Source organism: Streptomyces sp. NBC_01622 (genome assembly GCF_045209635.1).
Lineage (GTDB): Bacteria > Actinomycetota > Actinomycetes > Streptomycetales > Streptomycetaceae > Streptomyces.
On the sequence record NZ_CP109293.1, the window covers coordinates 10,064,129 to 10,120,354 of the forward strand.

General features: G+C 71.2%; 53 protein-coding genes (2 of these 53 only partly in view). 27 read left to right on the forward strand and 26 right to left on the reverse strand.

The features are described 5' to 3' along the window. Positions 1-1,773 carry the 3' portion of a SpoIIE family protein phosphatase gene (locus OH768_RS46615; protein WP_406463005.1) on the forward strand. It extends 303 nt beyond the left edge of the window, so 1,773 of the gene's 2,076 nt are visible here — the last part of the coding sequence; its start codon lies beyond the left edge, outside the window; its stop codon occupies positions 1,771-1,773. A 31-nt stretch (positions 1,774-1,804) separates the two neighbouring features. Then, positions 1,805-2,668, forward strand: a complete 864-nt coding sequence (locus tag OH768_RS46620; protein ID WP_406463007.1) for an Fpg/Nei family DNA glycosylase — start codon at positions 1,805-1,807, stop codon at positions 2,666-2,668. Positions 2,669-2,851: 183 nt separating this feature from the next. Here the strand turns inward: OH768_RS46620 and OH768_RS46625 are convergent, their stop codons facing one another. Then, the gene (locus OH768_RS46625) at positions 2,852-3,568 is read right to left on the reverse strand and encodes an SDR family NAD(P)-dependent oxidoreductase (RefSeq protein WP_406463009.1); all 717 of its coding nucleotides are present in this window, start codon (positions 3,566-3,568) and stop codon (positions 2,852-2,854) included. Between the two features lie 72 nt (positions 3,569-3,640). Between OH768_RS46625 and OH768_RS46630 the strand changes: the two genes are divergently transcribed. Next, complete coding sequence (locus OH768_RS46630; protein WP_406463011.1) at positions 3,641-4,462, forward strand: helix-turn-helix transcriptional regulator; 822 nt, start codon at positions 3,641-3,643, stop codon at positions 4,460-4,462. Here the strand turns inward: OH768_RS46630 and OH768_RS46635 are convergent. From OH768_RS46635 to OH768_RS46645, 3 genes are all read right to left on the reverse strand, one after another. Next, positions 4,449-5,099 carry a zf-HC2 domain-containing protein gene (locus OH768_RS46635; protein WP_406463013.1) on the reverse strand — a complete coding sequence of 217 codons (651 nt, stop codon included), beginning with the start codon at positions 5,097-5,099 and terminating at the stop codon, positions 4,449-4,451. The two genes, OH768_RS46630 and OH768_RS46635, sit on opposite strands and share 14 nt — an antisense overlap. Positions 5,100-5,240: 141 nt before the next feature. Further along, positions 5,241-5,756, reverse strand: coding sequence for a hypothetical protein (locus OH768_RS46640; RefSeq protein ID WP_359614404.1), 516 nt, complete (start codon positions 5,754-5,756; stop codon positions 5,241-5,243). 157 nt (positions 5,757-5,913) lie between these two features. Next, the gene (locus OH768_RS46645) at positions 5,914-6,459 is read right to left on the reverse strand and encodes a sigma-70 family RNA polymerase sigma factor (protein WP_406463015.1); all 546 of its coding nucleotides are present in this window, start codon (positions 6,457-6,459) and stop codon (positions 5,914-5,916) included. Positions 6,460-6,681: 222 nt separating this feature from the next. Here OH768_RS46645 and OH768_RS46650 point away from each other — a divergent pair, with 222 nt between their 5' ends. Then, the gene (locus OH768_RS46650; RefSeq protein ID WP_406463017.1) at positions 6,682-7,821 is read left to right on the forward strand and encodes a CapA family protein; all 1,140 of its coding nucleotides are present in this window, start codon (positions 6,682-6,684) and stop codon (positions 7,819-7,821) included. Positions 7,822-7,846: 25 nt separating this feature from the next. Here the strand turns inward: OH768_RS46650 and OH768_RS46655 are convergent, their stop codons facing one another. Beyond that, a complete protein-coding gene (locus tag OH768_RS46655) occupies positions 7,847-8,317 on the reverse strand; it encodes a MarR family winged helix-turn-helix transcriptional regulator (protein ID WP_406463019.1) in 471 nt (156 codons plus the stop codon). A gap of 57 nt (positions 8,318-8,374) precedes the next feature. Between OH768_RS46655 and OH768_RS46660 the strand changes: the two genes are divergently transcribed. After that, a complete protein-coding gene (locus OH768_RS46660) occupies positions 8,375-9,202 on the forward strand; it encodes an alpha/beta fold hydrolase (protein ID WP_406463021.1) in 828 nt (275 codons plus the stop codon). Here OH768_RS46660 and OH768_RS46665 read toward each other — a convergent pair. After that, positions 9,177-9,605 carry a pyridoxamine 5'-phosphate oxidase family protein gene (locus tag OH768_RS46665; protein WP_406463023.1) on the reverse strand — a complete coding sequence of 143 codons (429 nt, stop codon included), beginning with the start codon at positions 9,603-9,605 and terminating at the stop codon, positions 9,177-9,179. The two genes, OH768_RS46660 and OH768_RS46665, sit on opposite strands and share 26 nt — an antisense overlap. 74 nt (positions 9,606-9,679) lie before the next feature. Continuing rightward, positions 9,680-10,141 (reverse strand): universal stress protein, encoded by a 462-nt coding sequence (locus tag OH768_RS46670; protein WP_406463025.1) that lies wholly within the window; start codon positions 10,139-10,141, stop codon positions 9,680-9,682. A gap of 90 nt (positions 10,142-10,231) precedes the next feature. Here OH768_RS46670 and lysX point away from each other — a divergent pair, with 90 nt between their 5' ends. After that, positions 10,232-13,510, forward strand: coding sequence for a bifunctional lysylphosphatidylglycerol synthetase/lysine--tRNA ligase LysX (lysX, locus tag OH768_RS46675; protein WP_406463027.1), 3,279 nt, complete (start codon positions 10,232-10,234; stop codon positions 13,508-13,510). 91 nt (positions 13,511-13,601) lie between these two features. Continuing rightward, positions 13,602-14,444, forward strand: a complete 843-nt coding sequence (locus tag OH768_RS46680; RefSeq protein ID WP_406463029.1) for a polysaccharide deacetylase family protein — start codon at positions 13,602-13,604, stop codon at positions 14,442-14,444. 114 nt (positions 14,445-14,558) lie between these two features. On the opposite strand, the gene OH768_RS46685 is transcribed toward OH768_RS46680, so the two are convergent. Continuing rightward, positions 14,559-15,230, reverse strand: a complete 672-nt coding sequence (locus OH768_RS46685; RefSeq protein ID WP_406463030.1) for a class F sortase — start codon at positions 15,228-15,230, stop codon at positions 14,559-14,561. A gap of 332 nt (positions 15,231-15,562) precedes the next feature. Between OH768_RS46685 and OH768_RS46690 the strand changes: the two genes are divergently transcribed. After that, positions 15,563-16,066 carry a hypothetical protein gene (locus OH768_RS46690; protein WP_406463032.1) on the forward strand — a complete coding sequence of 168 codons (504 nt, stop codon included), beginning with the start codon at positions 15,563-15,565 and terminating at the stop codon, positions 16,064-16,066. A gap of 95 nt (positions 16,067-16,161) precedes the next feature. Here OH768_RS46690 and OH768_RS46695 read toward each other — a convergent pair whose 3' ends face one another. From OH768_RS46695 to OH768_RS46705, 3 genes are all read right to left on the reverse strand, one after another. Continuing rightward, entirely contained in the window at positions 16,162-16,710 is a 549-nt protein-coding gene (locus OH768_RS46695; protein WP_406463033.1) for a hypothetical protein, read from the reverse strand. Positions 16,711-16,944: 234 nt separating this feature from the next. Continuing rightward, positions 16,945-17,709, reverse strand: coding sequence for a DUF4239 domain-containing protein (locus OH768_RS46700; RefSeq protein WP_406463035.1), 765 nt, complete (start codon positions 17,707-17,709; stop codon positions 16,945-16,947). A 16-nt stretch (positions 17,710-17,725) separates the two neighbouring features. Beyond that, positions 17,726-18,337, reverse strand: a complete 612-nt coding sequence (locus OH768_RS46705) for a hypothetical protein (RefSeq protein ID WP_406463037.1) — start codon at positions 18,335-18,337, stop codon at positions 17,726-17,728. A 320-nt stretch (positions 18,338-18,657) separates the two neighbouring features. Between OH768_RS46705 and OH768_RS46710 the strand changes: the two genes are divergently transcribed. The 3 genes from OH768_RS46710 (at position 18,658) to OH768_RS46720 (ending at position 22,856) form a co-directional block, all read left to right on the forward strand. Further along, positions 18,658-19,563 (forward strand): SCO0930 family lipoprotein, encoded by a 906-nt coding sequence (locus tag OH768_RS46710; protein WP_406465717.1) that lies wholly within the window; start codon positions 18,658-18,660, stop codon positions 19,561-19,563. Between the two features lie 339 nt (positions 19,564-19,902). Next, complete coding sequence (locus tag OH768_RS46715; RefSeq protein ID WP_406463038.1) at positions 19,903-20,715, forward strand: SAM-dependent methyltransferase; 813 nt, start codon at positions 19,903-19,905, stop codon at positions 20,713-20,715. Then, on the forward strand, positions 20,712-22,856 hold the full coding sequence (locus tag OH768_RS46720; protein WP_406463039.1) for a putative bifunctional diguanylate cyclase/phosphodiesterase: 2,145 nt from the start codon (positions 20,712-20,714) through the stop codon (positions 22,854-22,856). The genes OH768_RS46715 and OH768_RS46720 overlap by 4 nt, the downstream gene beginning before the upstream one ends. 12 nt (positions 22,857-22,868) lie before the next feature. On the opposite strand, the gene OH768_RS46725 is transcribed toward OH768_RS46720, so the two are convergent. Next, positions 22,869-24,122: a PQQ-binding-like beta-propeller repeat protein gene (locus OH768_RS46725; RefSeq protein WP_406463040.1), complete on the reverse strand. Its 1,254-nt coding sequence runs from the start codon at positions 24,120-24,122 to the stop codon at positions 22,869-22,871. Between the two features lie 12 nt (positions 24,123-24,134). Then, a complete protein-coding gene (locus tag OH768_RS46730; RefSeq protein WP_406463042.1) occupies positions 24,135-25,016 on the reverse strand; it encodes a LysR family transcriptional regulator in 882 nt (293 codons plus the stop codon). A 120-nt stretch (positions 25,017-25,136) separates the two neighbouring features. Here OH768_RS46730 and OH768_RS46735 point away from each other — a divergent pair, with 120 nt between their 5' ends. From OH768_RS46735 to OH768_RS46760, 6 genes are all read left to right on the forward strand, one after another. Continuing rightward, a complete protein-coding gene (locus OH768_RS46735) occupies positions 25,137-25,808 on the forward strand; it encodes a succinate dehydrogenase (protein ID WP_406465719.1) in 672 nt (223 codons plus the stop codon). Position 25,809: 1 nt separating this feature from the next. Then, entirely contained in the window at positions 25,810-27,762 is a 1,953-nt protein-coding gene (locus tag OH768_RS46740; protein WP_406463043.1) for a fumarate reductase/succinate dehydrogenase flavoprotein subunit, read from the forward strand. Next, complete coding sequence (locus tag OH768_RS46745; RefSeq protein WP_406463045.1) at positions 27,759-28,508, forward strand: succinate dehydrogenase/fumarate reductase iron-sulfur subunit; 750 nt, start codon at positions 27,759-27,761, stop codon at positions 28,506-28,508. The genes OH768_RS46740 and OH768_RS46745 overlap by 4 nt, the downstream gene beginning before the upstream one ends. 252 nt (positions 28,509-28,760) lie before the next feature. After that, positions 28,761-29,534 carry a GNAT family N-acetyltransferase gene (locus tag OH768_RS46750; protein WP_406463047.1) on the forward strand — a complete coding sequence of 258 codons (774 nt, stop codon included), beginning with the start codon at positions 28,761-28,763 and terminating at the stop codon, positions 29,532-29,534. Beyond that, positions 29,534-30,469 carry a lysophospholipid acyltransferase family protein gene (locus OH768_RS46755; RefSeq protein ID WP_406463048.1) on the forward strand — a complete coding sequence of 312 codons (936 nt, stop codon included), beginning with the start codon at positions 29,534-29,536 and terminating at the stop codon, positions 30,467-30,469. The genes OH768_RS46750 and OH768_RS46755 overlap by 1 nt, the downstream gene beginning before the upstream one ends. A gap of 117 nt (positions 30,470-30,586) precedes the next feature. Beyond that, entirely contained in the window at positions 30,587-31,753 is a 1,167-nt protein-coding gene (locus OH768_RS46760) for an alanine--tRNA ligase-related protein (protein ID WP_406463050.1), read from the forward strand. Between the two features lie 72 nt (positions 31,754-31,825). On the opposite strand, the gene OH768_RS46765 is transcribed toward OH768_RS46760, so the two are convergent. After that, on the reverse strand, positions 31,826-34,168 hold the full coding sequence (locus OH768_RS46765; RefSeq protein WP_406463051.1) for an ATP-binding cassette domain-containing protein: 2,343 nt from the start codon (positions 34,166-34,168) through the stop codon (positions 31,826-31,828). Positions 34,169-34,291: 123 nt separating this feature from the next. On the opposite strand from OH768_RS46765, the gene OH768_RS46770 reads away from it, so the two are divergent. Together OH768_RS46770 and OH768_RS46775 are read left to right on the forward strand one after the other, a co-directional pair. Further along, positions 34,292-36,763, forward strand: coding sequence for an ATP-dependent Clp protease ATP-binding subunit (locus OH768_RS46770; protein ID WP_406463053.1), 2,472 nt, complete (start codon positions 34,292-34,294; stop codon positions 36,761-36,763). A gap of 34 nt (positions 36,764-36,797) precedes the next feature. Beyond that, the gene (locus tag OH768_RS46775; RefSeq protein ID WP_406463055.1) at positions 36,798-37,820 is read left to right on the forward strand and encodes an alcohol dehydrogenase; all 1,023 of its coding nucleotides are present in this window, start codon (positions 36,798-36,800) and stop codon (positions 37,818-37,820) included. On the opposite strand, the gene OH768_RS46780 is transcribed toward OH768_RS46775, so the two are convergent. Both OH768_RS46780 and OH768_RS46785 read right to left on the reverse strand, forming a co-directional pair. Next, entirely contained in the window at positions 37,810-38,805 is a 996-nt protein-coding gene (locus OH768_RS46780) for an LLM class flavin-dependent oxidoreductase (protein WP_406463057.1), read from the reverse strand. The genes OH768_RS46775 and OH768_RS46780 overlap by 11 nt on opposite strands. A gap of 52 nt (positions 38,806-38,857) precedes the next feature. Next, positions 38,858-39,280, reverse strand: a complete 423-nt coding sequence (locus tag OH768_RS46785) for a (2Fe-2S) ferredoxin domain-containing protein (RefSeq protein ID WP_406463058.1) — start codon at positions 39,278-39,280, stop codon at positions 38,858-38,860. Between the two features lie 68 nt (positions 39,281-39,348). Here OH768_RS46785 and OH768_RS46790 point away from each other — a divergent pair, with 68 nt between their 5' ends. From OH768_RS46790 to OH768_RS46805, 4 genes are all read left to right on the forward strand, one after another. After that, complete coding sequence (locus OH768_RS46790; RefSeq protein WP_317881027.1) at positions 39,349-39,840, forward strand: hypothetical protein; 492 nt, start codon at positions 39,349-39,351, stop codon at positions 39,838-39,840. An 84-nt stretch (positions 39,841-39,924) separates the two neighbouring features. Next, entirely contained in the window at positions 39,925-40,266 is a 342-nt protein-coding gene (locus OH768_RS46795) for a metalloregulator ArsR/SmtB family transcription factor (RefSeq protein WP_317881026.1), read from the forward strand. Positions 40,267-40,269: 3 nt separating this feature from the next. After that, positions 40,270-40,776, forward strand: a complete 507-nt coding sequence (locus OH768_RS46800; RefSeq protein ID WP_406463059.1) for an SRPBCC family protein — start codon at positions 40,270-40,272, stop codon at positions 40,774-40,776. Further along, the gene (locus OH768_RS46805; protein WP_406463061.1) at positions 40,776-41,444 is read left to right on the forward strand and encodes a dihydrofolate reductase family protein; all 669 of its coding nucleotides are present in this window, start codon (positions 40,776-40,778) and stop codon (positions 41,442-41,444) included. The genes OH768_RS46800 and OH768_RS46805 overlap by 1 nt, the downstream gene beginning before the upstream one ends. A 20-nt stretch (positions 41,445-41,464) precedes the next feature. Here OH768_RS46805 and OH768_RS46810 read toward each other — a convergent pair whose 3' ends face one another. The 5 genes from OH768_RS46810 to egtA form a co-directional block, all read right to left on the reverse strand. After that, positions 41,465-41,680 (reverse strand): dodecin, encoded by a 216-nt coding sequence (locus tag OH768_RS46810; RefSeq protein WP_033279016.1) that lies wholly within the window; start codon positions 41,678-41,680, stop codon positions 41,465-41,467. A 100-nt stretch (positions 41,681-41,780) separates the two neighbouring features. Further along, on the reverse strand, positions 41,781-42,743 hold the full coding sequence (gene egtD / locus OH768_RS46815) for an L-histidine N(alpha)-methyltransferase (RefSeq protein WP_406463062.1): 963 nt from the start codon (positions 42,741-42,743) through the stop codon (positions 41,781-41,783). Next, positions 42,740-43,513: an ergothioneine biosynthesis protein EgtC gene (gene egtC, locus OH768_RS46820; RefSeq protein WP_406463064.1), complete on the reverse strand. Its 774-nt coding sequence runs from the start codon at positions 43,511-43,513 to the stop codon at positions 42,740-42,742. Before egtC ends, egtD begins: the two co-directional genes overlap by 4 nt. After that, positions 43,513-44,859: an ergothioneine biosynthesis protein EgtB gene (egtB, locus tag OH768_RS46825; RefSeq protein ID WP_406463065.1), complete on the reverse strand. Its 1,347-nt coding sequence runs from the start codon at positions 44,857-44,859 to the stop codon at positions 43,513-43,515. The genes egtC and egtB overlap by 1 nt, the downstream gene beginning before the upstream one ends. Continuing rightward, the gene (gene egtA, locus OH768_RS46830) at positions 44,856-46,160 is read right to left on the reverse strand and encodes an ergothioneine biosynthesis glutamate--cysteine ligase EgtA (RefSeq protein WP_406463066.1); all 1,305 of its coding nucleotides are present in this window, start codon (positions 46,158-46,160) and stop codon (positions 44,856-44,858) included. The genes egtB and egtA overlap by 4 nt, the downstream gene beginning before the upstream one ends. Positions 46,161-46,440: 280 nt before the next feature. Between egtA and OH768_RS46835 the strand changes: the two genes are divergently transcribed. Continuing rightward, positions 46,441-47,265: a TIGR02452 family protein gene (locus tag OH768_RS46835; RefSeq protein ID WP_406463067.1), complete on the forward strand. Its 825-nt coding sequence runs from the start codon at positions 46,441-46,443 to the stop codon at positions 47,263-47,265. A gap of 4 nt (positions 47,266-47,269) precedes the next feature. Here OH768_RS46835 and OH768_RS46840 read toward each other — a convergent pair whose 3' ends face one another. The 4 genes from OH768_RS46840 to OH768_RS46855 all read right to left on the reverse strand — a co-directional run bounded on the left by OH768_RS46840 (position 47,270) and on the right by OH768_RS46855 (position 51,070). Next, on the reverse strand, positions 47,270-47,716 hold the full coding sequence (locus OH768_RS46840; RefSeq protein ID WP_093623598.1) for a type II toxin-antitoxin system PemK/MazF family toxin: 447 nt from the start codon (positions 47,714-47,716) through the stop codon (positions 47,270-47,272). A gap of 55 nt (positions 47,717-47,771) precedes the next feature. Then, positions 47,772-49,259 carry a flotillin family protein gene (locus OH768_RS46845; protein ID WP_406463069.1) on the reverse strand — a complete coding sequence of 496 codons (1,488 nt, stop codon included), beginning with the start codon at positions 49,257-49,259 and terminating at the stop codon, positions 47,772-47,774. Positions 49,260-49,403: 144 nt separating this feature from the next. Beyond that, complete coding sequence (locus tag OH768_RS46850) at positions 49,404-49,622, reverse strand: hypothetical protein (RefSeq protein ID WP_317882467.1); 219 nt, start codon at positions 49,620-49,622, stop codon at positions 49,404-49,406. A 2-nt stretch (positions 49,623-49,624) separates the two neighbouring features. After that, the gene (locus OH768_RS46855) at positions 49,625-51,070 is read right to left on the reverse strand and encodes an amidase (protein ID WP_406463070.1); all 1,446 of its coding nucleotides are present in this window, start codon (positions 51,068-51,070) and stop codon (positions 49,625-49,627) included. 237 nt (positions 51,071-51,307) lie between these two features. Between OH768_RS46855 and OH768_RS46860 the strand changes: the two genes are divergently transcribed. Further along, complete coding sequence (locus tag OH768_RS46860; RefSeq protein WP_406463071.1) at positions 51,308-52,693, forward strand: glycoside hydrolase family 43 protein; 1,386 nt, start codon at positions 51,308-51,310, stop codon at positions 52,691-52,693. Positions 52,694-52,706: 13 nt separating this feature from the next. On the opposite strand, the gene OH768_RS46865 is transcribed toward OH768_RS46860, so the two are convergent. Further along, entirely contained in the window at positions 52,707-54,158 is a 1,452-nt protein-coding gene (locus tag OH768_RS46865; protein ID WP_406463072.1) for a PucR family transcriptional regulator, read from the reverse strand. Positions 54,159-54,261: 103 nt separating this feature from the next. Between OH768_RS46865 and OH768_RS46870 the strand changes: the two genes are divergently transcribed. Next, positions 54,262-55,800: a purine-cytosine permease family protein gene (locus OH768_RS46870; protein ID WP_406463074.1), complete on the forward strand. Its 1,539-nt coding sequence runs from the start codon at positions 54,262-54,264 to the stop codon at positions 55,798-55,800. Between the two features lie 29 nt (positions 55,801-55,829). Further along, positions 55,830-56,226, forward strand: the 5' portion of a protein-coding gene (locus OH768_RS46875) for a nuclear transport factor 2 family protein (protein WP_406463075.1). It continues 2 nt past the right edge of the window; the window shows 397 of its 399 coding nt (coding positions 1-397); the start codon lies at positions 55,830-55,832; only part of the stop codon is in view: it crosses the right edge, with 1 base visible at position 56,226.

Consider the following 56,226-nt stretch of genomic DNA (forward strand, 5'->3'; position numbering starts at 1 on the left):
GGCACCCTGCGCTGGACCCACACCCAGGGCTACATCCGGCGCGACGAGACGGGCCGCCCGCGCCGCATCATCGGTATCGTCCGGGACGCCACCCAGGAACTCGCCGAGAGCGCGGCCCGCCGTGAGCAGGCGGCCCTGGACGCGGCCCGGCGCGACCAGACCAACGTCGTCCAGCTCACCACCGCCGCCCTCGCGCACGCCCGTACCGTCCAGGACGTCATCGACGTCCTCAAGGACACCCACGGTCTCGTCCACCTCGGCGCCACCAGCCTGGTCGTGGGCCTGGTCGAGGCCGGCCGGATCCGGCTGGTCGCCGAAGGCCCCGAGGGCAGCTTCGTGCCCGGCACGGAGGTCACCCGGATCGACGAGCCGTACCCGATGGGGGAGGTCGTACGGACTCTCGCCCCGGCCTTCATCGAGTCGCCCGAGGAGTTCGCCGAGCGCTACCCGCTGCTGTGGCCGGAGATCACCGACCTGAACATCACCGCCGCGGCCTATCTCCCGCTGATCGCCCAGGCGAGGCCGATCGGCGCGATGGGGCTGCTCTACAGCGACCGGCGCGGTTTCTCGGCGGAGGAGCGCAATGTGCTGGTCGCGCTGGGCAGCAGCATCGCGCAGAGTCTGCAGCGCGCCATGTTCTACGAGCAGGAGAAGGACCTCGCCCAGGGCCTCCAGCAGGCGATGCTGCCGCGCGCCATCCCGAGCGTGCCGGGCGCCGACGTCGCGGTCCGCTACCGGTCCGCGAAGCTCGGGCGGGACATCGGCGGCGACTGGTACGACCTGATCCCGCTGCCCGGCGGCCGGGTCGGCGCGGTCATCGGCGACGTCCAGGGCCACGACACGCATGCCGCCGCCGTCATGGGGCAGCTGCGGATCGTCCTCAAGGCGTACGCCGCCGAGGGGCACACCCCGGCCACCGTGATGGCCCGTGCCTCCGTCTTCCTGCACGAACTCGACACCGACCGCTTCGCCACCTGCCTCTATGCCGAGGCCGACCTGTCCACCGGGGTGGTCCAGGTGGTCCGGGCCGGTCATATCGACCCGCTGGTGCGGCAGTTGGACGGGACCTGCCGTCGGATGCCCGTCGTGGGCGGGCTGCCGCTCGGACTGTCCGCCGAGTTCGGGCGGCTCGAATACCCCGTCTCCACCCTCGAACTGGACCCCGGCCAGACCCTGGTGCTGTGCACCGACGGCCTCGTCGAAGAGCCCGGCGCGGATCTCGACGACGGACTGCAGACCCTCACCGCCCTCATCGCCTCCGGCCCCGACGACGTACGCGACCTCGCCGACCTGCTCATCGACGTGGCCGAGGAACGCGGTGGCGAGGACGACGTGGCGCTGCTCCTGCTGCGCCGCCGAGGCCTCGACGTCCCGCGCTCCGGCGGCCGGCTCCAGCAGCATGTCGCGCCCGGTGACTCCGAGGCCCTCACCGAGGCGCGGCACATGATCCGGGCCGCCGTCCGGGCCTGGGGCGGGCGGGATCGCGCCGACGAGGTCGAACTCGTCGCCGACGAGCTGATCACCAACGCCCTGATGCACACCGAGGGCTCCGCGATCGTCACCCTCAGGGTCCTCAACGGTCCCGACCGCCGGCTGCGCGTCGAGGTCGAGGACTCCTCCAGCGCCCTCCCGCGCCGCCGCGAGGCCGGTGAGGACGGGGTCTCCGGGCGCGGTCTGCTGCTGGTCGACCTGCTCACGGACGTGTGGGGCGTGGAGGCGCGCGGCAGTGGCAAGTGCGTGTGGTGCGAGTTCGTGGTGCCGGACCGGACCTGACCCCGCGCGCCGCTGATGGCACCCTGGACGTATGCCGGAACTTCCCGAGGTCGAAGCGCTGAAGGACTTCCTGACCGAACACCTCGTCGGCCATGAGATCGTACGGGTGCTGCCCGTCGCCATCAGTGTCCTGAAGACGTACGACCCTCCGCCCACCGCGCTGGAGGGACACGAGGTGGTGGCCGTGCACCGGTACGGCAAGTTCCTGGACGTCGAGACGGACGGCGGCCCGCACTTCGTGACCCACCTCGCCCGGGCGGGCTGGCTGCACTGGAAGGACCGCCTCCCGGACGGCCCGCCCCGCCCCGGCAAGGGCCCGCTCGCGCTCCGCGTGGCCCTGGAGACCGGCGAGGGCTTCGACCTGACGGAGGCGGGCACGCAGAAGCGCCTGGCGGTGTACGTCGTAGCGGACCCGCAGTCCGTCCCCGGCGTCGCCCGCCTCGGCCCCGACCCCCTGGCCGACGACTTCGACGAGCCGCGCTTCGCCCAACTCCTGAAGGACGAACGACGGCAGCTCAAGGGCGCTCTGCGCGACCAGACCCTGATCGCCGGGGTGGGCAACGCGTACAGCGACGAGATCCTGCACGCGGCGAGGATGAGCCCCTTCAAACTGGCCGCGTCCCTGACCCCGGCCGAGACCCACACGCTCTACACGGCCCTGCGCACCACACTCCTGGACGCCGTCGACCGCTCCCGAGGCGTCGCTGCCGGCCGCCTCAAGGCGGAGAAGAAGAGCGGCCTACGCGTCCACGGCCGCACCGGCCAGCCCTGCCCGGTCTGCGGCGACACCATCCGCGAGGTCTCCTTCAGCGACTCCTCCCTCCAGTACTGCCCCACCTGCCAGACGGGCGGCAAGCCGCTTGCGGACCGGCGGATGTCGCGACTGCTCAAGTAGCGGGGTCCGACTGCCAGAGGTCGGCTCCGTCACGTCCGCCGGGGTCCGTCGTCAACAGGTCCTCGTGCAGCCGCGGAAGCGTCTGCCCGGTCGGCGAACCGTCCGTGTGCGTCTCCACGACCACCCAGCCGCCGACCGCGTGCGGATCGTGCAGCCTTCGGGCGGCCCGGAGTTGATCTCAGCTCACCAGGGCACCCCCGTCCCGTCCCACGACACGAACCGCCCCGTGGGCCCGTCGTCCGGCAGCAACGCCAGCGCGACCGCGCCTGCCGCCGCTTCCGCCGGGTCGCCCGTGCTCTCGGCGGCGATGGTGTTCAGGTCGGTTCTGCGCAGCCCGGGGGCGAGGGCGTTCACCTTGAAGCCGTCGCCCGCCAAGGACTGCGCGTAGAAGAGGGTCAGCGCGTTGAGGGCCGTTTTCGAGGAGCGGTAGGCGGCGCCCGAGCCGGAGTGGCGGGCGAACTCCCGGTCCGGGTCGGCGCTCCAGGTCAGGGAGCCGGTGCCGCTGGAGATGTTCACGACGCGGGGGCGCGGGGAGCGGCGGAGCGCCGGGAGGAACGCGTTGGTGACCGCGAGGACTCCGAAGACGTTCGTCTCGTAGGTGCGGCGGACGTCGTCGAGGTCGGCCTCGGGTGCCGGGCTCGCGCCGGACATGATGCCCGCGTTGTTGACCAGGACGTCCAGGGCGGTGACCTCTCGTGCCGCCGCATCGATGCTGTCGGCGTCGGTGACGTCGAGGACCAACAGGCGGGCGCCGCCGCCCAGTTCGTCGACCGCCCGCTGTCCCCGGCCCGCGTCGCGCGAGCCGACGTACACGGTGAAGCCCTCGGCGACGAGCAGGCGGGCGATCTCCTTGCCGATGCCCTTGTTGGCGCCGGTGACCAGTGCTGTGGAATCGTTCATGGGGACGACGATTCCGCGTCCGGCGCAGTCGAACCAGGGACTATCGATCCCTGGCAGCCGGAGGGAGGCACCGTGACCGACAGACAGGAGCTGGCCCGATTTCTGCGCGGGCGGCGGGAGAAGCTGGTGCCGGCCGACATGGGGCTGCCGGGGGAGCCGTCCCGCCGGACCTCCGGGCTGCGCCGGGAAGAGGTCGCGGAACTTGCCCACATGTCCGTCGACTACTACGCCCGCCTCGAACAGGCCCGCGGCCCCCGCCCGTCGCCCCGGGTCCTGGACGCCCTCACCGGCGTGTTCCGGCTCACCCCGGCCGAGCGGAGCCATCTGTTCCGGCTGGCCGGGACGCAGCTGACACCCCTCGCCGCCCCGGTGCGCACCGTCCGCCCGCATGTCGCGGCCCTGCTGGAGCGCATCCCGGACACGGCGGCCATCGTGACCGACGCCACCTACGACGTCATCGCCTGGAACCCGCTGGCGGATGCCGTACTCGGCGGGGATCTCGGCACGCGGACGAACCTGGCGCGCCGCCGCTTCCTGGGCCGGCCCCTGGAGAGTTCGAGCGCCGAGGAGTTCGCGCACATCGTGGTCTCCCGGCTGCGCCGCGCCGCCGACCGCTATCCGTACGATCCGGGCCTCGCCCGCCTGCTTGCCGAACTGCGCGCCGGCAGCGAGGAGTTCACGCGGATCTGGGACACCGACCCGGTGCACGCCCCCGGCCACCGCACCAAGACGCTGACCCATCCGGAGGCGGGCCGACTGCGGGTCAACTGCGATGTGCTCACCGTCCCGCACGACGACCAGCAGGTCGTCTTCCTCACCGCGGACCCGGGCACCCCGTCCGCGCGTGCCCTGCGGCAACTGGCCGCCGCAGGGCGGGACTTCAGTGCGAGGTGAGCCGTACCAGCTGCTGGCCGTCGGCCGTCCGGACGTCGTAGTGGTCGATCTCGTCGGGGTGCATCGCCGCGCCACCCTGCATCGTGATCATCGTGGCGTCGTGCGCGGGTACGTTCCAACTGGTCACGACCTGCTCGGAACCGTCCCGGCCGACGACCACGAGACGACAGGAGCGGGGGCCCGCGCCGTCCTTGATCTTGAGGGACACATCACTGCCGTAGTTCTCGTTCGCGGCCCTGACCTGTGCCCACACGCCCGACTTGGCGTCGGTCGCGGTGAGTCGCACCGCCCCGTCGCCGCCCCCGGCGAGCGTCGCCACCGCGGGGCCGCCCACGGCCAGTACCACCGAGGCGGCCACGGCGTACAGAAAACGCCGCCGTCCGGCCCGTTGACGGGCGGCCACCTCGCCGAGCAACCGGTCGAGCAGCCGGGGCCCGGGTTGCGTCATGGGGTGCACGTAGCGCGGCGTCGCCCGCCGGTACAGCATCAACTGCCGTGAGGCGGGACCGAATTCGGTCACATGAGCCGCGCAGCTAGTGCACTCCATGAGGTGATCCTCGAAGCGGAAGGCCTCCGCCTCGTCCAGCACGCCGAGCGCGTACGCGCCGACGTCGCGATGCCTTTCCAGGGACCTCATGACGAATCCTCGTGCCGTTAGGTGCGGGTGGGGTTACTCCTTGCTCCCATCGGTACGCACCAGTCCGCCGAATCACTCAAGGCACACACAGAATGGCCATCACGAATTCGTAGCGGTCGGGCCCATGGATTGGTCCCCGTTTCAAAAAAGATGGATGGCGAGATGACCGAGCGGCAGACCCAGCTGCCAGGCGGGCGTCCAGACCTTGGGCCCGTCGTCCTCACCGGTCACCGGACCGCCTCCCGGCACCGCGTCCAGATCCGGCGCGAGCAGCTCGGTCTCCTCCAGCCAGCGCCAGGCGTCCTCCGCCAGCGCGAGGTCCGGTGCGTCGACGCCGGCCTCGACCGCCTCCGCCGTCAACTTGGACATACGTTCGCCGACCCAGTCCTGCCACGGCTGGTCGTACGCCGTGAGCGAAAGCCAGGTCTCAAGTTGGGTGACCACCCTGATACCGGACAATTCGCCGTCCGTGTCGGAGAGGAAGATGGTCAGCGCCAGTGCATCCCGTCCCGCACGGAACTCGAAGGACGTCGGCGGCATCAGGTCGCCGGTCCGCAGCAGTTCGTCGGCGATGTACTCGGCGTACAGCCAGGCCATGGGGACGGTGAGTTCACCGCCGCCGGTGCCGTCCGTGCTCTCTTGACCTCTGTGCAGCATCCCTTCCTGCCTTCCTCCGGTGCGTGCGCGTCGCCCGGCCCGAGGCTCCGTCAGGAACCCCCGAGCCCCCCAGTCCGGAACACGGATGAGGACAGCCGATTACTCAACCAGGGTCCTGAGCAAGGCGCTTTACGGAGGTTTGACTAAGGAGTTGGTTTCACCGCAGGTCGGCCGCATAACCCGGAAGCACCCGGCGCAGGGCGCGCAACGCGTAGTAAGCGCGGGACTTCACCGTACCGGGCGGAATCCCGAGCGTTGCCGCGGCCTCCGCCACACTCGCCCCCTGGAAGTACACGAGCACCAGGACTTCACGGTGCTCCGGAGTGAGTGTCTTCACAGCCTCCCGCACATCGAGGGTCGCCGCCGACCGTTCCGCGTGATCGGCGCAGACGCGCGCGTTCTCCAGCACCGCGTCCCCGACCTCGGGCGGTCGCGCCTGCCGGGCCCGCCGCGCGTCGATGGCGAGCCGCCGGCCCACCGTCAGCAGCCAGGGCCGTACGGACTCGAAGTCGTCGGCGCGCAAGGCCTCGGGGTGCTGCCAGGCCCGTACCAGGGTCTCCTGGACGAGGTCCTCGGCGCGCTGGCGGTCGCCGTCGCAGAGCCGGAGCAGCAGCGCGAAGAGCGGCCTGCCGTGCTCGCGCTGCAGTGCGGCGAGCTCGTGCTCGGCGGTCGTTCCGTTGGTGAGCGTGGGTCCGGCCGTCATGGCCGTATGGCATCGCAGGGGGCCGGTCGGGGACAGGGGGCGCACGAGGGGCGTGCGGCGGACGGTCGATTGCGTCGGCGAACGGTGCGACGAACGGTCCGCGCCCCCGGGGATCCCCCACACGCGCACACCGGACGGGTCATCGGGGGCCGGAAGCCGTTTGCGGGGGCGCCGAGGTTCATACCTATCGGTGGGTAAATATGACCACAGTGGGGTGAATTGATGATCGCACGCAGACGACAGGTGGCCGTTGCCCTGGCGGGCATTCTCACCGCGGCCGCCGCCTGCCAGGCCCAGCACCACGACCCGAAGGCCGCCGGCCGCCCGGCGCCCCCCGCCGCCCGCGGCTTCACCCTCGTCGCCGCCGGCGGCATCCTCCCGCACAGCGCCGTCCTCGACCGCGCCCGCTTCGACGCGGGCGGCACCGGCTACGACTTCGGGCCGATGCTCTCGGGCGTCCAACCCCTCGTCTCCCGGGCCGACCTGGCGCTGTGTCACATCGAGACGGCCTACGGCGACCGTACCGGCTCCCCGTTCTTCGACGCCCCGCCCGAGGAGGCCCGCGCCCTCGCCGCGACCGGCTACGACAGCTGCTCCACCGCCTCCGACCACAGCCTGGACGACGGCCCCTTCGGCATCCAGCACACCCTCGACACCCTCGACAGCGCCGGCGTACGGCACGCGGGAACGGCGCGCGGCGACGCCGAGGCGCGCACGGTCACGCTGCTGCGCGCCGGTCCGGCGAAGGTCGCCCACCTCGCCTACACCGCCGACACGAACGGCGTCCCGCTCCCGGCCGGCGAGCCCTGGTCCGTCAACCTCCTCGACCCGGCCCGCGTCCTCGCCGACGCCCGCGATGCCCGGCGCGCGGGCGCCGACGTGGTCGTCGTCTCCCTGCGCTGGGGCACACCGGGCCAGGGCGCGCCCGACCCCCAACAGGTGGCCCTGGCAGGGGAACTCACCGCCGCCCGCACGAACGGCCGCCCCGACATCGACCTGATCCTCGGCACCCACGCCCACACCCCGCAGGCGTACGAGAAGGTCAACGGCACCTGGGTGGTCTACGGGCTCGGCGACCAGGTCACCGGCGAGATGTACGACAACGCGGGCACCCAGGACCCCGGCGGCAACGCGAGCACCCTCGCCCGCTTCACCTTCGTACCGCCCGTACGGCCCGGCGCGCGGTGGGAGGTGGCCAGGGCGGAGTTCGTCCCGCAGCTGTTCGACGTCGACGCGGGCCGGGTCATCGATGTCAACCGGGCGATCGCCCAGGGCGCCGAACTGACCGCCGACCGCGACCGCATCCGCGAGGTGGTGCTCGGCCGGGGCGCGGCGAAGGACGGGCTGGTGATGGGGAAGTAGCTGGTGATGGGGAAGTGACGGACGGTCAGTCCACGTCCACGTGGTCGAAGGTCCTGAGGATCTCGGTGAGCACCCGCACGCACGCGCTCACCTCGGCGTCGGTCAGGTCGCCGCCGACCTGGCGGTTCAGGGAGTGCTCACGGCCGAGGACGGACGTGATGACGGACCGGCCCTCCTCGGTGAGCCGGATCAGGGAGGACCGCTGGTGCGCGGGGTTGGGCGTGACCTCCACCCAGCCGTGGACCGCCGCCTCGTTGACCATGCGCTGCACGAACTGCCGGCTCAGGGCCTGGGCCCGGCCCATCTGGGGCACCGTCATGGGCCCGTGCCGGCGCAGCAGATCCAGTACGGCGCGCACGCCGACGGAGACCCCCTCGACCGGTTCGCCCTGCTCGACCTTGCGCAGGGCGCGCCGGTAGAGCGGGCCCACCAGGTCGAACACCTCGGTGAGGCGGTGGCCGAGTTCGTCGGGGGACAGGGGAGCGGAGTCGTTCACGAGCCCATCATGACACCTGGGTTGCCAATCTTCCCCAAGGATGACACCTTGGTTGTCATGACAGCTGCTTCGGAACTTGCTTCGGAACTGAGCTTCTTCGCATCTGCCGACGGGGACCTGGCCTACCGTGACGTGGGCACCGGCGACCCCGTGGTCCTTCTCCACTCCGGCTTCGCCGACCACCGCGTCTTCGACGACCAGATACCGGCTCTCGCCCGCGACTTCCGCGTCATCGCCCCGGACATCCGCGGCCACGGCCTCTCAGCCAACGCGAGCAAGCCGTTCCGCTGGGCCGACGACCTCGCGGGACTCCTGCACCACCTCGACCTGGGCCCCGCTGTCCTGGTCGGCCTGTGCATGGGCGCGGCCGTCGCCACCGACACCGCGCTGGAACACCCCGAACTGGTCCGGGCGATCGTCGTCTCCGGCGCCGGCACCAGCGCGTTCGAGTACAAGGACGCACGATTGCTGGAGCGTCAGTCCGAGATCGGACAGCTCCTGAACGCCGGCGACATCGCGGGCTGGCTGGACTTCTTCGCCCAGGGAGTGGCGGGCCCGCACCGCACGGTGGACGACGTCGACCCGTCCGTCATCCGGCGCCTGCGCGAACTGACCTCCCACACGATCTCCAAGCACACGCCCGGCGAGAAGGACTGGCACGTCCCGCTGGGCGATCCCTGGCCCCGCGTTCCGAAACTCGACGTACCGGTCCTCGCCATCCACGGCGCCCTCGACTGGCCCGACAGCATCGCCATGGCGAACCGCTTCACCGACACGGTCCCGAACGGCCGCTCGACCACGATCGAGGATGCCGCCCACTACCCGAACATGGAGAAGCCGGAGCGCTTCAACGAGATCCTCAGGGAGTTTCTCGGCTCTCTCTGACGAAACTCAGGTCAGAGGCTCTCAAGGAGGCGGGCTCCAACCGCAGCCACGTGGTGCCGCGCCGCGCCGGATCGTCGTACAGATACGCCACGAACCGCTCGTCCCACAGCGCCTCGTCCGCACCGAGATACCGCGTGAGCTTGCGCCTGCCGCGCTCGACGTCGAACGGAACGAGTTCGGCCCGGCCCCGCGCGATCACCTGCCGGACCAGCCCCGTCGCCAGGTCGCACTCGTCCACGACGAGGGCGACCGCCGGGTCGGCCCGGACGCGGTCGAACAACCGGGCCCACGGCCCCGTCAGAACCCAGAACGCCCCGTCCTCCCAGAGGAACCAGACGGGGCGCACGGTCGGCCCGTTCGTCGCGAGGCGCGCTGTGAGGGGGCGGCGCAGAAAGGAGTCCACATCGAAAGGGTGAGGTGTCACCTCGGCATCATCGGGCGGCGGGAGCCGCCTGAACACCGTCCGTGGACCTAGGTCTACGGCACCACCGTCACCGGCCACCGCCCCGCCTTCACCAAGCGCACCGCGACCGACCCGATGATCCGGTGCCCCGCCTGCTCCGACGCACCCACGATCACCGCGTCGGCCTTCAGTTCGTCGGCGGCCTTCACCAGGCCGCCGTACGGGTCGCCACGGAACGTGTGGAACTCCCAGCGGATGTCGAATATCCCCTTCACGCGCTCGGTCTCGTGCCGGATCTGGGCGACCAGGTCCTCGGCGATCTCGTCGGTCGTCTCGGCGACCGGCGCCCCCATGACCGCGCCCGCCGCCAGTACCGGCTGCACATACACCAGGGCGAGCAGCGCGCGCTGCCGCCGGGCCAGGCCCGCGGCATATGCCGCTGCGCGCAACGAGGACTCCGAGCCATCCACCCCCGCCACGATGACCTTCGGTCCGTCCGTGCCCCGCTCGAACTGAGTTGAGTGCTGTTCCGTCACGGCTGTGAGGCTATCGGAACCCGCAGGTCCCGGACCCGGCCCGGAGTTCTCGACGGGCGCGCGGCCCGCCCTGTTCCTACAGTCGGAAGCATGACTGCCACCGTGGAGGCGCCCGGGTCCAAGGACACCAAGGCTCCGGTACGGCCGCCCGGCCACGGCTTCCTCAGCAGGGTGCCGGAGGGCTTCGCGGCCTTCTTCGGCGCCCTCGGCCTGCTCTGCGTCCTGCTGGCCTTCATCGCCCCGCTGCGCCGCGTGCTGCGGCCCGTGGTCCGCTTTCTCGACCTCCTCATCGTCCCCGTCAGCGCCAACCTCGCCTACGCCGTCTTCCTGTTCCTGCTGGCCGCCGCGACCGCCGCCCGCAAGAAGATCGCCTGGTGGCTGGTCGTCGTCTATCTGGGCCTGCTCGTCCTGACCGACGTCCTCGGCGTCGCCCTCGGCCCGTACGCCGAGTCCCTCCCGTCCCTCATCGTCTGCGCCCTGCTGCTGGTCCTGCTGATCGTCGCCCGCAAGCAGTTCTACGCCGCCTCCCGCCGCGCTGCCGTACGACGAGCCCTCGCCGTCCTGTTCGCCGGGCTCGCCGTCGCGATCCTCGCAGGCTGGGGGCTGGTCTCCCTGTTCCCCGGCACCCTGCCGGAGAGCCAGCACCTGGGCTGGGCCGCCGACCGGGTCTGCGGCGGCCTGGTCTCCGGCCGCTCCTTCCACGGCCGTACGCCCCGCGCCGTGTCCTTCCTGCTCGGCCTGTTCGGCGCGCTCGCCCTGCTCAACGCGGCCACCGTCCTCTTCCGCTCCCAACGACTCGAAGCGGCCCTGCACGGCGACGAGGAGGACCGCATCCGCGCCCTCCTGAAGGCCTACGGCGGCCAGGACTCCCTCGGCTACTTCGCCACCCGGCGCGACAAGGCCGTCGTCTTCTCACCCAGCGGCAAGGCCGCCGTCACCTACCGCGTCGAGGCCGGCGTCTGCCTCGCCAGCGGCGACCCGGTCGGCGACCGCGAGGCCTGGCCGCACGCCATCGCCGCCTGGCTCGACCTGGCCCGCCGCCACGCCTGGGCGCCCGCGGCGATGGGCGCCTCCGAGGACGGCGCCAGAGCCTTCGCCCGCGCCGGGCTGGGCGCCCTCCAACTCGGCGACGAGGCCATCCTGCACGTCGCCGACTTCGACCTCGCAGGCCGCGACATGCGCGTCACCCGCCAGGCCGTGAGCCGCGTCCGCCGCGCCGGCGCCACCTGCCGCATCCGCCGCCACGCCACCCTCACCGACGCGGAGATGGAGGAGGTCGTCGACCGCGCCGACGCCTGGCGCGACACCGAGACCGAACGCGGCTTCTCCATGGCCCTTGACCGCCTCGGCGACCCGGCCGACGGCGACTGCCTCCTCGTGGAAGCACTCGGCGCGGACGGCAAGTTGCTCGCCCTGCTCTCCCTCGTCCCCTGGGGCAGCGACGGCGTCTCCCTCGACCTGATGCGCCGCGACCGCACCGCCCCCAACGGCGTCATGGAGTTCATGGTCGCCGAACTCTGCGCCACCGCCCCGAAGTCGGGCGTCCACCGGATCTCCCTCAACTTCGCCGTGTTCCGCTCGGCCTTCGAGGAGGGCGCCCGCATCGGCGCGGGCCCGGTGCTCCGCCTATGGCGCCGCCTCCTCCTGTTCTTCTCCAAGTGGTGGCAACTGGAGGCCCTTTACCGCTCCAACGCCAAGTACCACCCCGAGTGGTACCCCCGCTTCATCTGCTACGGCGAGACCGCCTCCCTGGCCCGCATCAGCCTCGCCTCCGGCATCGCCGAGGGCTTCGTCTCCGTACCGTCGCTGCGACAACTCTGGGGAAAGGGGCACCCGAAGAGCGGACAGCGGCCCGCGACCACCGCAGGGCTGCCGTCCCTGTCGGCGCTCGGCCTCGACGGAGGGGACGAGACCGGGACCGACGGCCCGGACAGCGGGCTGCCCGAACAGGTCCGCGTCCGGCACCGCACCCTCGACCGCCTGATCGCCACCGGCACCGACCCCTACCCGGTCGGCGTCCCGCAGCGCACCCACACCCTCGCCGAGATCCGCGCGGGGGACCAAGCCACCGTCGCCGGGCGGGTCATGCGGGTGCGCGACCTCGGCGGCATCGTCTTCCTCACCCTGCGCGACTGGTCCGGCGACCACCAACTCGCCCTCACCCGCGCCGAGTCGGGCCCGGACCTCGACCGCTTCACCGCCGACACCGACATCGGCGACCACATCACCGCCACCGGCCGCGCGGGCACCAGCGACAAGGGCGAGCCCACCGTCTTCGTCACCTCCTGGCAGCTCACCGGCAAGTGCCTGCGCCCCCTGCCCGACAAACACCGGGGCCTCACCGACCCCGAGGCCAAGGTCCGCATGCGTTACCTCGACCTCGTCGCGAGCCCCGCCGCCCGCGATGTCGTCCGCGCCCGCTCCACCGCCGTACAGGCCCTGCGCCAGGGCCTGTTGGAGCGCGGCTACCTGGAGGTCGAGACCCCGATGCTCCAGCAGATCCACGGCGGCGCCAACGCCCGCCCCTTCACCACCCACATCAACGCCTACGATCTCGACCTCTATCTGCGCATCGCCCCGGAGCTGTACCTCAAGCGCCTCTGCGTCGGCGGCCTGGAGAAGGTCTTCGAGATGGGCCGCACCTTCCGCAACGAGGGCGTCTCCTACAAGCACAACCCCGAGTTCACGATGCTGGAGGCCTACCAGGCGTACGCCGACTACGACGTCATGCTCGACCTCGCCCGCGAACTGATCCAAGGCGCGGCCACCGCGGCCTTCGGGTCCGCCGTCGCCCGCAAGGACGGCGAGGAGTACGACATCTCGGGCCCCTGGCCGGTCAAGACCGTCTACGGAGCGATCTCCGAAGCGCTCGGCGAGGAGATCGACGCCGACACCGAACTGGCCGGCCTGCACCTGCTGTGCGACCGCGCGGGCGTGCCGTACGGAGCCGGCGACGGCCGCGGGGACGTCGTACTGGAGATGTACGAGCGGCTGGTGGAGGAGCCGACCCGGCTGCCCACCTTCTACAAGGACTTCCCGACCGACGTCTCCCCGCTCACCCGCCAGCACCGCACCGACCCGCGGCTCGCCGAACGCTGGGACCTGGTCGCCTTCGGCACCGAACTCGGCACCGCCTACTCCGAGCTGACCGACCCCGTCGAACAGCGCCGCCGCCTCACCGCCCAGTCGCTGCTGGCCGCCGGGGGAGACCCCGAGGCGATGGAACTCGACGAGGACTTCCTCGACGCCCTCGAATACGCGATGCCGCCCACCGGGGGCCTCGGCATCGGAGTGGACCGACTGGTCATGTTCCTCACAGGGCTGACGATCCGTGAGACCCTGCCGTTCCCCCTCGTCCGGCGCCGCTGAGCGTCCGAACGCTGGGCCGGGCGGGTGTTTTCCTGCCGCCGCACCGGTGTTGCCGTGGGGCGGCGGTCTCCTGCCGGGCGACTGATAAGTCATGAAGAAGGATCAGTCGCTCACGCGCCGACGGGCCCTGCTCGCCGGCGCCGCTGCCGTCGGGGCGGCCGGCTCCGCCGGTCTGCTGTACTCCGGACTCTCGGACAACGCCCCCGTCCGGGCCGCCGCACCCGCCGCCGGGCCCCCACCGCGCCTCGCGCGCAAGCCCTCCGCCTACCGCCTCCAGCCCGTGGCCGGATACGGCGCACCCCACACCACCCCCGCCCACGTCCCGGTACGGCACGAACCCTTCCTGCGCCTGTCCGGACGCGGCAACACCATGGTGCTCACCTTCGACGACGGACCCGACCCCCGCTACACCCCGCACATCCTGGACACCCTCGCCGAGTACGACGTGCGCGCCACGTTCTTCGTATGCGGCGAGATGGCCGACTGGAACCGGGACATCCTGGCCCGGATGTCCGACGAGGGCCACGTCGTCGGCAACCACACCTGGTCGCACCCCCTGCTGACCAAGCTGACCCGCGGTCAGATCCGCTCCGAGATGGAACGCACCAGCGATGTCATCGAGGACGCCTACGGGGAACGCCCCCAGTGGTTCCGCGCGCCCTACGGCGCCTGGAACCGGGCCGCCTTCCAACTCGGCTCAGAGATGGGCATGGAACCGCTCGCCTGGACCGTCGACACCCTCGACTGGGACACACCCGGCACCCGCCACATCGTCAACGCGGTCGAGGACGGCGCCGCCCCCGGCGTCGTGGTGCTCTCGCACGACGCCGGGGGCGACCGTTCCCAGAGTGTGCGGGCGCTGCGCGAATATCTGCCGCACCTGCTCGACTCCGGCTATCACATGACGCTGCCGCGCCGCCGGACCACCACCTGACGGGCCGCAGGCCCTGCCGTCACATTCCCGTCTGCCCGGAGACGCCAGGCACGCACTCCGGGCGAACGACGGGAATATGACGACGGGACCTGGCCCGCCCGGCCGGGGAAACGCTCAGCGGACCTCGACCAGGCGGGCGAAGACGACGACATTCCCGTCGTAGCCGTTCTGCTTGGAGAAACCGCCCCCGCACGTGATGACGCGCAGTTCCGGAGTTCCCTTGGAGGCGTAGACGCGGTCGCCGGGGAAGGTGCTCTTCTCGAAGACCTCGATGCCGTAGATCTCGAATACGGCCGTCTTTCCGTCCTTGCGCTCCACCTCGACGCGGTTTCCCTTCTTGAGGGCCCCGAGTCCGTAGAACACGGCGGGGCCCATTCTGTTGTCGACATGGCCGACGACGACCGCCGTGCCCTTCTCGCCGGGCGAGACGCCACCGGTGAACCAGCCCGCCAGGTTCGGGTCCTCCGGCGGCGGCGCGCCGACCCAGCCGTCCGCGTCCAGGCCCACCGGCATGACCGGGGCATCGACCCGGATCGCGGGAATCCGCACCCGGTCGGCGACGGAGTACGGCAGCGGGGCCGGAGCCTTGCCGAAGGTGCCGACGCCGGTCCGGCTGTCGGCTGCTGCCGCCGAAGCCGGCTGCGGCGGCCCCACATCGAACTCTCCCGAACCATTCCGAATGAGCGCGAGACCGGTCAGCAGAACAAGCGCTATCACTCCCCACGGGGCGCGCTTCTTCTGCCGCTCCTCCTCTTCGGCAAGCTCGGACAGCTCGGACGCAGACATTCGCCATCCCCTCTCGACGCGGCCGTCGCCACGTCAATCGCGCATACGAGAACGCTAAGTCCCGAATGCGGAACCGGCGACGGGGCAGGAGCGAACGGGTGGCCCGGTCATCCTTATGTGCGCCATATGAGGAGAGGCCGGCAGGAATTTTCTGACGGTCCGTGACCTGCGGCAATATCCGATTGTCCGGTTCTCCCTCGGCGTGTCCTCTCACCAGGACGGACCATTCCCGAAATGCGGGCGCGTGCAAGGCATCTGAGGGTGCGTCTGGGAGGCGTTTTCTCGCCGATCGACCGGGGACGGGTCCCGGGGCGCCTTCCGCGGAGGATGACATGCGTACAACTCGTGCTCTGGCTGCCGCCGGTGCCGCGGTGGCCGTCCTGGGGCTCGCCGCCCCGGCGGCCCTCGCGGACGGCATGGGGGAGAGCCCCAGCAACATCGTCGCCCTGCCCAGCGTGATCGCCCGCGGCGGCCAGCTGACCGTGACGGTCGACGGCTGCTTCACCGGCGCCACCGCCAACTCGCCCGGCTTCGAACGCCCCGCGAACCTGTCCTCACTCGTCGGCGGGGCCGGCCAGACCGCCAGCGGAACGGCGCGGATCAGCAGGAACGCCGGTCCCGGCCCGTACAGCATCACCGTGCGCTGCCGGAACGGTTCCGTGCTGACCCGTGACTCCGCCTACACCGTCATCGGCGGTGTCCGCGGCGGTCTCGGCGGCAGCAGCGCCAGCGGGGCGACCCCGACCGACATGGCGATCGGCGGCGGCCTGGTCGCCGCGGCCGTCGTGGGCGGCGGGGTGTTCTGGATGCGCCGCCGCAGCGAGCGCGCCATCTGACCTCCTCCCCCTTCGGAGGTCGCGGCGCACGGAACAGGCCTTCGCCCCGACCCTTTCGGGTTCCGGGGCGAAGGCCTGTGCGGGTGGTGGTGCGGTCAGGCGCCGTCCTCTCCGGTACGGCGACGGGAGAAGTGGTATGCCGCCCCGACCGAGCCCGCGATGAGGGCCGCGCCGATGCCGAGCTCCTTGAGGTCGAAGCCGGCGATGCTGCCGCCCTCACCGGCCCGTACCCCTCGTGGTATCTGCTGCGCCGGCTGGAGCGGCTGGTTGTTGTTGTTCGTGCGGCCGGAGGCGATGGTCAGACCTGTGGAGCCGCTCTCGCCGTTGCACGTGAACGTCACCTGGTACACCGCGCCCGGCCTGGCGTCCCAGTCGACCATCGCGGTCGCCGAGGACTGGCCCGGCGAGATCCTGACGGTGTCGAAGACCCCGGAGGAGACCGTGACGGAGCCCTTGCAGCCGCCGCTGTCGCGGTCGACCTGCAGGGTCACGTGGCCGCCCGCCGCGATCGTCGAGGGCAGGACGCTGAAGCCGAACGGCGTGATGTTGTGGTTGCCGTCGCCCCTCGCGACGGCGGCCGGCGCCGCGAGGGCGAGGGCGCTGATGCCCAGCAGTGCGGCCGAGGCGACGCGTATCGCGCGCATGGTGGTTCCTCCGGGTCCCCGAGGAGCAGCCGCGGACTTTTTCCGCTGGCGCCGTAAATGCACCTCGATGTCCGAAACGCTAGGAACATGTGTGCGCTCCCGCGATCCCAGTCGCGCGAATGGGGTAACCGTGTGGGCCGCACAGGGGACGCCGTTCCTGCGACCGGGGGACGGCCGCGGCGTGGCGGACGTCCCCCGGCGAGTGACCCGTCGGCCGGTCCCGGTGAGGGGCTGTCAGTCCTTGATGTGCGGGAAGAGGTTCAGGAACGGCTGCGCCGAGGCCGTGATGCCACGGCTGTACGGCGCGTCGAAGTCCCAGATCAGGAACAGCAGGAAGGCGATCAGCGCCGAGAACAGCCCGGCGAGGATCAGCTCCCGTGGCGTACGCCGGATCTGCAGCGCGAAGACCATGCCGATGGTGATCACACCCCCGGCCAGCAGCCCGAACCACACCACCGCCGGCATCGTCGCCCCGGTGGAGTCCGCGCGGGCGCTGCGGGCCAGGTCGGCCGCGGCGACCTGCTCGACGAGCGGCTGGTAGGCCTGCGCCTGGAAGTCCGTCTTCGGCTGGTAGTCGGTGACGTCCTGGCGGATGCGCTCGAGGAGGTCGGTGCCGCGCTGGGTGAGCTTCTGGTGGTCTGCCATCGTCTTCCACTCGGTGTTGACGACCTGTGAGACGTAGGCGTCGACATCCGCCCGGATGCGGTCGCGCTCGTCCGGCGGATAGGCCCGCACCCGCTCCGAGATCTCGTGCAGGGCCTGCGCCTCCGCCTGCACATGGTCCTGGGCGGCGCTGCGGGCCTCCCAGACACCGGCGATCGCCAGACCCAGGACGATGGCGTACACCACGCCGATCCACATTGTCATGTACTCGATGACGTCAGGGGTCTCGCTGGGGTCCTCGTCCTCGGACGCCGCGCGTTCGCGCAGGAAGGTGACGATGACGACGACGACACAGGCCGCCGCCATCGCGAGGGCGAGAACAAGCCATTCCGACAAGGGGTTCCTCCGGGGGTCAGCGCGGACGCAGCGCGGCGATGGCGACCACCGCGGGCAGGGTGATGAGCAGGACGTAGACGACCGGCGGCGTCCGGCCGGTGGCGGCCCGCGGGCGCGGCTGGTCGTGGTACCTCGGATAACCCACCGGGGTCGCCGCGGGATGCGGGGCGGGCCTGGGTACCGGCTTCGGTTTCGGCGACGGGGTCGGTGTGGGCGTCGGGGCGGGCCGGGGCGGCGGAGCCGCGGGAGCGGGGCGGGGCGCCGGAGCGGGCGGCGGAGGCGTGGGTTTCGGCGTGGGCCGGGGCTTCGGGCTCGGCGTCGGCCTGGGCGTCGGAGTCGGCGTAGGGGTGGGCTTCGGCAGGGGAGGCGGTGTCGGCTTCGGCGGTGGCGGAGTGGGTGTCGGCGAGGGGCAGGGCGGTGGCGGGGTCGGCTTCGGGCAGGCCGGCGGAGTCGGCCAGGAGCCGCCGGCCACCGCCACCGCCTGCGTGCCGTCCGGCCCGGTGGAGGCGTACGCGCACGCGTCGGCCGCCGCCGGGGCCGCCGGTGCGCCCGTCAGCAGCCAGGTGAGCGTCACCAGGGTCAACACCCTTGCGGCGAGGGCGGTTCGGGTCGGTTCGGGTCCATGCACGACGGAGATCATGAGGCCTCGCGGGGCCGCGCGTGCCGGGGTGCGAGGGGATTGCCCCGAAGGAGTGGAAGGCGCTGTGCGACGGTTTGACGATCCGACTGTCGGAGGTGGCCGGATGCGTACGCGCATACGAGAGCGGTGCTGTGTCACAGGTGTCGGAAAGAAATTTGTGCGGCCGTTGAACACTTCCGTGGTCCCCACCCGTACCTAGGACCGTGCGGCGGCACAGACGGGCGCTGCAACATCCAGGTGATTATGGGGAGTTGACGATGAAGACCTCCTGGCGGAGCGCCTCACTCGCGGCGACGGCCGTGTCCGTCATGGCGTTGACGGCGGCGTGCGGTTCGGAAAATGTGACCACACCTTCCTCTGCGGCACAGAACGTCGGTGCCACGGCGGCGGCCGGAGGTTATGGAAGCGTGGGGGCCGCCACGTCGAGCCCCAGCGCGGGCAACGGCTACGGCGCCGATGGCCAGCAGGCCGCCGCGGCCGAGCCCGCGGGCCAGCTGACCGTTGCCAACAACCCCGACCTCGGCAAGGTGTTGAGCGACGGAGCGGGTCTCACCCTCTACCGTTTCGACGCCGACACGGCCAATCCCCCCAAGTCCAACTGCAACGGCGACTGCGCCACCACCTGGCCGCCGGTCCCCGCCGACGACGCGACTGCCGGTGCCGGTATCGACAAGTCCCTCATCGGCGAGGTGACCCGCACCGACGGCACCAAGCAGCTGACCATCGGCGGCTGGCCCGCCTACCGTTACGCCAAGGACGTCAACGCCGGTGACGTCAACGGCCAGGGCGTGGGCGGCAAGTGGTACGCGCTCGCCCCCGACGGCAAGAAGGCGACCCTCGCCTCGCTGCCCGGCCTCTCCGTCCGCAAGGACGCCAAGCTCGGCGACATCGTCGTCGACAAGAACGGCCACACGGTCTACCGCTTCCTCAAGGACAAGGCATGGCCGAAGTCCGTCTCGAACTGCCTCGGCGCCTGCGCGGAGAAGTGGCCGGCCGTCGGCATCGTCTCGGCGAACGACACCAAGGGCGTGCAGAAGAAGGGCCTCATGGGCTTCACCCGGCCCGACGGCGTCAAGCAGATGACCGTCAACTGCTGGCCGATCTACACCTTCTCCGGTGACACGGCCGCCGGACAGACCAACGGCCAGGGCGTGGGCGGCACTTGGTACGCCGTCTCGCCCGAGGGAAAGCCGGTCGGCGCGCCCGCGGAGTAGCGAGAACCTCCCCAGGGTTGATCGCCCCCCGCCCACTCGGCAACGGATACGCGGAAGGGAGGGACGCGGGCAAGCGACAAGAGTGCCGAACACAGCAGCGCGTACGACCACAGGTCCGCCCCCTCCGCACCGCACGGAGGGGGCGGGCCGCTTTGGCATTCCCCGTACAGCAATTCCGGCATTCTGCGCGCCCCTCCGCGTTTCCCCGCACATCAATTCGGCACGTGCCGCAGGCAGTGACCGGGAACGGACGGTCAATTTCCGTTTCCGCTCGCTCCTTTGGCGGGCGATCAGTAGCCTCAGCTCGAACACCGGATCGCCTGAGCCTTGGAGAGATACATGGAGCGTCCCGCCTGGGCACCACGAAGCATCGACATCTCGGTGCCGAGCGTTTCGCGTATCTACGACTACTACCTGGGCGGTTCGCACAACTTCGAGGTCGACCGGGAGGCGGCCCGCAAGGCCATGGAGTTCCTCCCGGGACTTCCCAAGATCATGCAGGCGAACCGGGCGTTCATGCGCCGCGCCGTACGCTTCGCGGCGGCCGAGGGCATCACCCAGTTCCTCGACATCGGCTCCGGAATTCCCACCTTCGGAAACGTCCACGAGGTGGCCCAGGAGGCCAGCCCCGGCGCCCATGTCATGTACGTCGACCACGACCCGGTGGCGGTCGCGCACAGCCAGGCGGTCCTCGCGGGCAACGCGACCGCGGACGTCGTCGCGGCCGACCTCCGCAAGCCCCAGGAGATCCTGGCGAGCGCCGAGGTTCAGCGCCTGATCGACGTGAATCGGCCAGTGGCCCTGCTTCTCGTTGCCATACTGCACTTCGTGGAAGACGCGGACGACCCGTACGGAGCGGTGGCACAGCTGCGCGAGGCACTCGCGCCCGGCAGCCTGCTGATCCTCACGCATGCCTCGTACGAGGGAATCCCGTTGCCACCGGAGCGGGCGGAGGGCGCGGTGGACGTGTACAAGGACATTCGCAATCCGCTGATCATGCGCTCGCGCGAGGAGATCGCGCGGTTCTTCGAGGGGTACGACATGGTGGAACCCGGACTGGTGCCGATGCCGGACTGGCGGCCCGACACCGCACCGGAGGACGAGGATCCGTTTTCCTTCTCCGGATTCGCCGGCGTAGGACGCACGGCGTGATCGCGGAGCCGGACGGGCCGGAGGACAGACTGCGCAGGTTCGCGACCATCTGGAGCCGGGCGGTGTTCCCGGCGACCTCGACCTCGCTGACCCGGCCGGAGTTCGAGGAGCGACTCCTGCCGCTGGCACGGCGGTTGAGCGACGCGCTGCGCGCCAGGACCTTCGAGGCCGAGGAGGGCAAGCAGGTCGGCGCCGCCCTCGTCGCCGCGCACTGCACCGACCCGGACGCCCTCAGCCGGACCCTGGAGTGCGTCGACGCCTACCTGGTGCTCTACTGCGGCGGCGACGGCTCCCAGGAGGACCTGCGGATCCGCTCGGCCCGCCTCCAGCACGCGATGGCCGCCGGCTTCGCCCAGGAGCTGCGCGAGCGCACCCTCGCCGAGCAGGAGGCCATCTCGGTGGCCGCCCTCCAGGCCCAGGGCGTCGTAGCGCAGGCCCTGCACGCGACCGAGGCCCGCTTCCGCGCGGTCTTCGAGGGCGCGGCCATAGGAATCGGCATGGCCGACCTCGAAGGCAACATCCTCCAGGTCAACGGCGCGCTGCTGCGCATGTTCGGGGTCTCCGACCAGACCATGGGCGGACGCAACGTCCGCGAGTGGACCCACCCGGACGACGCGCCCCAGACCTGGACCCTCTACGACGAACTCGTCCGCGGCGAGCGCGAGCACTACCACGTCGAGAAGGCGTTCTACCGGCCAGACGGAACGGTCCTGTGGACCAACCTCACCGTCTCCCTGCTGCGCGACGCCGACGGCAACCCGCAGTACCAGCTCGCCCTCATGGAGGACACCACCGAGCGGCGGCTGCTCAACCTGCGGCTGCGCTACGAGGCGACCCACGACGCGCTCACCGGCCTCCCCAACCGCACCCTGTTCTTCGAACGCCTGGAGAAGGCGCTCGGCGCGGGCGACAACCAGCGGTTCGGACTCTGCTACCTCGACCTCGACGGCTTCAAGACCATCAACGACAGCCTCGGCCACGCGGCCGGTGACCGGCTGCTCGTCGAGGTCGCCGACCGGCTGCAGTCGTGTGCGACCGCGCCCGGCGAGATGGTCGCCCGGCTCGGCGGCGACGAGTTCGTGGCGCTGACCACGGGACCCGACACCGAGCGCGAGGTCGACGAACTCGCCGGCCGCATCATGAACGCCCTCATCACCCCCGTCAGCATCGACGGCCGTGACCTCACGGTGCGCGGCTCCATCGGCATCGTCGAGGGCCCGGCCGGCGAGCGCGGTCCGGCGGAGGTGCTGCGCAGCGCCGACATCACGATGTACCGGGCCAAGTCGGCGGGCGGCAACCGCTTCGAGCTCGCCGACCCGGAGGCCGACGCCCGCGCCATCACCCGGCACGGCCTGACGACGGCACTCCCGGCCGCCCTGGACCGCAACGAGTTCTTCATCGAGTACCAGCCGCTGGTCCACCTCGGCGACGGCAGCGTCCGCGGCGCCGAGGCCCTCGTCCGCTGGCTGCACCCGCAGCACGGCGTCCTCGGCCCCGACCGCTTCATCCCGCTCGCCGAACACACCGGCCTGATCGTGCCGTTGGGCCGCTGGGTCCTGGAGCAGTCCGTCCGGCAGGCCAAGCAGTGGCAGGAACGACACGGCGGCAACGACGCCACCGGCCCGCTGCGCATCAACGTCAACCTCTCGCCCTGCCAGCTCAGCCACCCCGGCCTGGTGCAGGACACCGTCGACATCCTGGAGCGCGCCGGCGTCAGCCCCGACGCGCTCTGCCTGGAGGTCACCGAGTCCGCGCTCATCGGCGCCGACGACGACCTCCTCAAGCCGCTGCGGCGCCTCGCCGAGATGGGCGTCGACATCGCCCTCGACGACTTCGGCACCGGCTACTCCAACCTCGCCAACCTCCGCCGCCTGCCGGTGAGCATCCTCAAACTGGACCGCTCCTTCACCCAGGGCATGCAGCAGTTCCCGGCCGACCCCGTCGACCTCAAGATCGTCGAGGGGATCGTCTCCCTCGCCCACAGCCTGAACCTCGCGGTGACGGTCGAGGGCGTCGAAACGGGGGCGCAGGCAGAGCAGTTGCGGATACTCGGCTGCGACACGGCCCAGGGCTGGTACTACGCCCGCCCCGGCCCGCCGGAGCGGCTGCACGAACTGGCGCTGGTGGACGCGACGGGCTGAGCGACCGCTGCCTCAGGGCAGCGGGATCGACCGCAGGCTGCGATGGGTGACCGCCTGCACGACGACATGGTCCGGGTCACCGCCCGGCACGAGGAGCCGGGGGCCTTCCCCGCCCCTCGCCTGTGAGTACCGCGGGGACGTGTGCGGCGCGGCGTCGCCGGTCCCCTTCGGGCCGGCGTGCAGGTCGATCGTGATCACCCGGTCCCTGACGGCGGCGTTGTTGCGCGGGGTGAAGGTGAGGAACCGGTCACCCGCCAACTCCCCCTCCTCCGTGGTGTCGTCGTAGCTCCACAGCCTCTTGGGGTGGACGAGGTCGTACGCGTTCCAGGAACCGGCGCTGGAGTCCTCCGCGTTGGCCTCGTACAGGACGAGCACACCGTCGGACGAGATCACCCCGCGCTCGGGCTTGTCTCCCGTGTCCTCGGCCGTCTTCATCGGCCGGAGCGTGACCGGGTCCAGGCGCTGGAGCGGCGGAAAGACGTCCCCGGCGGAGTACGGGCTGCCGGTGCACACGAGGTAGTGGCCGCCGGAGATAAGGTTGGCGCACTCGACACCCTTGGGGGTAGTCGCCACGGCGTCGCCGGTACGTGCGTCGCGGGCGGTGACCTTCGTGCCGTCGGTGGTGTAGACGCGGCCCCCGAAGGCGGCGACGCCCCCGTACGAGTCCGCGTGGAAGGTGCGGCTCCACAGCGACTTGCCGTCGGACATCCGGAAGGCGGCCAGGGTGACGATCCTGACGTTCACGTCCGGATTCTCGACGGCGTAGACGGTGCCGTCCGCCGCGCCGAGGACCGTGGGGATACTGGCGTTGGTCAGCGGGCGGGTCCAGGCGACCTTGCCCGTGCGCAGATTCGCCGCGCGCAGCGTCTTGCCGGAGCCGGTCACGGCCCGTTCGGAGGCCGAGTCGACGACAAGCTCGGCGTCCTTGCCGCGGCCGGCCGGCGGGACGGACCAGGTGACCACGCCGGTGCTGCGGGACCGCCCGACGAACCCGCCGGAACCGGTGCGGCACACGACCTGGTGAGCCGTCGCCTCACAACGGCCCTCCGCCGCGGAGTAGGAAGCGGTCCACGCACTCCAACCCGAGGAAGCGACCGGGGCCGGCGAGGCGCTGGGCGACTCGGATGCCGAAACCGTCGTACGACTCGTCTCGCCGGAAGGCGTGTTCCCTGAGCCCGCGCAGCCCACGAGCACTAGCCCGAGCAGCGTCGCGCCCACCAACCGTATCCGGTGCAATCCGGTCACCCCCGTGAGAGAAGCCTCCATGCTAGGCGGCGATCAGCGCTCCACCAGCATCCGCTGCAACTCCCGTGCCGCCCGCGGCGGAGCCACATCGCTGCGATGCGCGAGCGCGATCGTCCGATGCAGTCCGGGCCGCGCCAGCGGGGTCACCCGCAGCCCCCGCCCGGACTTCGTCGCGACCATGCGCGGTACGACGGCCACGCCGAGCCCCGCCCGGACGAAGCCGAGGACGGCGTCCATCTCGCCGCCCTCCACCGCGAAGTCGGGTTCGAAGCCCTCGGCGCGGCACGCGGCGACGGTCAGTTCGCGCAGGTCGTAGCCGTGCCGGAACATCACCAGGCGCTCGCCCTCCAGATCGGAGATCCGCACCGTCCGCCCCCGGCCCGGCGCCGGCGCCTCCGGTGACGACACGACCACCAGGTCCTCGCGCAGCAGCTCCACCGTCGTCAACGCCGGTGAGGGGGTGGGCAACGGCAGGACCACCAACGCCAAGTCGAGGGCGCCGCGCGCGAGTTCCCGTACGAGATCGTGCGAACCGCCCTCCTCGATCAAGAGCCGGATGCCCGGATACCGGTCGTGGAAGGCGCGCAGCACGTCCGGCAGCAGGCCCGTGCACAGGCTCGGGGTCGCGCCGAGCCGGACCCGGCCGCTGCGCAGCTGGACCAGTTCGAGGACCTCGTGCCGGGCCGTGTCCGCGTCGGCCAGGATGCGGCGGGCCAGCGGCAGCAGCGCCTCGCCCGCGTCGGTGAGCGTGATGTTGCCCCGCGCCCGCAGGAACAGATCCGCGCCCAACTCCCGCTCCAGCGCCTTGATCTGCTGGGACAGCGAGGGCTGCGCGACATGGACCAGATCGGCGGCCCGGGTGAAGTGCCGGGTCTCGGCGACGGCCACGAAGTACTGGAGCTGCTGGAACTGCATGCAGCCACGATAGCCGTAGCCTATGGAATCCAAGCGGATCATGTCTTGGACCGATCGACCTTCCGGGACCTAACGTCCGTAGACATGGCTCTGGCAACGCGGACGGACCGACGGCCGTCGATGGCGCGCACGGTGTGGGACAGCTCCGTCGGAAAGAAGACAGTGATGGCGGTCAGCGGCCTGATCATGCTGCTGTACCTGGTCGTCCACATGATCGGGAACCTGAAGATCTTCTTCGGCGCGGGGGAGTTCAACCACTACGCCCACTGGCTGCGCACCGTCGGCGAACCCTTCATGCACTACGAGTGGACGCTCTGGCTGATCCGGATCGTCCTCGTCGTCGCCGTGGTCGCCCACGCCGTCTCCGCGTACCAGCTCAGCCGCCGCGACATCAGGGCGCGCCCCAGCAAGTACGTCCACAGGAAACCCCGGGCGACCTACGCCACCCGCACCATGCGCTGGGGCGGGATCATCCTCGCCCTGTTCATCGTCTGGCACATCCTCGACCTGACGACCGGCACCGTGCACTCGGGCGGCTTCCAGGAGGGCCACCCGTACCAGAACGTCGTGGACACCTTCTCCACCTGGTACGGCGACGTCATCTACATCGTCGCGATGCTCGCCCTCGGCCTGCACGTCCGGCACGGCTTCTGGAGCGCGGCCCAGACCCTCGGCGCGGGCAGCCGCAGCCGCGACCGCGCCCTGAAGACCATCGCCAATGTCCTCGCGCTGCTGCTCACGGCCGGTTTCATCGCCGTCCCCGTGGGCGTCATGACCGGAGTGGTGAGCTGAAATGACCCTTGAATACGCGGACTTCACGACCGGGGAACCAGTCACCGACACCAAGTCCCCCACCGGCCCCATCAACGAGCGCTGGGACACCCGCCGTTTCGAGGCCAAACTCGTCAACCCCGCCAACCGGCGCAAACACACGGTGATCGTCGTCGGCACCGGCCTCGCGGGCGGCTCGGCCGGCGCCACACTCGCCGAACAGGGCTACCACGTCGTCCAGTTCTGCTACCAGGACTCCCCGCGCCGCGCCCACTCCATCGCCGCCCAGGGCGGCATCAACGCGGCGAAGAACTACCGCAACGACGGCGACTCCGTCCACCGCCTCTTCTACGACACCGTCAAGGGCGGCGACTTCAGGGCCCGCGAGTCCAACGTCCACCGCCTCGCGCAGATCTCCGTCGAGATCATCGACCAGTGCGTCGCGCAGGGCGTGCCGTTCGCGCGGGAGTACGGCGGCCTCCTCGACACCCGCTCCTTCGGCGGCGTCCAGGTCTCCCGCACCTTCTACGCCCGCGGCCAGACAGGGCAGCAACTCCTCCTCGGCGCCTACCAGGCGCTGTCCCGGCAGATCGCCGCCGGCAACATCGAGATGCATCCGCGCACCGAGATGCTCGACCTGATCGTCATCGACGGGAAGGCGCGCGGGATCGTGGCGCGCGATCTCATCAGCGGCAGGATCGACACCTACTTCGCTGACGCGGTCGTCCTCGCCAGTGGCGGCTACGGCAACGTCTTCTACCTGTCGACGAACGCCATGAACTCCAACGCGACCGCGGTCTGGCGCGCCCACCGGCGCGGCGCGCTCTTCGCCAACCCGTGCTTCACGCAGATCCACCCGACCTGCATCCCGCGCACCGGCGAGCACCAGTCCAAGCTCACCCTGATGAGCGAGTCGCTGCGCAACGACGGCCGGATCTGGGTGCCCAAGGCCAAGGGCGACCAGCGGCCCGCGAACCAGATCCCCGATGACGAGCGCGACTACTACCTGGAGCGCATCTACCCGGCCTTCGGCAACCTGGTGCCCCGCGACATCGCCTCCCGCGCCGCGAAGAACGTCTGCGACGAGGGCAGGGGAGTCGGCCCCGGCGGGCAGGGCGTCTACCTCGACTTCGCCGACGCCATACGGCGGTTGGGCCGCAAGGCCGTCGAGGAGAAGTACGGCAACCTCTTCGACATGTACGCCCGGATCACCGCCGAGGACCCGTACACGGTCCCGATGCGGATCTATCCGGCCGTGCACTACACGATGGGCGGCCTCTGGGTCGACTACGACCTCCAGACCACCATCCCGGGCCTGTTCGCGATCGGCGAGGCCAACTTCTCCGACCACGGCGCCAACCGGCTCGGCGCCTCCGCGCTGATGCAGGGCCTCGCCGACGGCTACTTCGTCCTCCCGGCGACCATCAACGACTACCTCGCCCGGAACCCGGGACATGAGGCGATCGGCGTCCAACACCCCGCCGTACAGGAGGTGTTGGCCGAGACCGAGGACCGACTCAACCTCCTCCTCTCCGTGGACGGCGACCGCACTCCCGACTCCTTCCACCGCGAAGTCGGCGAACTCATGTGGGAGTTCTGCGGAATGGCCCGCACCGACAGCGGACTGCGCAAGGCGCTGGAGCGCATCCCGCAGATCCGCGAGGAGTTCTGGCGGCGGATCAAGGTCCCGGGCACCGGCGAGGAGTTCAACCAGTCGCTGGAGAAGGCGAACCGCGTCGTCGACTACCTCGAACTCGCCGAGCTGATGTGCCTCGACGCACTCCACCGCGCCGAGTCCTGCGGCGGCCACTTCCGCGAGGAGTCGCAGACCCCGGACGGCGAAGCGGCGCGCAGGGACGAGGAGTTCGGCTACGCCGCCGCCTGGGAGTTCACCGGCACGGGGTCATCTCCCGTGCTGCACAAGGAAGACCTGGTCTTCGAGTACGTCCACCCCACTCAGCGGAGCTACGCATGAAGCTCACCCTGCGCGTCTGGCGGCAACGCAACGCAGACGCCGAAGGCGCCATGTCCACCTACCAAGTGGACGGAATCTCCAGGGACATGTCCTTCCTGGAGATGCTCGACACCCTCAACGAGGAGCTCATCCTCAAGGGCGAGGACCCGGTCGCCTTCGACCACGACTGCCGCGAGGGCATCTGCGGTGCCTGCAGCCTGGTCATCAACGGCGACGCGCACGGCCCGGAACGCACCACGACGTGCCAACTCCACATGCGGTCCTTCGAGGACGGCGACACGATCGACATCGAGCCGTGGCGCGCCTCTGCCTTCCCGGTCGTCAAGGACCTCGTCGTGGACCGCTCGGCCTTCGACCGGATCATCCAGGCCGGCGGCTACATCACCGCGCCGACGGGTGCGGCCCCCGAGGCGCACTCCACCCCCGTCCCCAAACCGGACGCCGACTTCGCCTTCGAGCACGCCGAGTGCATCGGCTGCGGGGCGTGCGTGGCCGCGTGTCCCAACGGGGCCGCGATGCTGTTCACTTCGGCCAAGATCAACCACCTCAACGTGCTCCCGCAGGGCGCACCCGAGCGCGAGACCCGCGTCCTCGACATGGTGACCCAGATGGACGACGAGGGCTTCGGCGGCTGCACGCTGGCCGGCGAGTGCGCCACCGCCTGCCCGAAGGGCATCCCGCTGGTCTCCATCACCAGCATGAACAAGGAGTGGCTGCGGGCGACGCGCAAGGTCGCCAAGCGCTGAACTCCCCTACGAACTCCCTTACGGGACAAAGACGTTCGCCGACAAGATGCGGACGGGCGGGACCGGGAGTGGTGCTCATCCCCGGTCCCGCCAGGCATCGGGGTCTGAGGACGCCGTTCAACAACCCCACATCCCTGCTCCGGGCACAGGTCACGCGCAGGACGCCCGGCATCGGAAGAACTGTTGCGACCGGACATACGGAACCGGCCAGCTTGTTCCTCCGCCGCACCCGGCCCGTGATCAGGGAGAGCCATGACCGGCGTTTCCACCCTCGACCGTCCCGCGCAGCCCGCCGCGCCGACCCGCTACACCGTCACGCTCGCCCGTGACGAGGACGAGGTGCGTGCCGCGCAGCGGCTGCGGCACGACGTCTTCGCCGGGGAGATGGGCGCCCACCTGTCCAGCCCGCAGCCCGGCCTGGACGTGGATGCCTTCGACGCCCACTGCGACCACCTCCTCGTCCGCGACACGGTCACCGGGCAGGTGGTCGGCACCTACCGGCTGCTGCCGCCGGAGCGCGCCGCGGTCGCCGGACGGCTCTACTCGGAGAGCGAGTTCGACCTCGCCCCCCTCGACTCGATCCGTCCGGGCCTCGTGGAGGTCGGCCGTTCCTGCGTCCACCCCGACCACCGCGACGGCACCGTCATCGGCCTCATCTGGGCCGGCATAGCCCGCTACATGGTGGACCGCGGCCACGAGTGGCTGGCCGGCTGCTGCTCGATCCCGCTCGCCGACGGCGGCGCCCTCGCCGCCGGTACCTGGGACCGGGTCAGCGCCAAGCACCTCGCCCCCGAGGAGTTCCGGGTACGCCCACTGCTGCCCTGGAGCGCCGACGGCGTGACCCGCCCCACCGACCGCGTCGAACTCCCGCCGCTGCTGCGCGGATACGTCCGCCTCGGCGCCTGGGTCTGCGGCGAACCCGCCCACGACCCGGACTTCGGGGTCGCCGACCTGTACGTGCTGCTGTCGATGCGCCGGGTCAACCCGCGCTATCTGCGGCACTTCCTCTCGCTCGTCCCGGCCTGATGAGCGTCTGGCTGCCCAGCGCGCCCTGCACCCCCAGGACGTGCATCGGGTCGACGGGGTCCGTCACGGCCGTACCGCGCGCCGTGCTGAGATTCGTGGCCGTACTGGTCGTGGTGGCCGCCGGGGCCGCCCTCACCCCCATCGGCGGGCGCATCCCGGCCCGCGCGGTGCGCTGGTGGTGCCGGACGATCGTCCGGGCCGCCGGCATCCGGCTCCGTATCACCGGCAGCACCACGCCCACCGGCGGACTGCTGCTGGTCGCCAACCACATCTCGTGGCTGGACATCCCGCTCATGGCCGCCGTACGCCCGGCCCGCATGCTGGCCAAGGCCGAGATCCGGCACTGGCCCGTCGCCGGGACACTCACCGCGGGCAGCGGCGCTCTCTTCATCGACCGCGACCGGCTGCGTGCCCTGCCCGAGACGGTCGCCTCCATCGCGGGCGCCCTGCGCGCCGGCGGAGCGGTCGCCGTCTTCCCCGAGGGCAGCACCTGGTGCGGCCTGGCCCAGGGGCACTTCCGGCGGGCCGTCTTCCAGGCCGCGCTGGACGCCGGAGTGCCCGTCCAGCCGGTCGGCCTGCACTACGTGACCGAGGGCGGCACGGCCAGCACGGCGCCCGCCTTCGTCGGCAGCGACTCGCTGCTCACCTCGGTGTGGCGGGTGGTGTCGACGCGCGGACTGGTCGCCGACGTCGAGGTGGGGGAGACCGTAGCGCCCGGCAGCCACCCCGACCGCCGCTCCCTCGCCCACGCCGCGCAGAGCGGGGTGTCGGGCCGGGCCCACCACCCGGACCACTGCACCTCGGTGGCGCGGACCCCGGTGAAAATTCGCAGGACGACGCGGAGGCGTCCTGCTAGCGTCGCGGCCATGAGGATCATCAGGCACACCGGCACCGCGACCGCGCGAGCGACCAGCTCGCCGGCCGCCGACGCCTGACCTCACCCCTCTCCCGGCGGCCGGAAACGGACCGCCGGGACGTGTCGTTTCCAGCCTCTTCACAGGTCTCCCCGCGGTTCCTTTCCGGTCCCCACCCGACCCGAAGGACTCACCGCCATGAACACCGACGACACCGTCCGCACGTTCCTCGACTTCTACCGCGAGCGTGGGCACGAGCCGATCACCGGCAGCACACTCCTGCCACCGCCCTCGGACCCGGTCCTCTTCACCACCTCCGGCATGCACCCGCTCACGCCGTACCTCCAGGGCCGCCCCCATCCACGGGGCCGACGCCTGGTCAACGTCCAGCGCTGTCTGCGCACCACCGACCTCGACGAGGTCGGCGATCGCACCCACCTGACCGTGTTCGAGATGCTCGGCTCCTGGTCGTTGGGCGACTACGACCATCCGCAGAGCCTGCGCTGGGGTTACGAGCTGCTGCGGGACGGCTTCGGTATCCCGCGCGAGAAGCTGTACGTCACGGTCTTCGGCGGCGACGAACAGCTCGGCCCCGACCTCGAATCCCTGCGCAGCTGGCGGGAGTTGGGCCTGCCCGTGGAGTCGACCCGAGACGAGAACTGGTGGTCCAACGGACCGACCGGCCCCTGCGGCCCCGACTCGGAGATCTTCTTCTGGACCGGCGACGGCCCGCCGGAGGGGAGCCCGACCACCGACTCGCGCTGGGTGGAGATCTGGAACCACGTGCACATGCGGTACGAACGTGGCGAGGACGGCGAACTCGTGCCACTGCGGCAGGTCAACGTCGACACGGGCATGGGGTTGGAGCGCTTCGTCTCCGTCCTCCAAGGGTGCCGGTCGGTCTATGAGACGGATCTGTTCGAGCCGTGGATGCGGCTGGTTCCACCGCTGTGGGATCTGGACGAGTACTCGGTGCGGGTGGTCTGCGATCATCTGCGGTCGAGCGTCGTGGTCCTGGGGGACGGGGTGCGGCCGTCCAACACCGGGCGTGGGTATGTCCTACGGCGGCTGGTGCGGCGGCTGCTCACGGTTTTGCGGCGCGATGACCCTTCGCGGACGCTGAGTGATCTGCCGTTGGAGCTTGTCGAGCACACGCTTGACCATTTCCGGCAGTCGGTCGGTGTCGGCACCGTGAGTGAGGTGCTGCTGGACGAGGAGCGGCGGTTCGGTCTGCTTCTGGAGCGGGGGCGGCGCGTGTTGTCCCGGCCGGAGTTTCGGGGCCCTCTGGGTGAGGAGGAGTATCGCTATCTGCACGACACTCATGGATTGCCCCGTGAATTGGTCGCCGGATTGAAGAGGCAGTAGTTCGGCTGCGGGTGTGTGGGGGCTGGTCGCGCCCACGCGGCGGAGCCGCAGATCGATACAGCTCCGCCCCCTCTAGGGGGTTGCCAGGGCCCTTCCCAAATAGGGGGCCGTAGTGCTTCCTGCTGCCCTTGCCACATCCCTCGGTGGGCCCGTTGCCACGACCCTGCCGCCCTCCTCCCCTCCGCCCGGGCCCATGTCGATCACCCAGTCCGCGCCTGCCACCACCGCCATGTCGTGCTCGACCACCACCACGGTGTGGCCGGCGTCGACCAGTCCGTGGAGTTGCCGTAGCAGGACTTCGACGTCGGCCGGGTGGAGGCCGGTGGTCGGCTCGTCGAGGAGGTAGAGGGTGTGGGCGCGTCGGACGCGCTGCAACTCGCTTGCCAGCTTGATGCGTTGGGCCTCCCCGCCGGACAACTCGGTGGCGGGCTGGCCCAGCCGCAGGTAGCCGAGGCCGACGTCCAGGAGCGTGGTGAGGCTGCGGGCCACGGCCGGGGTGTCCGTGTCCGCGAAGAAATCGGCCGCGGCCTCCACCGTCAGGTCGAGGACCTGGGCGATGTCCCGTCCCCGGTACGTCACTTGGAGTGTCTCGGGGTTGTAGCGGGCCCCGCCGCAGTCGGGGCAGGGTGCGTAGGTGCTCGGGAGGAAGAGCAGCTCGACGCTGACGAATCCCTCGCCCTGGCAGGTCTCGCAGCGTCCGCCCGGCACGTTGAAGGAGAACCGCCCTGCGCCGTAACCCCGTTGCCGTGCCTCGTCGGTGGCCGCGAACGCCTTGCGGACGACGTCGAAGAGACCGGTGTAGGTGGCGAGGTTCGAGCGCGGGGTGCGGCCGATCGGTTTCTGATCGACCGACACCAGGCGTCCCACGCGCGGCAGTTCCTCGGTGATCTCGCCGATCAGTGTGGACTTTCCGGAGCCGGACACGCCGGTGACCGCGGTGAACACGCCCAGCGGGAACTCCGCGGTCACGTCCCGCAGGTTGTGCCGGGTGATCGGGCCGACCTTCAACTCGCCCCGGGGTGAACGTACTTCGCGGGCGGGTGTGGGGGAGTGGTCGAAGAGGAAGCGCGCCGTCGCCGACTCCTTCACCTTCGCCAGTTCGGCCACCGGGCCGCTATGCAGCACTCGCCCACCGTGCTCGCCCGCCAGCGGGCCCACGTCCACCAGCCAGTCGGCGGCGCGCATCACGTCGAGGTGGTGCTCCACGACGAACACCGAGTTGCCCGCCGTCCTCAGTCGGTCCAGCACCGTGAGCAGGGCCTCGGTGTCGGCGGGGTGCAGTCCGGCGGACGGTTCGTCGAGGACGTAGACGACACCGAACAGACCGGAGCGCAACTGCGTTGCCAGGCGCAGGCGTTGGAGCTCGCCGGCGGAGAGGGTGGGGGTCGCGCGGTCCAGGCTGAGGTAGCCGAGGCCGAGTTCGAGGACGGGGGCGATGCGGGACGTGAGGTCCTCGGTGAGGACGCGTGCCGCCTCCGAGGTTCCGTTGAGCGTGCCCGCCAGTTCCGCGAGGGGGAGTGCGGCCAGGTCGGCGATCGTGCGGCCCGCGACGGTCACCGCCAGGGACTCGGCGCGCAGTCTGCTGCCTCCGCAGACCGGGCAGGGGGCGCTGGTCAGGAAGCGTTCCGCCTTGGCCCGTAGGGTCAGGCTCTTCGTGTCCGCGAAGGTCTTCATGACGTAGCGGCGGGCGCTCATGTACGTGCCCTGGTACGGGCGTTGGATGCGGTCGGCGTCCCGTACCGGATGGACCGTGACCACTGGCTGCTCGTCCGTGAACAGGATCCACTCCCGCTGCTCGGCGGGGAGTTCGCGCCACGGAGCATCCACGTCGTAACCGAGCGTGTCGAGGATGTCGCGCAGGTTCTTGCCCTGCCAGGCGCCGGGCCAGGCGGCGATCGCGCCCTCGCGGATCGAGAGGGAGGGGTCGGGGACCAGGGACTCCTCGGTCGTGCGGTGCACCCGGCCGAGGCCGTGGCACTCGGGGCACGCGCCCGCCGCCGTATTGGGGGAGAAGGCGTCCGAGTCGAGGCGCTCGGCGCCGGGCGGGTAGTCGCCGGCGCGGGAGAACAGCATGCGGAGTGAGTTGGAGAGGCTGGTGACCGTGCCCACCGAGGAGCGGGAGGTGGGGGTCGAGCGGCGCTGCTGGAGCGAGACGGCGGGCGGGAGGCCGGTGATCTCGCGGACCTTCGGGGCGCCGATCTGGTGGATCAGTCTGCGGGCGTACGGCGCGACCGACTCGAAGTAGCGGCGCTGGGCCTCGGCGTAGATCGTGCCGAAGGCGAGGGACGACTTCCCGGAGCCGGAGACGCCCGTGAACACGGCCAGCACGTCCCGTGGGATGTCGACGTCGACGCCCTGGAGGTTGTGCTCGCGGGCGCCGCGGACGCGGACGTAGGGGTCGTGGGGGCTGTGCATGACCCGGCGAGTCTATGCGACCCCGCCGTAGGACGCCCGCTGACCTGCGGGGGTGCGGGGGCTTCCGCGCTGTGCCACGTTGGAAGGTACGCATGCCAGTCGCCGGACGGAAGGTCCGTGGTCATGAGCACTCCCGGATTCGGTTTCGGACGCAGCCCCTTCGAGGAATTCGACGAGCTGATGTCCCGGTATTTCGGCGGTTCGGGTCCGGCGTCGCCATCACGCCGGGCCCAGCGCGTCGACATCGGCAGCCTGCTCTCCGAACGGGCCCGTGAGCTGGTGGCCCAGGCGCGGGACATCGCCGCCGTCGAGGGCAGCGAGGAACTCGACGCCCGGCATCTGCTGGCAGCCGCCACCGAGCAGGAGTCGACCCGACGGCTGCTCGCCGAGGCGGGCGCGGACCCCGACCGGATCCGGGAACGGCTGGCCGCCGGCGAGGACGGCGGCCCGAAGACCGAACCCACCACGCTCACCCCGGCGGCCAAGCGGGCCCTGCTCGACGCCTACCGGATCTCCCGGGCCGAGGACTCCTCGTACATCGGCCCCGAGCACCTGCTGCGGGCGCTGGCCGCCAATCCCGAGTCGGCCGCCGGGCAGGCCCTCGCGGGCAGCGGCTGGGAGAGCGGCCGGGTGCCCACCGGTTCCGAGCCCGAGCGCAAGCGGCCCAGCAGTACGCCCACCGTCGACGAGTACGGGCGCGACCTCACCGAGGACGCCCGCGCCGGGCGGCTCGACCCCGTGATCGGACGGGACGACGAGGTCGAGCAGACCATCGAGGTGCTGTCCCGGCGCAGCAAGAACAACCCCGTCCTCATCGGCGACCCCGGCGTCGGCAAGACCGCCGTCGTCGAGGGCATCGCACAGCGCATCGTCGTCGGTGACGTCCCGGAGACCCTGGCGGGCAAGCGGCTCGTGTCGCTGGACCTGGCCGGGATGGTGGCAGGAACCAAGTACCGGGGTGAGTTCGAGGAACGGTTGAAGACGCTCCTCGACGAGGTGAGCGAGCACGGGGACGAACTGGTGCTGTTCCTCGACGAGTTGCACACCGTCGTCGGCGCGGGTGGCGGTGGGGACGGCGCTCTCGACGCGGGCAACATGCTCAAACCCGCCCTGGCCCGCGGGCAGTTGCACCTCATCGGCGCCACCACCGTCGACGAGTACCGTAAGTACATCGAGAAGGACTCCGCGCTGGAGCGCCGCTTCGCGCCCCTCCTGGTCGGCGAACCGACCGTCGACGACACCATCGAGATCCTGCGCGGACTGCGCGACCGCTACGAGGCCCACCACCAGGTCCGTATCACCGACGAGGCGGTGGTCGCGGCGGCCGAGCTCTCCGACCGCTACATCACCGCCCGCTTCCTGCCCGACAAGGCCATCGACCTGATGGACCAGGCCGCGGCACGGGTACGGCTGCGGGCCAAGACCCCGCTGTCCGACACCCGCGAGATCGAGGACCGGCTCGCCGCCCTGAACCGGGAGAAGGACCAGGCCGTAGCCGACGAGGAGTACGAGCGGGCCAAGGAACTCCGCGACCGCATCAAGGACACCGAGGCCGAGCTGAAAGCCGGCGGCTCCGCCGAGGAACAGGCGCCCAAGGTCACCGCCCAGGACATCGCCGAGGTCGTCTCCCGCACCACCGGCATCCCCGTCGCCCAGCTCACCGAGGAGGAACGCGCCCGGCTGATGAAGCTGGAGGAGCACCTCCATGAGCGGGTCGTCGGCCAGGACGAGGCGATCACCGCCGTCGCCCGCGCGGTACGCCGCGCCCGGGCCGGCATGAGCGACCCGAACCGGCCCATCGGCAGCTTCCTCTTCCTCGGCCCCACCGGCGTCGGCAAGACCGAACTGGCCCGCGCCCTTGCCGCCGCCCTCTTCGGCGACGAGAGCCGCATGATCCGCCTCGACATGAGCGAGTTCCAGGAACGGCACACCGTCTCCCGCCTGGTCGGAGCGCCTCCCGGATACGTCGGCCACGACGAGGCCGGGCAGCTCACCGAGGCCGTCCGCAGGCAGCCGTACGCCGTGCTGCTGCTCGACGAGGTCGAGAAGGCGCACCCCGACGTCTTCAACACCCTGCTGCAATTGCTGGACGACGGACGGCTGACCGACTCGCAGGGCCGCACGGTCGACTTCAAGAACACCGTCGTGATCATGACGTCGAACATCGGCGCCGATCGCATCCTCGCGGCGGGCGTCGACGACTACGCCAAGGTCCGCGAGACGGTGATGCCGGTCCTGAACCAGCACTTCCGCCCCGAGTTCCTCAACCGCATCGACGAGATCATCGTCTTCCGCGGCCTGGAACGCGCCCAACTCCGCGACATCGTCGACCTGTTGCTGGAACACACCCGGCGCAGGCTGCACGCCCAGGACGTCACCCTTGAGGTCACCGACGCGGCGGCCGACCTGCTCGCGAACCTGGGCTATCAACCCGACTTCGGCGCCCGCCCGTTGCGCCGCACCATCCAGCGCGAGGTCGACGACCGGCTCGCCGACATGCTCCTCGCCGGCGAACTCGAAGCGGGCGACCAGGCACAGGTCGACGCGACCGACGGCACGATCGAGATCAGGGTACGCCAGGCGGCCGCGCACTAGCCGAGCCGCATTCGTATCCCGCAGGGAGACAGGTATGAGCAGTTATCGAGTCGCGCAAGTCGCCGCTGCCGGCGTCGAGTTCACGATCGTCGAGCGGGCCGTGCCGCAGCCCGGCCCCGGTCATGTGCGAATCGCCGTGGAGGCCTGCGGGATCTGCCACAGCGACACCTTCTTCGTGAACGCCGGAGTGCCTGGCGTGAGCTTCCCGCTCGTCACCGGGCACGAGATCGCCGGACGGATCGACGCGCTCGGCGAGGGCACCTCGGACCGGGGCTGGCGGGTCGGCGACCGGGTGGCGGTCGGCTGGTTCGGCGGCAGCTGCGGCTACTGCACCCCTTGCCGGCAGGGCGACTTCATCGTCTGCGAGAACCTGAAGGTGCCCGGCTGGGCGTACGACGGCGGCTTCGCCGAGATGACGATCGCGCCCACTGACGCGCTCGCCCGGATCCCCGAGGGCCTGTCGGCCAGTGCCGCCGCGCCCATGGGCTGTGCGGGCGTGACCACCTTCAACGGGCTGCGGCGCAGTGCGGCGGGGCCGGGCGACCTGGTGGCCGTACTCGGACTCGGCGGTCTCGGTCACCTGGGTGTGCAGTACGCGGTCGCGATGGGATTCGAGACCGTGGCGATCGCGCGCGGCGCCGAAAAGGCCGACTTCGCCAAGCAGTTGGGCGCGCACCACTACGTCGACAGCACGGCGGTCACCGAAGTCGCCGAGGCGCTGCGGGCGTTGGGCGGCGCGAAGGTGGTCCTGGCCACGGCGGGCAACGCCGACGCCGCATCGGCGACCGTGGAGGGGCTGAGGCCCCGTGGCGAGCTGGTGGTCATCGGGGCAGACAACGCGCCGTTGGGGATCAGTCCGCTCCAACTGCTCATGAGCGCCAAGCTGGTTCGCGGTCACCCGTCCGGCACCGCGCAGGACGTACAGGACACCCTGGACTTCAGCGTCCTGCACGGCATCCACCCGATGGTGGAGACCGTACCCCTGGACCAGGCCGGCGAGGCGTATCAGCGGATGCTGTCCGGAGCCGCGCGCTTCCGGATGGTGCTCACCCCATGAGTGAGGCGAGCCGCCGGTAGGAGTCCAGCAGGGCTTCGCGGTCGTGGGTGCTGGTGGTGACGAGGACCTCGTCCGCGCCCGTCTCCTTCAGCACCGTCTCCAGCTCGTGGGCCACCTGCTCCTCGGTGCCCGCGAGCTGTCCGCTGAGCCCGGCCTCGTAGAAGCCGAACTCCTTGTCGGACATGGCCAGTTGCTCCACTCGCTCGGCGGGCGGCAGTGGCGGGAACGTGCCGTGGGTGCGCGAGTACGCCATCGACCAGGCCTCCGGGACGAGGAGCCGCCGGGCGGCCTCGGGGGTGGCGGCGACGGCGATCGTGCCCGAGATGACGACGTACGGCTCGGCGGCCCAGGGGGAGGGGCGGAACCGGGCGCGGTAGTGGGCGATGCCGCGCCGCATCTTCTCCCGGTTGCGCAGGTCGCCGATCACCATCGGCAGACCGGCCCGGGCCGCGATGTCGGCGCCCTCGCCCATCGCGAGCACGAACGGCGGGACGGCGAGACCCTCCGAGGGGCGCGCGTGCGCGCCCGTGGGGGAGGTGCCCCGGAACCAGCCGAGGAGTTCGTCGAGTTGTCCGGCGAAGTCGTCGGCGTCGTCCTTGTCGCGGCCCAAAGCCTTGCGCACGCCGTCGGTGAAGCCGACCGAGCGGCCCAGGCCCATGTCGATCCGGCCCGGGAACAGCGACTCCAGCACCCCGAACTGCTCGGCCACGACCAGGGGTTGGTGGTTGGGCAGCATCACCCCGCCCGTCCCGACCCGGATGCTCCGGGTGGCCGAGGCGACGGCGGCGGCCAGCACGGTCGGCGCGGAACCGGCGACCCCAGGCACACCGTGGTGCTCCGACACCCAGAACCGGTGATAGCCCAGCCCCTCGACCTCCCGCGCCAGCCGCACGGTGTCCCGCAGCGCCTCGGCGGGCGGGTGCCCCTCGCGGGTGCGCGAGCGGTCGAGCACGGAGAACGGGGTCGAGGCGATCAAGGAGCTCACATGGTGTTCAACGCCCGTCGGCCCCCGGCATTCCCCGGGTCGGTCGGAGCGCTCACCGCCGCGACCGGACGCGTGCGTCCCGCGGCGGGTCGATGAACTGCAGCTCCAGCGTCACGGGCGGCTCCGCGAGCCCCGGGCCGCCCGCCGCCGCCCACTCCAGCACTTCCTCCGTGCAGCCGTCGTCCATCGCGAACCCGACCCAGGTCGGCCGTCCGCCGGCCCGCCGCCCCGCTGCCGACGGCTGGACCACGATCACGTTGGCCTGGTCGCAGGGGCCGAGGCAGTCGGTCGTACGCACTGAGAAACCGTGCTCGGCGGACCCCGACCGCAGTCGTTCCAACTGCCAGACGTGGTCCGTGCCGGGGAGCTTGCGCGGGTCGCCGCAGCAGCAGCCCCGGCAGACGACCAGGGTGCAGGGTCGTTCTCGGGCGGCGCCTATGAGGAACGTACGGGGAGCGGGAGTTGCGGCAGACATACGAGAAGCATGAGGCCACGGCCTCGGGCGCTCGCTGCCGGGGTGCGGGGGCTGTCTATGGTGGGCCGGTGACAGCTGACAGCAGACGGCCCCTCGCCGTGTTCGACCTCGACAACACCCTCGCCGACACGGCACACCGGCAGCGGTTCCTGGAGAACAAACCGCGCGACTGGGACGGCTTCTTCGGCGCCGCGTCACAGGACCCGCCGTTGGCGGAGGGCGTCGCGCTCGCGCTGGAGTGTGCCGAGGAGTGCGAGGTCGTCTATCTGACCGGGCGGCCCGAGCGCTGCCGGCGCGACACGCTCGACTGGCTCGCAGCGCAGGGGCTGCCCGAGGGGCGGGTGTTCATGCGGCGCAACGACGACCGCAGGCCCGCCCGCCGCACCAAGCTGGAGATCCTCAAGCGGCTGGCCCGGGACCGGGACGTCCGGGTTCTCGTGGACGACGACGAGCTGGTCTGCGACGACGCCGAGCGGGCCGGCTTCAGGGTCGTACGGGCCCGCTGGACCGCCCCCTCCGCCGCGCTGGAGGCGGCGCAGGAGGGGGAGGGCCGGACCTGAGAGGGCCGTACCCGCGTCATCCGGCAAGGCACGCCCGGTTCCTCTCCGGCTTGACGTATTCCCATATCGGCATACGATGGCCGCATGGCACGAGCAGCGACGACGTCGGACGTCTTCAACGCGATCGCCGAGCCGCAGCGCCGGGAGATCCTGGCGCTGTTGCGGGCGGGCGAGCGGCCGGTGACCGAGTTGGCGCACGAGCTGGGGATGAGCCAGCCGGGGGCGTCCAAGCATCTGCGGGTGCTCCGGGAGGTGGGCCTGGTGCGGGTCCGCGAGGCGGGCAAGCAGCGCCTGTACGGCCTGGACGCCCGCGGGCTGCGGCCCGTCCACGAGTGGGCCGGCGGATTCGAGCGGTTCTGGAACGAGAGTTTCGACCGGCTGGACACCTATGTGCAGGACCTCAAGCAGGCACGGCAGGAGGAATGACGGATGGCGGCGGCAAGGCGGGAAATGGGCGCGGAGTCGGCGACGGCCGAACGGGAGATCGTGATCTCCCGGGTCATCGACGCCCCGCAGGAGCTGGTGTTCGAGGCGTTCACCGAGGTCCGGCATCTGTCGCGGTGGTGGGGGCCGGACGGGTTCACCACCACCACGCGGTCCTTCGAGTTCCGCGAGGGCGGGGAGTGGGTCTTCGTGCTGCACGGGCCGGACGGGACCGACTACTCCGAGTGGATTGGCTGGACGCGGATCGTCCCGCCTGAGCGGATCGAGCTGCTGCACGGCGAGACCCGCGACGACCCGGACGCCTTCGAGTCGGTCCTGACCTTCGCGGCGGCCGGCGCGGCGACCCGGATCGTCATGCGCACGGTGTTCCCCACCAGGGAACTGCGCGACGAGGCGGCCGAGAAGTACCACGCGATCGAGGGCGGCGAGCAGACCCTGGGCAGCCTGGCGGCCTATGTCACCGACCTCGCGCGGAAGGGGGCGGAGAGCTGATGGCCGGGAAGGTGTTCTTCAGCGTGTCGATGTCGCTGGACGGCTTCGTCGCACCCGAGCCCGTGCCCGACCAGGACGAGCTCTTCGCGCCCGGCAGACGGGACGACCCGGACGTGCAGCGCTGGCTGGCGCAGTGGACGGAGCTGCAGCAGTGGGTGTTCCCGCTGCGGTTCTTCCGGGAGAACCTGAAGCTGGGCGAGGGCGGCGAGGAGGGCCTCGACAACGACATGGCGCGGGAGACGTTCGAGCGGACCGGCGCGAGCGTCATGGGCAGGCGCATGTTCGACCTCGGCGAGCGGTCCTGGCCGGAGGAGGCGCCCTTCCACACCCCGGTCTTCGTGGTGACGCACACCAAGCGTGACCCGTGGGAGCGGCCCGGCGGCACCACGTTCCACTTCTTCGACGACGGCATCGAGCACGCCCTCGACCAGGCCCGTGAGGCCGCCGGGGACCTCGACGTCCGCATCGCCGGCGGCGGTGCGACGATCCTGGAGTACCTCAATGCGGGCCTGGTCGACGAGTTCTCGATCACGCTGTCACCGGTGCTCTTCGGCACCGGCACCCGCCTGTTCGACGGCGTGGACGCGTCCAGGATCGCGCTGGAGCCGCTCCGTTCGCAGCCGTCTTCGCGGGTGACGCACCTGACCTACGCGGTGCGCCCACGGTAGGCGCACTGCGAGTCCGGCCGTCAGTCCTCGTCCTCGATGCGGAAGCCGACCTTGAGGCCGACCTGGAAGTGCTCGATCTGCCCGTTCTCGATCTGGCCCCTTACCTGCGTCACCTCGAACCAGTCGAGGCTGCGCAAGGTCTGCGCGGCGCGGGCGACGCCGTTGCGGATGGCCTGGTCGATGCCCTCGTGGGAGGTGCCGACGATCTCGGTGACCCGGTACGTGTGGTTGGACATGCGGGTACTCCTCTCGGCCGTGACGGGCGCGTCACGCGTCACTCCAAACTCCACCGTGCCCCAAGGCGCGGCAGTGCGCGAGACGGCCCGTCATCCGCCGTCAGCGCACCACGCTCAGCGACAGCGCGAAGCGGCCCTCCCGGTCGGTCCACCAGTGGGCCAACTCCAGCCCGGCCGCCGCCAGTTCGCTCCGCACGCCCTCCTTGCGGAACTTCGCCGAGATCTCCGTGCGCAGTTCCTCGCCGGCCGTGAAGTCGACGGCGAGATCGAGCGCCGGGATCTTGACGGTCTGGTCCGTGCGGGACCGCAGCCGCATCTCGATCCACTCGTTGCCGGCGTCCCAGAGGGCCACGTGGTCGAAGGCGGCGGCGTCGAAGTCGGCGCCCAGTTCGCGGTCGACCACGGCCAGGACGTTCTTGTTGAACGCGGCCGTCACCCCGGCCGCGTCGTCGTAGGCCCTGACCAGCACCTGTTCGTCCTTGACCAGGTCCGTGCCCAGCAGCAGCGCGTCGCCGGGTGAGAGCAGTGCGCGGAGGCCGTCGAAGAACGTGGCGCGTTCGGCCGGCAGCAGGTTGCCGATCGTGCCGCCGAGGAACGCCAGCAGGCGCGGTCCCGGTGTCTCCGGGAGGGTGATCGCGCCGGTGAAGTCGGCGATCAGGGCATGTACGTCGAGCCCCGGCCGCTCCGCGATGAGGGCGTGCCCGGCCTGCGTGAGCGCGCTCTCGCTGACGTCGACGGGGACGTACAGGGCCAGGTCGGTGAACGCGTCGAGGAGGTGGCGCGTCTTGTCCGAGGAACCGGAGCCCAGCTCGACGAGCGTCCGCGCGCCGGTCGCGGCGGCGATCTCGCCGGCCCGGTCGATGAGGATCTCCCGTTCCGCGCGGGTCGGGTAGTACTCGGGCAACTCGGTGATCTGCTCGAAGAGTTCGCTGCCGTGAGTGTCGTAGAACCACTTCGGCGGGAGGGTCTTCGGGGTGCGGGTGAGGCCGTGCAGGACGTCGGCGCGCAGGGCCGCGTCGGTGGCGTCCTCGGGCAGGGTGCGGGTGAGAAGGAACGGGCTCACGTGCGGGGCTCCTTCGATGGTGCGAGATCTTTGAGGGGGGTGAGGAGGACCTCGGCGCGGGTCGCGGTGAGCAAGGTGCGGTCGGGGACCTCCTGCCAGTGCGGGTCGTCGTCGTAGGGCTCGGAGGCGACGACCGTGCGGCGGCCGGGCTCCGAGAGGTACCAGAGGGTGTCGCCCCAGGCCGTCGCGGCGATCGACTCACCGTTGGTGAGAAGGAGGTTGAGACGGGAGCCGGGGGCGGCATGGGCGACCTCCACCACCGTGTCGGCCAGCGCCTGGCCCTCCTCGTCGCCCGCCCGCAGCCGGCCCAGGACCAGCGCCCAGACGAGCGCCGAGTCGCAGCGGGCCTCAAGGGACAACAGGTCCACCGGCGGCAGCCGTTGGGCGAGCGCCGCGAGCGTCTGGGGCCAGCCGGTGACGGCGCCGTTGTGGCTGAACAGCCAGGGGCCCGTGGCGAACGGCGCCGCCGCGGCCTCCCCGTCCGCACCCGCGAACGTCGCGTCCCGTACGGCGGCCAGCAGCGCCCCCGTACGGACCACGCGGGCCAGGTCGGCGAAGGACTGGTCGCCCCAGATGGGCACGGCCCGCCGGTAGCGGCCCGGCACCGGGTCGCCCTCGGCGTACCAACCCACCCCGAAACCATCGGCGTTGACCCTCCCGTGCTTCTGCCGACGCGGTTCCCAGGACTGGCGGTACAGGCTGTGCTCCGGGTCCACGAGGAGCCGGCCGAGCGGCTCCTCGGGTCCCAGGTATGCCAGATGACGGCACATCAGACGGCCCCCGAGCGGGCGGTGCGGAAGCCGGAGAAGATCTGCCGCCGGATCGGATAGTCCCAGTTGCGGAACGTGCCCCGGCAGGCCACCTCGTCCACGGCGAACGAACCGCCCCGCAGCACCTTGTACTCGGGGCCGAAGAACACCTCCGAGTACTCCTTGTACGGGAACGCCCTGAACCCCGGGTAGGGCAGGAAGTCGCTCGACGTCCACTCCCACACGTCACCGATCAACTGGCGTACCCCCAGCGGTGATTCGCCCGCCGGATAGCTGCCCGCAGGGGCCGGGCGGAGGTGACGCTGGCCGAGGTTGGCGTGCTCAGGGGCCGGGTCGGCGTCGCCCCACGGGTAGCGCATCGAGCGGTCGTTCACCGGGTCGTGGCGGGCCGCCTTCTCCCACTCGGCCTCGGTGGGCAGCCGGCGTCCGGCCCAGCGGGCGTAGGCGTCGGCCTCGTACCAGCACACGTGCACCACCGGCTCGTCGAGCGGCACGGCCTCCGTGACACCGAACCGGCGCCGCAGCCACTGGCCCGCCTCACGGCGCCAGAACTGCGGCGCGACAACGGAGTTGCGGCGGATGTGCGCCCAGCCCTCCTTCGTCCACCAGCGCGGGTCGTCGTAGCCGCCGTCCTCGATGAACGCCAGATACGCGCCGTTGGTCACCGGGGTCGTGTCGATGTAGAAGGGGGCCACCTCGCGCCGGTGCGCGGGCTTCTCGTTGTCCAGGGCCCACGGCTCGGTGGAGGTGCCCATGGTGAACGGGCCGCCGGGGACGAGGACTTCGGCCGGGCCGGTGAACAGCGGTACCGGTTCCGGGTCCGGAGCCGTCAACGCCTGTGGCCCCGTGCGGAGCTGATGGGTGATCAACATCGTTTCGTCGTGCTGCTGTTCGTGCTGGGCGATCATCCCGAAGGCGAAGCCCGCCTCCGTCAGCCGCGTCCCGCGGAACGCCGAATCAGCGAGTACGTCCGTCACCCGGCCGCGCACCTCGGCCGCGTACTGCCGGGCCTCCGCGGGCGGCAGCAGCGGCAGCGAGGGGCGTTCGGAGCGCGGGTGCTCGAACGCGTCGTAGAGGCCGTCGATCTCGGGCCGCATCGCGTCCCGGCCGCCGACGGCCCGCAGCAGCCACAGCTCCTCCTGGTTGCCGATGTGTGCGAGGTCCCAGACCAGAGGGGACATCAACGGCGAGTGCTGAGCGGTGAGTTCGGGCTCGTCCACGCAGCTCGTCAGGAGCGTGGTGCGGTCCCGGGCCGTGGTGAGGGTGGTCAGCGCCCGTTCCCTGAGCGCCTCGATATCGATGTCATCAACGGTCGTGTCATCAACGGTCGTGTCGGCGTCGGTCATGTGCGGATGTCCTTCCCGTGCGGGCGGCTGTCCGTGCCACGCACGCGGTCGAGCAGATCGTCGGCGGGGCAGCGGCCCCGGATGACATAGCGGTCGAAGTACGCGCGGACGGCGTCCGTGACCTTGGCGCTGGCGCCCAGCCGGGGCAGGGCCTCCAGCGCCGTCGCGAAGCAGACGAGCGCCACTTCGTGCAGCTCCGGGTCGGACAGTCCGTAGCGGGCCGCGTCGATCCACAGCGGATTGTGCGGCGCGGGCAGCCCCAGGGACCGCTCGGCCAGCGGCTTCACGGCCCGGTACGCGGTCTCGGCGGCCTCCGGGTCGTCGAACAGCGCCGTCGTCACGGCCAGCGGCACGATCCAGCCGTCGTCCCCGGGCTGCGCGTCGATCATGCGCAGTTCGAGATGGCCGCGCGGTCTGACCGGCGGGAACAGAGTGGTGAGGTGATAGTCGAGGTCGGCACGGGTCGGGGGCGTCGAGGACCGGGTCCACTCCCGGAACGTGAGCCCCTCGGGCACGTCCCACGGGCCGTCCTCGCGCCGGACGCACATCACCGGCGAGTCGAGGACGTGCTCCGCCCAGGCGCCGCGCGGCTCCGCGTCCAGCGGGGGCGCGCCCGCCCGCCCGGGGCCGATCTCCATCCAGATCAGCTGCCGGGAGGAACGCCAGCCCGTGGGGCTGCGGCCGACCAGCGGGGAGTTGGCGAACGCGGCCACCAGCACCGCGCCCAGCTGGTGCGCCAGCCACCAGCGCCGCCCGTGGCCGAGCGGTCCCGGCTCCTCGTAGCCGGCGTCCAGGCACACCTGCACGGACGCCGAGCTGCACATCATGCGGCGGCCGGCGGGGCCGGTGCGGTCGAGGCAGCGCTCCATCGCGTCATAGCGCGGCTCGTGCAGGAACCGGCGCGGCGGGTGCCAGGGATCGTGGCCGACGCCGACCAGCCCCAGGTTGTCGCGGGCCAGCACCGCGCGGACGGTGTCGAGGTCTTGGGAGACGGAACCGATGCACTCCATCAGGGAGGCGGCGGGCGACGAGCTCAGTTCCAGCTGGCCGCCGGGCTCGACGGTGAGCGCCGACCTCAGGTGCACGGTCTTCAACGCGGCATAGGCCGCTTCGAGTCGTTCGGGTGTCACGGGGAGCTGCGGCAGCCGCAGCTCGTGGACGAGCCATTCCACTTCGACCCCGAGGGTTCGGGGCGGACCGGTCTTGAAGCAGATGCCCTTGACCAGGGCCTCCACCTCGGGTTCGGTGACCGCGGTACGGGGCTCCGTACAGTCGCTACAGTCACTTGCCGTATCGGACATGTCGGGATCCTCCTGAGATTCCACCATGCCACCGGCCCGGTTTCGGTTGGGCCCGGGCCGGCACACTCGTCCCACCCAAGACCCTCGCGGCTGGTCGCACAAGGGTGCGTATTGCCACGTTCGGGATCGGTAATCTCCGGTTCGCCGGCCGTTCGCGGAGCCCGGAAACTCCGTTGCACCGCACGACCAGCATCGCTCACGATGCAGGTATGAGCACGACGGGGGAGAACACGGGGGAGATCGCGGGGCGCGCTCTCATGGCGTACACGGGGGTTATGCCATGAGCGCGCGCCTGCGCGGCATCGCGCAGCAGACCGAGCAGATCGTGGCGGCCGGCGGGTACCGCACGGCGGACGGGCGCGAGGTGTCCATCGCGGCCGAGATCGAGGCGGCCCGGGCGGGCACCGGCCTGCACGGACCGGGACCGGTGCGCATACCGGCACTCTCGCCGGTGGACACGTTCATCGAGGTCACGGGCGAGAGCAGCCTGGAGGCCGCCCGCCGGCTCACCGGCCAGGTCGCCGTGCTGAACTTCGCCTCGGCCCGCAATCCGGGCGGCGGCTTCCTCAACGGCGCGCAGGCCCAGGAAGAGGCCCTGTGCCGCGCCTCCGCGCTGTACACCTGCCTGCTCGAGGCCCGCGGTTTCTACGACCATCACCGCGCCCACCGGGACCCGTTCTACACGGACCGGGTCATCCACTCACCGGCCGTCCCCGTCTTCCGCGACGACAAGGGCCGCCTCCTGGACGAGCCGTACACCGCCGGCTTCCTGACCGCCGCCGCGCCGAACGCCGGGGTCGTCCTGCGCACGGCACCGGAGCGCGCGGCCGAGCTGCCGGGCGCCGTCGCCGCACGGGCGGAGCGGGTGCTGGAGACGGCGCTGACGCACGGCTACCGGCGGCTGGTCCTGGGGGCCTGGGGCTGCGGGGTGTTCCAGAACGACCCGGCACAGGTCGCGGGCGCCTTCCACACGCTGCTCGGGCCGGGCGGACGGTTCGCCGCGGCCTTCGAGCACGTGGTGTTCGGCATCCTGGACCGCACACCGGGTGCCACGGTCCGGGCCGCTTTCGTTCGGGCTTTCCCAGAGCGTCAGCTCCGGAGCTAGCCCGTCAGGTCCAGCCGTAGCGCTCGTGCAGCCGGTGGCGGACGAGGTTGAAGCGCATCTGGTCGATCGCGCACGCCTCGCGGCGCATGCCGTCCTCGTGCAGGCGCAGGATGCGGTCCACGTCGACCCACGAGTCGCGGCCCGACTTGTCCCACGGGCCGTTGCCGATCGCCACCCACTCGCGGTCGGCGTCGTGCCGCTTGCTGGAGAGCTGGACGGCGAGCAGGGTCCCGCCGGGCTCACGGGCGACGACGAGCACCGGGCGGTCCTTGCCCCGGCCGTCGTTCTCCTCGAACGGCACCCAGGTCCAGACGATCTCACCGGGGTCGGGGTCCCCGTCGTGTGCGGGAGAGTACTCGGTACGCACCTTGCCGACCTCGCGCGGGTCGGCCTCGGTGGTGGCGGAGGGGCCGAAGCGGCCCGGGACGTTCTCATCGGTAAAGGCGGTCACGGGGGGCACCTTAGAGGGTGTCCCCCGTGACCGGTACGTCAGCCTCCCGTTGACGTCACTTCTCGTCCGTCTCCACCGGCACCTTCTGCGACGACGGTTGCACACTCCCGTTGAGGGCCGAAGTCCCGTTCGGGGCCTGCCCGTTCTCGTTCATCGTGGAGAGCAGCTGGCGGGCCAGACCGAGTCCGGCACCGCCCATCGTGAGGGCCTTGGCGAGCATCTCCGCCATGCCGTCGGCCCCGTTGAGGACCACCATGTTGTCGACGCTGCCGAACGCGGACGCGCCGGCCCGCACGATCTCCGGCCAGTTCTCGGCGAGTTGCTGCGCGACCACCGCTTCCTGGTTCTCGGCGAGGGCCGCGGCCCTCGCCTTGATGGCCTCCGCCTCGGCCAGACCCTGGGCCCGGGTCGCCTCGGCGGCGGCCAGACCCTTCGCCTGGGCCGCGGCGGCCTCGGCCTCACCGGTGGCCCTGGTCGCCGTCGCTGCGGCCGCACCGCGTGCCTGGGTCGCCTCGGCCTCGGCGTTCGCGGCCGTCTTGATCCGGCTCGCCTCGGCCAGGGCTGCCAACTCGGTCTCCTTGGCCTTGGCTTGAGCCGCGGAGATCCGCGCGTCACGCTCGGCCTCGGCGCGGGCCCGGGTCTCGTACGCCTGGGCGTCCGCGGGCTTGCGGACGTCCGCCTGGAGCTGCTGTTCCCGCCGCAGGGCGTCGAGTTCGGCGATCCGGGTCTCCTGCACGACGACGTCCTGCCGGGCGGCGGCGTCCGCGAGCGGTCCGGCCTGCCGGGCCTTGGCCGCCGCCTTGTCGCGCTCGGCCTGGTAGCCGGCCTGCAGGATCTCGCTGTCCCGGGTGGCCTCCGACATCCGTGCCGCGGCCTTCTGTTCGGCCTCGGTGGCCAGCCGGTTGGCCTCGGCCTGCGCGATGCGCGCGTCCCGCTGGACGGCGGCGGCGTGCGGCATCGCGAGGTTCTTGATGTACCCGGTCGGGTCCTCGATCTCGTGGATCTGCAGCGAGTCCACGATCAGGCCCAGCTTCTCCATCTCCGTACCGCAGGCGGCACGGGTCTGGCCGGTCAGTTTCTCCCGGTCGCGGATCATGTCCTCGACCGTCAACCCGCCCACGATGGACCGGAGATGACCGGCGAACACGTTGTGCACCCGCTCCGACATCATCTTCTGCTGGTCGAGGAAACGACGGCCCGCGTTGGCGATCGACACGAAGTCGTCGCCCACCTTGAAGATGACCACGCCCCGCACCTTGAGCGGAATGCCCTGGGTGGTCACACAATCCACGTGCAACTCGGTCTCGTTGAGGTCCAGCGAGATCTTGCGCACCGCCTGCACACCCGGCAGCACCAGCGTGCCGCGCCCCGTGACGATGCGGAACCCCATGCCCTCTTCGAGGCCTTCGGTACGGTGTTTCGAGCCGGAGATGATGAGTGCCTCGTTGGGCTCGGCGACCCGCCACATCGACTTGAACAGACCGATCAGTACGAGAATGGCGACAACCGCCACCCCCGCTACGACGCCGATGACCATCGGCATACGCCCCCTTTTGATGGTGCCCTTTCGGCACCGAACGAAGGGAGTGTGCGCCTGTGCGACACCGGGGTACAGACGCTGACGGATCCTTGTTGCAATCTTGACGCGAACGCCCTTGAAACGCCTCTCACCTGCGGGGGAGTACGCTCAACTGTCGTACGCCTCCGTTACGTAGACGGTACGCGGCGGGAGATATTCCACGACCATCACCACGGTGCCCCGCTCGATCCGGCCGGTGCCGGTGGCGGCGTACGCGAGGAAGTGCTCGGCGCCGCCGCGCACCCGGACGATCACCTCACCGACGAGCCCGGGTCCGACCGTTCCGGTGACCCGCCCCATCAGCCCGACCATCGAAGCGTCTTCCATGGTCACAGGGTACGGGCCGAACTGCGCTGTGCCGCCGGGGAATCCGTGCCGATCGGCTCCGGCCACCGCTCGTGCCAGCGCAGCTCCGCCTCCAGCTGGGCGGCGAGCGAGAGCAGCAGCGGTTCGCTGTTCGCCGGGCCCAACAGCTGGGCGCCGACCGGGAGTCCGCCCGCGACGAACCCGGCGGGGACATTGACGCCGGGCCAGCCGAGGACGTTCCACGGCCAGGCGTAGGGACAGGCGGCGATCATCTCGCGGTCGGTGGCCAGGCCGTCCAGGCCGAGCAACGCGCCGACAAGGGGCGGGGGAGCGGCAGTTGTCGGCGCGAGGACCAGGTCGTACATCCCGAAGAACGCGCCGAACCGGTCGTGCAGGGTCGCCTCCGCGCGCCGCGCCGCCCGCAGCGGGGCCCCGCCGAGCAGCCGGCCGAGGCGGGCGGCGTCCAGGGTGCGCCGGTCGAGGAGCCCGGGGTGCGGTGCCTCGCGGACCCGCTCGGCGAGACCGACGGTGGCGCGCGGGACGAACGTCAGCCCGATCTGTCCGTACGGTGGATCCGCCTCTACGACGGTATGGCCCAACTGCGCGAGTTTCTCGGCGAGTTCGAGGACCCGAGCCCGTACGTCCGGGCGCAGCCGGGCGGGCAGCGCGGTGAACGGCGGCTTCAGGGAGAGCGCGATGCGCAGTCGGCCGGGTTCGCGCCCCACGGCCTCGGACATGCGCAGCGCGGGCGGCCGGTGCGGGTCCTGGGCGTGATTGCCGCTCGCCGCGTCCAGGAGCAGGGCCGCGTCCTCGACCGTACGGGCGAGGGTGCCGTTGACGGTGATGCCCTGGAAGGACTCGCCGCGCGGCCAGGTGGAGATACGGCCGCGCTGCGGCTTGACGCCGATGAGGTGGGTCCAGGAGGCGGGGATGCGCACCGACCCGGCGCCGTCCGAGCCGAGCGCGGCCGGGACCAGGCCCGCAGCGACGGCCGCCGCAGAGCCGCCGGACGAACCCCCGGGCGTATGACGGGAGTTCCACGGATTGCGGGTCGCGCCGAACGCGGGCCCCTCGGTGAACGGCCACTGCCCGAGCTCGCAGGTGTTCGTCTTCCCGACGATGACGGCACCGGCCGCCCGCAGCCGTCGTACCGCCTCCCCGTCCTCGGCCGCCGGCGGGAACTCGCCCCGGCAGCCGAACGCGGTCGGTTCGCCCGCCACGTCCGTGTCGTCCTTGACGGCGACCGGTACCCCGAGCAGCAACTTGCGGATTCCGGCGGCCAGTTCGCGGTCCGCCGCGTCGGCCTCGGCGAGCGCGGCTTCCCGCCGTACGACCCGAAAGGCGTTCAGGGAGGCCTGAGTTGCCTCGATCCGGTTCAGTGCCCGCTCGGTCAGGGTGCGTGACGTCACCTCACCGGCGGCCAGCGCGCGGGCGGACTCGGCGAGGCCGGGGGAGCGGTCGGGCGTCATGGCGGCACCTCCGGAGCGGGTGGTCCACCGAACGGTAACGGCCGGGCGCCCGGCGTGGTGCGGATGCGGCAACTTCCGGCGTGGTGTGGATGGTTGACGGTCCGCCACAGGCTTCCCACAGAGATCGTCCAGCACTGCGCAAACCATTGACGTGTTCCTGACCCACCCCTACCTTCTGACCGAATTCACGAACCGCGTTCGACATGGCGAACGTCCGAGTCTCCGGGAGAGCCGCCCGTGACCACACGTCCCCCCACACCGTCCCGCCGTGCCCTGCTGCGCGCGCTGGCCGCCCTGCCCGCCTCGGCACTCGTCCTGGGCGAGGCCCCCGGACTGCTCGGCACGGCTCTGGCCGCCGCCCCGTCGAGCGGCTACGCCACCCGCTACACGATCGTCCCGTTCCTCAACAGCGACGACGGCACCGTCAACGTCTACCAGTCCGACGACGCCACCGACTTCCGCCTCGTCCAGGCCTCCGCCTACACCCCGCCCAGCAACCGCATCCGCGACGCCAGCGTGTTCAAGCACACCGACGGCTACTACCTGACGTACACCACCCACACCTGGGAGGACGTCAGCACCACCATCGGCTTCGCCCGCAGCACCGACCGCGTCAACTGGACCTTCCTCTACGACTACACGGTCCCGATCACCAACCTGTCCCGCGCCTGGGCCCCCGAGTGGTTCGTCGACAGCGACGGCAGCGTCAACGTCATCGTGTCCTGCTCGACCACCGACGACGAGTGGATCTTCACGCCGTACCGGCTGAAGGCCACCAACTCCGCGCTCACCGCCTGGAGTTCACCGGTCGCCCTGTCCGGCATCGGCTCCAACCACATCGACACGTACATCGTGCGCATCGGCTCGACCTACCACGCGTTCACGAAGAACGAGACGGCCAAGTACATCGAGTACGGCACCGCCACCAGCCTGACCGGCCCCTACACGATCTCCAGGACCGGCGACTGGGCCGGCTGGGGCAGCTACCGCGAGGGCCCCTCGGTCGTCCAGCTCGACAACGGCGGCTGGCGGATCTTCTTCGACGGCTACGGCGACGGCAACTACTACTACAGCGACAGCTACGACACCTTCGCCACCTGGTCCGCGCCGACCGCGCTCACCACCCTCTCCGGCACGGCACGCCACTTCACGGTCATCAAGGAGACGGTGTCGGGCGGCCCGAGCCTCGCGGCCGGCGTCACCCGCTCCTTCCAGTCCGCCAACTACACCACCCGCTACTGGCAGGAGGTGTCCTCCCTGCTCAACCTGCCGGTGGTGACCAGCGCGAGCACCACCGCGCTGAAGCAGGCGTCCACGTTCACGGTTGTCGCGGGCCTCGCCGACGCGACCGGCTTCTCGTTCCGGGACAGCGCGGGCAACTACCTGCGCCACTACGACTTCCGGGGCCGCTTCGACGCCGGCGACGGCACGACTACGTTCGCGAAGGACGCCACGTTCTACGCCCGGACCGGCGCCACGACCGGCTCGCTCCGCTTCGAGTCGTACAACTACCCCGGCTACTACCTGCGCCACTACAACTACCAACTCCGGGTGGACCCGACAGACGGCACGGACCTCTTCCGTACGGACAGCTCGTTCGTGCCGGTGACGGCCTGGGCCTGAGCGCGGGCGGTGCTCAGTCGGTGAGGCCCAGTGCCCCCGCCGCCTGGATCGCCAGCCAGACTTCGGCCAGCGCCCCCGTCGACGTCAGGTCGCGGTGGGTGAGGGTGCCGAAGCGGCGCAGCCGGTAGGCGAGGGTGTTCGGATGGATGTGCAGGGCCGCCGCGGCCGTGTCGGTGCGGCGGTCCCGCTCCATCCAGGTGCGGGCGGAGACCAGCAGCTGCGAGTCGTGGGCCTCGTCGTAGCGCAGGACCTCGCCGAGCACGTGCTCGACCAGTGCCGTCAGGACGGCCGGGTCGTCGGGCAACCAGCGGCCGGTCGCGTCGTCGCCGTAGCGGACGACGGGTCGGCCCGACTCCATCGCCTTGGAGACCGCCCAGAGCGCCTCGCGCTGGGCGACCCGCAGCGCGGCTCCGGGCAGGAAGGGGCGGCTCATCCCGGCCGCCACGCCCGGCAGTTCACCGATGGCCACGGTCAGCTCCGGCGCGCCCAGGACATAGCGGTCCTCGCCCCGGGTGAGCAGCAGATGGGGGTGGTCCTCCAGACAGCGCAGCAGCGCCTCGTCGGTGGTGTGGCGCACCACGAGGAGCACGGTGTCGCCGTCGATCGCGTGCCGGGCGAGCCGGCGGCGCGCCGCCTCCGGGTCGAGGACCTCCTGTAGCAGTTCGGCCAGGGTCTCCGCGCCCTCGCGGCGCAGCGTCTCGCGTTCGTTGCGCACCATCGCGAGCCGCAGCGCCGCCACGGTGGCGATGTGCTGGGCGACGGCGAGCCCCGCGGGCTGGGCGCCCTGCCGCTCGTAGGCGACGAGGAAGCCCGCCGGGCCGCCGGGCGCGGGCACCGGCAGGACGAATCCGCCGGGCACGGTCGGCGGGGCGTCGACGGAGGCCGGCAGGACGGTGGGATCCGGCACGGGGACGCCGGGCAGCAGCGGGCGGCCCTGTGGCGTGCACAGATAGACGTCGTAGCCCGAGAGGTCTTCGAGGCGGCGCAGCAGGGCCGGTGTGTCCAGGTCCTCGGCGACCAGCCAGCGCAGCGCGCCGAAGACCTGGAGCTGGGCGCCCAGCCGGTGCCGGGCGTCCTCCTGGACGGCGGCCGCGACCTCCTGCGAGACCGCGATGAACGGGACGGCGAGCGGCACTTCAAGCACCGGGAAGCCACGCTCCTCCGCCGCGCGGAAGAACGCCTCGTGCAGCGGCGGCATGTGCAGCTGCGCGGAGAGCGCGAGCGCGGACACTCCGGCGTCGTCCAGCCGCTCCAGATAGGCGCGCTGTCCGGCCGCCGTACGGGGCACCGCGAGACCCGTCGTCATGATCACCTCGGCGCCCAGCAGCCAGGGCGTCGGATCGGTGAGCTCGCTGGCGTGCGCCCAGGACACGGACCTGCCGAGCCCGCCGCGGCCGGCCTTCACGGAGAGCTGCAGCGCGGGGAAGGCGAGCAGATCCTCGACGGTCACTTTGTTTCCAGCCACAAAAGGAAGCCTATCGCTCCGTGACCGACACAATTGTCGCCGGTCGTGCGCGGGCCACAGACTGTGGAACCGGCCCCTCGCATGAACGGAAGGTGGAGCGCCAGTGACGACCTCGATCACGGAAATCGAGACCTACGGCGTCGAACGGATCCCGGACGAGGACCGCACGGCCCGCCCGGTCGACCTGTTCCGGCTCGCCTTCGGCGGTGCCAACACCTTCGCCACCTGTGTGCTGGGCGCCTTCCCGATCCTCTTCGGCCTCTCCTTCTGGCAGGGCCTCGCCGCCACCGTCCTCGGCCTGGTCGCGGGCGCGCTGCTGCTGGCCCCGATGGCCCTGTTCGGCCCCACCAACGGCACGAACAACGCCGTCTCCTCCTCCGCCCACCTGGGCGTGCACGGCAGGGTCGTCGGCTCGTTCCTCTCCCTGCTCACCGCCGTCGCGTTCTTCTCCATCTCCGTGTGGTCCTCGGGTGACGCGCTCGTCGGCGGCGCACATCGCCTCGTCGACGTCCCCGAGTCGGACGTCACCTACGGCATCGCGTACGCGGTCTTCGCCGGGCTCGTCCTGGCCGTCTGCGTCTACGGCTTCAAGTTCATGCTGCTGGTCAACAAGATCGCGGTGCTGGCCGCGTCGGCCCTCTTCGTGCTCGGCGCCTTCGCCTTCGCCGGCGACTTCGACCCCGGATACGCGGGCACCTTCGCCTCCACCGCCGACCCGCTGTTCTGGCCTTCGTTCATCGGCGCCGCCCTGATCGTGCTCTCCAACCCGGTCTCCTTCGGCGCGTTCCTCGGCGACTGGTCCCGCTACATCCCGGCCGGGGCCCCGCGCCGCCGGGTGATGGGCGCCGCGTTCCTCGCCCAGCTCGCCACCCTGCTGCCGTTCCTCTTCGGCCTGGCCACCGCGTCGATCATCGCCTCGAAGGCCGCGAAGTACGTCGACCCGGCCGCCCCGAACTACGTCGGCGGGCTCCTCGCCGTCTCGCCCGGCTGGTACTTCCTGCCGCTGTGCCTGATCGCCCTGATCGGCGGCCTCTCCACCGGCACGACGTCCCTCTACGGCACGGGCCTCGACTTCTCCAGCGTCTTCACGCGCTTCAGCCGAGTCCAGGCCACCTTCTTCATCGGCGCCCTGTCGATCGGGTTCATCTTCGTCGGCCGCTTCGCGCTGAACCTCACGCAGTCCATCTCGACCTTCGCGACGCTGATCATCACCTGTACCGCGCCCTGGATGATCGTCATGACGCTCGGCTACGTCACCCGGCGCGGCTGGTACGACCCGGACGCCCTGCAGGTCTTCAACCGCCGTCAGCGCGGCGGCCGTTACTGGTTCACGCACGGCTGGAACTGGCGCGGCATGTCCACCTGGCTGGTCTCCGCCGTCGTGGCCCTTCTGTTCACCAACCTCCCCGGCCAGTTCGTCGGCCCGCTCGGCGACCTCGCGGGCGGCACCGACATCTCACTGCCGGTCGGCCTCGCCCTCGCGGTCGTCCTCTACCTGGCCCTGCTCACCGTGTTCCCCGAGCCGCGCGAGGTGTACGGACCGGCAGGACCCCGCTTCGTCCGGCCCTCCGACGCACCGGTGCCGCCGATCACCGGCGGCGGCACCGAGGAGCCCGTCACCGAGCCCGCGGCGGCCCACTGATCCCCCTGATCCCACGCAAGGAGCCGTGCATGAGCACCACCACCGTCCAGGAAGTCCGGGCCGCCGCGGACGCGCTCGTCGCCGCCTTCGCCGAGGGCCGCATCGACGACTACTTCGGCGCCTTCGCCCCGGACGCGAGCTTCGTCTTCCACACCACCCCGCAGCGGCTCGGCTCCACCGCCGAGTACCGCGCGCTGTGGCAGCGGTGGGTGGACGAGGACGGTTTCCGCATCCTCGGCTGCACCTCCTCCGCCCAGCTGATCCAGCCCTTCGGTGACACGGCCGTCTTCAGCCACGACGTGGAGACCCGGATCGCCACCGACTCCGGCGAGGAGACCGTCCAGGAGCGGGAGACCATCGTCTTCGCCCGTGCCGACGGCGGCTGGGTCGCCGTACACGAGCATCTGTCCGCCCGCAGCGCCGCCT

Bases quoted from the DNA above. Each gene is read 5' to 3' on its own strand.
- OH768_RS46620 (WP_406463007.1), top strand. From the start codon at position 1,805: ATGCCGGAACTTCCCGAGGTCGAAGCGCTGAAGGACTTCCTGACCGAA.
- OH768_RS46625 (WP_406463009.1), bottom strand. From the start codon at position 3,568: ATGAACGATTCCACAGCACTGGTCACCGGCGCCAACAAGGGCATCGGC.
- OH768_RS46635 (WP_406463013.1), bottom strand. From the start codon at position 5,099: ATGAGGTCCCTGGAAAGGCATCGCGACGTCGGCGCGTACGCGCTCGGC.
- OH768_RS46640 (WP_359614404.1), bottom strand. From the start codon at position 5,756: ATGCTGCACAGAGGTCAAGAGAGCACGGACGGCACCGGCGGCGGTGAA.
- OH768_RS46645 (WP_406463015.1), bottom strand. From the start codon at position 6,459: ATGACGGCCGGACCCACGCTCACCAACGGAACGACCGCCGAGCACGAG.
- OH768_RS46650 (WP_406463017.1), top strand. From the start codon at position 6,682: ATGATCGCACGCAGACGACAGGTGGCCGTTGCCCTGGCGGGCATTCTC.
- OH768_RS46660 (WP_406463021.1), top strand. From the start codon at position 8,375: ATGACAGCTGCTTCGGAACTTGCTTCGGAACTGAGCTTCTTCGCATCT.
- lysX (WP_406463027.1), top strand. From the start codon at position 10,232: ATGACTGCCACCGTGGAGGCGCCCGGGTCCAAGGACACCAAGGCTCCG.
- OH768_RS46680 (WP_406463029.1), top strand. From the start codon at position 13,602: ATGAAGAAGGATCAGTCGCTCACGCGCCGACGGGCCCTGCTCGCCGGC.
- OH768_RS46685 (WP_406463030.1), bottom strand. From the start codon at position 15,230: ATGTCTGCGTCCGAGCTGTCCGAGCTTGCCGAAGAGGAGGAGCGGCAG.
- OH768_RS46690 (WP_406463032.1), top strand. From the start codon at position 15,563: ATGCGTACAACTCGTGCTCTGGCTGCCGCCGGTGCCGCGGTGGCCGTC.
- OH768_RS46695 (WP_406463033.1), bottom strand. From the start codon at position 16,710: ATGCGCGCGATACGCGTCGCCTCGGCCGCACTGCTGGGCATCAGCGCC.
- OH768_RS46710 (WP_406465717.1), top strand. From the start codon at position 18,658: ATGGCGTTGACGGCGGCGTGCGGTTCGGAAAATGTGACCACACCTTCC.
- OH768_RS46715 (WP_406463038.1), top strand. From the start codon at position 19,903: ATGGAGCGTCCCGCCTGGGCACCACGAAGCATCGACATCTCGGTGCCG.
- OH768_RS46725 (WP_406463040.1), bottom strand. From the start codon at position 24,122: ATGGAGGCTTCTCTCACGGGGGTGACCGGATTGCACCGGATACGGTTG.
- OH768_RS46730 (WP_406463042.1), bottom strand. From the start codon at position 25,016: ATGCAGTTCCAGCAGCTCCAGTACTTCGTGGCCGTCGCCGAGACCCGG.
- OH768_RS46735 (WP_406465719.1), top strand. From the start codon at position 25,137: ATGGCGCGCACGGTGTGGGACAGCTCCGTCGGAAAGAAGACAGTGATG.
- OH768_RS46740 (WP_406463043.1), top strand. From the start codon at position 25,810: ATGACCCTTGAATACGCGGACTTCACGACCGGGGAACCAGTCACCGAC.
- OH768_RS46745 (WP_406463045.1), top strand. From the start codon at position 27,759: ATGAAGCTCACCCTGCGCGTCTGGCGGCAACGCAACGCAGACGCCGAA.
- OH768_RS46750 (WP_406463047.1), top strand. From the start codon at position 28,761: ATGACCGGCGTTTCCACCCTCGACCGTCCCGCGCAGCCCGCCGCGCCG.
- OH768_RS46755 (WP_406463048.1), top strand. From the start codon at position 29,534: ATGAGCGTCTGGCTGCCCAGCGCGCCCTGCACCCCCAGGACGTGCATC.
- OH768_RS46760 (WP_406463050.1), top strand. From the start codon at position 30,587: ATGAACACCGACGACACCGTCCGCACGTTCCTCGACTTCTACCGCGAG.
- OH768_RS46765 (WP_406463051.1), bottom strand. From the start codon at position 34,168: ATGCACAGCCCCCACGACCCCTACGTCCGCGTCCGCGGCGCCCGCGAG.
- OH768_RS46770 (WP_406463053.1), top strand. From the start codon at position 34,292: ATGAGCACTCCCGGATTCGGTTTCGGACGCAGCCCCTTCGAGGAATTC.
- OH768_RS46775 (WP_406463055.1), top strand. From the start codon at position 36,798: ATGAGCAGTTATCGAGTCGCGCAAGTCGCCGCTGCCGGCGTCGAGTTC.
- OH768_RS46785 (WP_406463058.1), bottom strand. From the start codon at position 39,280: ATGTCTGCCGCAACTCCCGCTCCCCGTACGTTCCTCATAGGCGCCGCC.
- OH768_RS46795 (WP_317881026.1), top strand. From the start codon at position 39,925: ATGGCACGAGCAGCGACGACGTCGGACGTCTTCAACGCGATCGCCGAG.
- OH768_RS46800 (WP_406463059.1), top strand. From the start codon at position 40,270: ATGGCGGCGGCAAGGCGGGAAATGGGCGCGGAGTCGGCGACGGCCGAA.
- OH768_RS46805 (WP_406463061.1), top strand. From the start codon at position 40,776: ATGGCCGGGAAGGTGTTCTTCAGCGTGTCGATGTCGCTGGACGGCTTC.
- OH768_RS46810 (WP_033279016.1), bottom strand. From the start codon at position 41,680: ATGTCCAACCACACGTACCGGGTCACCGAGATCGTCGGCACCTCCCAC.
- egtC (WP_406463064.1), bottom strand. From the start codon at position 43,513: ATGTGCCGTCATCTGGCATACCTGGGACCCGAGGAGCCGCTCGGCCGG.
- egtB (WP_406463065.1), bottom strand. From the start codon at position 44,859: ATGACCGACGCCGACACGACCGTTGATGACACGACCGTTGATGACATC.
- egtA (WP_406463066.1), bottom strand. From the start codon at position 46,160: ATGTCCGATACGGCAAGTGACTGTAGCGACTGTACGGAGCCCCGTACC.
- OH768_RS46835 (WP_406463067.1), top strand. From the start codon at position 46,441: ATGAGCGCGCGCCTGCGCGGCATCGCGCAGCAGACCGAGCAGATCGTG.
- OH768_RS46845 (WP_406463069.1), bottom strand. From the start codon at position 49,259: ATGCCGATGGTCATCGGCGTCGTAGCGGGGGTGGCGGTTGTCGCCATT.
- OH768_RS46850 (WP_317882467.1), bottom strand. From the start codon at position 49,622: ATGGAAGACGCTTCGATGGTCGGGCTGATGGGGCGGGTCACCGGAACG.
- OH768_RS46855 (WP_406463070.1), bottom strand. From the start codon at position 51,070: ATGACGCCCGACCGCTCCCCCGGCCTCGCCGAGTCCGCCCGCGCGCTG.